General features: G+C 40.4%; 50 protein-coding genes and 2 pseudogenes (2 of these 52 running past the window's edge). 32 read left to right on the forward strand and 20 right to left on the reverse strand.

Annotation, left to right across the window (positions count from 1 at the left end; translation table 11 throughout):
- From ACN0T8_RS01095 to ACN0T8_RS01115, 5 genes are all read left to right on the forward strand, one after another.
- Positions 1-780 carry the 3' portion of an AMP-dependent synthetase/ligase gene (locus tag ACN0T8_RS01095; protein WP_417878835.1) on the forward strand. It extends 1,032 nt beyond the left edge of the window, so the window shows 780 of its 1,812 coding nt (coding positions 1,033-1,812); the start codon falls outside the window, past its left edge; it ends in the stop codon at positions 778-780.
- 833 nt (positions 781-1,613) lie between these two features.
- Positions 1,614-4,547 (forward strand): pyridoxal phosphate-dependent class III aminotransferase, encoded by a 2,934-nt coding sequence (locus ACN0T8_RS01100; protein WP_417878836.1) that lies wholly within the window; start codon positions 1,614-1,616, stop codon positions 4,545-4,547.
- 219 nt (positions 4,548-4,766) lie between these two features.
- A complete protein-coding gene (locus tag ACN0T8_RS01105; RefSeq protein ID WP_417878837.1) occupies positions 4,767-6,011 on the forward strand; it encodes a carboxynorspermidine synthase in 1,245 nt (414 codons plus the stop codon).
- A gap of 164 nt (positions 6,012-6,175) precedes the next feature.
- The gene (gene nspC, locus ACN0T8_RS01110) at positions 6,176-7,321 is read left to right on the forward strand and encodes a carboxynorspermidine decarboxylase (protein ID WP_417878838.1); all 1,146 of its coding nucleotides are present in this window, start codon (positions 6,176-6,178) and stop codon (positions 7,319-7,321) included.
- Positions 7,322-7,395: 74 nt separating this feature from the next.
- The gene (locus tag ACN0T8_RS01115) at positions 7,396-7,731 is read left to right on the forward strand and encodes a hypothetical protein (protein WP_417878839.1); all 336 of its coding nucleotides are present in this window, start codon (positions 7,396-7,398) and stop codon (positions 7,729-7,731) included.
- A gap of 58 nt (positions 7,732-7,789) precedes the next feature.
- Here the strand turns inward: ACN0T8_RS01115 and ACN0T8_RS01120 are convergent, their stop codons facing one another.
- On the reverse strand, positions 7,790-8,323 hold the full coding sequence (locus ACN0T8_RS01120) for a glycine cleavage system protein R (protein WP_417878840.1): 534 nt from the start codon (positions 8,321-8,323) through the stop codon (positions 7,790-7,792).
- Between the two features lie 174 nt (positions 8,324-8,497).
- On the opposite strand from ACN0T8_RS01120, the gene ACN0T8_RS01125 reads away from it, so the two are divergent.
- Complete coding sequence (locus ACN0T8_RS01125) at positions 8,498-9,700, forward strand: CinA family nicotinamide mononucleotide deamidase-related protein (RefSeq protein ID WP_417878841.1); 1,203 nt, start codon at positions 8,498-8,500, stop codon at positions 9,698-9,700.
- 116 nt (positions 9,701-9,816) lie between these two features.
- Entirely contained in the window at positions 9,817-10,569 is a 753-nt protein-coding gene (locus ACN0T8_RS01130; protein ID WP_417878842.1) for a DUF481 domain-containing protein, read from the forward strand.
- Between the two features lie 101 nt (positions 10,570-10,670).
- Here ACN0T8_RS01130 and yfaE read toward each other — a convergent pair whose 3' ends face one another.
- The 4 genes from yfaE to ubiG form a co-directional block, all read right to left on the reverse strand.
- Entirely contained in the window at positions 10,671-10,949 is a 279-nt protein-coding gene (yfaE, locus tag ACN0T8_RS01135; RefSeq protein ID WP_417878843.1) for a class I ribonucleotide reductase maintenance protein YfaE, read from the reverse strand.
- Positions 10,949-12,082 (reverse strand): class Ia ribonucleoside-diphosphate reductase subunit beta, encoded by a 1,134-nt coding sequence (nrdB, locus tag ACN0T8_RS01140; protein WP_417878844.1) that lies wholly within the window; start codon positions 12,080-12,082, stop codon positions 10,949-10,951. The genes yfaE and nrdB overlap by 1 nt, the downstream gene beginning before the upstream one ends.
- A 137-nt stretch (positions 12,083-12,219) precedes the next feature.
- Entirely contained in the window at positions 12,220-14,505 is a 2,286-nt protein-coding gene (gene nrdA / locus ACN0T8_RS01145) for a class 1a ribonucleoside-diphosphate reductase subunit alpha (RefSeq protein WP_417878845.1), read from the reverse strand.
- A gap of 453 nt (positions 14,506-14,958) precedes the next feature.
- Positions 14,959-15,669 carry a bifunctional 2-polyprenyl-6-hydroxyphenol methylase/3-demethylubiquinol 3-O-methyltransferase UbiG gene (gene ubiG / locus ACN0T8_RS01150; RefSeq protein WP_417878846.1) on the reverse strand — a complete coding sequence of 237 codons (711 nt, stop codon included), beginning with the start codon at positions 15,667-15,669 and terminating at the stop codon, positions 14,959-14,961.
- Positions 15,670-15,955: 286 nt separating this feature from the next.
- Here ubiG and gyrA point away from each other — a divergent pair, with 286 nt between their 5' ends.
- The 8 genes and pseudogenes from gyrA to ACN0T8_RS01190 all read left to right on the forward strand — a co-directional run bounded on the left by gyrA (position 15,956) and on the right by ACN0T8_RS01190 (position 25,774).
- On the forward strand, positions 15,956-18,592 hold the full coding sequence (gene gyrA / locus ACN0T8_RS01155) for a DNA topoisomerase (ATP-hydrolyzing) subunit A (RefSeq protein ID WP_417878847.1): 2,637 nt from the start codon (positions 15,956-15,958) through the stop codon (positions 18,590-18,592).
- A gap of 213 nt (positions 18,593-18,805) precedes the next feature.
- A complete protein-coding gene (locus ACN0T8_RS01160; RefSeq protein ID WP_417878848.1) occupies positions 18,806-19,405 on the forward strand; it encodes a GTP cyclohydrolase II in 600 nt (199 codons plus the stop codon).
- Positions 19,406-19,703: 298 nt separating this feature from the next.
- Positions 19,704-20,960, forward strand: a complete 1,257-nt coding sequence (locus tag ACN0T8_RS01165) for an imelysin family protein (protein ID WP_417878849.1) — start codon at positions 19,704-19,706, stop codon at positions 20,958-20,960.
- Positions 20,961-21,011: 51 nt separating this feature from the next.
- Positions 21,012-22,412, forward strand: a pseudogene (locus ACN0T8_RS01170) (di-heme oxidoredictase family protein).
- Between the two features lie 15 nt (positions 22,413-22,427).
- Positions 22,428-23,474: an imelysin family protein gene (locus ACN0T8_RS01175; RefSeq protein ID WP_417878850.1), complete on the forward strand. Its 1,047-nt coding sequence runs from the start codon at positions 22,428-22,430 to the stop codon at positions 23,472-23,474.
- A gap of 6 nt (positions 23,475-23,480) precedes the next feature.
- The gene (locus ACN0T8_RS01180) at positions 23,481-24,593 is read left to right on the forward strand and encodes a DUF1513 domain-containing protein (RefSeq protein WP_417878851.1); all 1,113 of its coding nucleotides are present in this window, start codon (positions 23,481-23,483) and stop codon (positions 24,591-24,593) included.
- A 13-nt stretch (positions 24,594-24,606) separates the two neighbouring features.
- Positions 24,607-25,029 (forward strand): hypothetical protein, encoded by a 423-nt coding sequence (locus ACN0T8_RS01185; RefSeq protein WP_417878852.1) that lies wholly within the window; start codon positions 24,607-24,609, stop codon positions 25,027-25,029.
- Positions 25,030-25,120: 91 nt separating this feature from the next.
- Positions 25,121-25,774: an MBL fold metallo-hydrolase gene (locus ACN0T8_RS01190; RefSeq protein WP_417878853.1), complete on the forward strand. Its 654-nt coding sequence runs from the start codon at positions 25,121-25,123 to the stop codon at positions 25,772-25,774.
- Between the two features lie 12 nt (positions 25,775-25,786).
- Here the strand turns inward: ACN0T8_RS01190 and ACN0T8_RS01195 are convergent, their stop codons facing one another.
- Complete coding sequence (locus ACN0T8_RS01195; RefSeq protein WP_417878854.1) at positions 25,787-26,458, reverse strand: DUF2982 domain-containing protein; 672 nt, start codon at positions 26,456-26,458, stop codon at positions 25,787-25,789.
- Between the two features lie 242 nt (positions 26,459-26,700).
- Between ACN0T8_RS01195 and ACN0T8_RS01200 the strand changes: the two genes are divergently transcribed.
- The 3 genes and pseudogenes from ACN0T8_RS01200 (at position 26,701) to ACN0T8_RS01210 (ending at position 29,476) form a co-directional block, all read left to right on the forward strand.
- Positions 26,701-27,108, forward strand: coding sequence for a MarR family transcriptional regulator (locus tag ACN0T8_RS01200; RefSeq protein ID WP_417878855.1), 408 nt, complete (start codon positions 26,701-26,703; stop codon positions 27,106-27,108).
- 202 nt (positions 27,109-27,310) lie between these two features.
- A pseudogene (locus ACN0T8_RS01205) lies at positions 27,311-27,627 on the forward strand (response regulator transcription factor); the annotation flags it as partial.
- 265 nt (positions 27,628-27,892) lie between these two features.
- A complete protein-coding gene (locus ACN0T8_RS01210) occupies positions 27,893-29,476 on the forward strand; it encodes a BCCT family transporter (RefSeq protein WP_417878856.1) in 1,584 nt (527 codons plus the stop codon).
- A 102-nt stretch (positions 29,477-29,578) separates the two neighbouring features.
- Here ACN0T8_RS01210 and ACN0T8_RS01215 read toward each other — a convergent pair whose 3' ends face one another.
- The 4 genes from ACN0T8_RS01215 to ACN0T8_RS01230 all read right to left on the reverse strand — a co-directional run bounded on the left by ACN0T8_RS01215 (position 29,579) and on the right by ACN0T8_RS01230 (position 35,942).
- A complete protein-coding gene (locus ACN0T8_RS01215) occupies positions 29,579-30,313 on the reverse strand; it encodes a 3'-5' exonuclease (protein WP_417878857.1) in 735 nt (244 codons plus the stop codon).
- Positions 30,314-30,325: 12 nt separating this feature from the next.
- A complete protein-coding gene (locus ACN0T8_RS01220) occupies positions 30,326-32,257 on the reverse strand; it encodes a DUF294 nucleotidyltransferase-like domain-containing protein (RefSeq protein ID WP_417878858.1) in 1,932 nt (643 codons plus the stop codon).
- 163 nt (positions 32,258-32,420) lie between these two features.
- On the reverse strand, positions 32,421-34,574 hold the full coding sequence (locus ACN0T8_RS01225) for an FAD-dependent oxidoreductase (RefSeq protein ID WP_417878860.1): 2,154 nt from the start codon (positions 34,572-34,574) through the stop codon (positions 32,421-32,423).
- Between the two features lie 177 nt (positions 34,575-34,751).
- Positions 34,752-35,942 carry an amino acid aminotransferase gene (locus ACN0T8_RS01230; protein ID WP_417878861.1) on the reverse strand — a complete coding sequence of 397 codons (1,191 nt, stop codon included), beginning with the start codon at positions 35,940-35,942 and terminating at the stop codon, positions 34,752-34,754.
- 158 nt (positions 35,943-36,100) lie between these two features.
- Here ACN0T8_RS01230 and ACN0T8_RS01235 point away from each other — a divergent pair, with 158 nt between their 5' ends.
- Positions 36,101-36,781 (forward strand): YoaK family protein, encoded by a 681-nt coding sequence (locus ACN0T8_RS01235; protein WP_417878862.1) that lies wholly within the window; start codon positions 36,101-36,103, stop codon positions 36,779-36,781.
- An 80-nt stretch (positions 36,782-36,861) separates the two neighbouring features.
- A complete protein-coding gene (locus ACN0T8_RS01240; protein ID WP_417878863.1) occupies positions 36,862-37,197 on the forward strand; it encodes an ASCH domain-containing protein in 336 nt (111 codons plus the stop codon).
- Here ACN0T8_RS01240 and ACN0T8_RS01245 read toward each other — a convergent pair.
- Positions 37,194-37,844 (reverse strand): class I SAM-dependent methyltransferase, encoded by a 651-nt coding sequence (locus tag ACN0T8_RS01245; RefSeq protein ID WP_417878864.1) that lies wholly within the window; start codon positions 37,842-37,844, stop codon positions 37,194-37,196. The two genes, ACN0T8_RS01240 and ACN0T8_RS01245, sit on opposite strands and share 4 nt — an antisense overlap.
- Before the next feature lie 185 nt (positions 37,845-38,029).
- Between ACN0T8_RS01245 and ACN0T8_RS01250 the strand changes: the two genes are divergently transcribed.
- Positions 38,030-39,199, forward strand: a complete 1,170-nt coding sequence (locus ACN0T8_RS01250; RefSeq protein ID WP_417878865.1) for an MFS transporter — start codon at positions 38,030-38,032, stop codon at positions 39,197-39,199.
- A gap of 56 nt (positions 39,200-39,255) precedes the next feature.
- Here ACN0T8_RS01250 and ACN0T8_RS01255 read toward each other — a convergent pair whose 3' ends face one another.
- Complete coding sequence (locus ACN0T8_RS01255; RefSeq protein WP_417878866.1) at positions 39,256-40,023, reverse strand: TerC family protein; 768 nt, start codon at positions 40,021-40,023, stop codon at positions 39,256-39,258.
- Positions 40,024-40,345: 322 nt separating this feature from the next.
- Complete coding sequence (asnS, locus tag ACN0T8_RS01260) at positions 40,346-41,746, reverse strand: asparagine--tRNA ligase (protein WP_417878867.1); 1,401 nt, start codon at positions 41,744-41,746, stop codon at positions 40,346-40,348.
- A 364-nt stretch (positions 41,747-42,110) separates the two neighbouring features.
- Between asnS and ACN0T8_RS01265 the strand changes: the two genes are divergently transcribed.
- The gene (locus tag ACN0T8_RS01265) at positions 42,111-42,596 is read left to right on the forward strand and encodes a hypothetical protein (protein WP_417878868.1); all 486 of its coding nucleotides are present in this window, start codon (positions 42,111-42,113) and stop codon (positions 42,594-42,596) included.
- 163 nt (positions 42,597-42,759) lie between these two features.
- Here ACN0T8_RS01265 and ACN0T8_RS01270 read toward each other — a convergent pair whose 3' ends face one another.
- From ACN0T8_RS01270 to pabB, 4 genes are all read right to left on the reverse strand, one after another.
- A complete protein-coding gene (locus tag ACN0T8_RS01270; RefSeq protein WP_417878869.1) occupies positions 42,760-44,121 on the reverse strand; it encodes an L-serine ammonia-lyase in 1,362 nt (453 codons plus the stop codon).
- Between the two features lie 161 nt (positions 44,122-44,282).
- The gene (locus tag ACN0T8_RS01275; protein WP_417878870.1) at positions 44,283-45,542 is read right to left on the reverse strand and encodes an aromatic amino acid transport family protein; all 1,260 of its coding nucleotides are present in this window, start codon (positions 45,540-45,542) and stop codon (positions 44,283-44,285) included.
- A 298-nt stretch (positions 45,543-45,840) separates the two neighbouring features.
- Positions 45,841-46,530 carry a CoA pyrophosphatase gene (locus ACN0T8_RS01280; protein WP_417878871.1) on the reverse strand — a complete coding sequence of 230 codons (690 nt, stop codon included), beginning with the start codon at positions 46,528-46,530 and terminating at the stop codon, positions 45,841-45,843.
- 32 nt (positions 46,531-46,562) lie between these two features.
- Positions 46,563-47,999 carry an aminodeoxychorismate synthase component 1 gene (gene pabB / locus ACN0T8_RS01285; RefSeq protein ID WP_417878872.1) on the reverse strand — a complete coding sequence of 479 codons (1,437 nt, stop codon included), beginning with the start codon at positions 47,997-47,999 and terminating at the stop codon, positions 46,563-46,565.
- Between the two features lie 226 nt (positions 48,000-48,225).
- Between pabB and ACN0T8_RS01290 the strand changes: the two genes are divergently transcribed.
- The 9 genes from ACN0T8_RS01290 (at position 48,226) to ACN0T8_RS01330 (ending at position 56,150) form a co-directional block, all read left to right on the forward strand.
- Positions 48,226-49,740: a fumarate hydratase gene (locus ACN0T8_RS01290; protein ID WP_417878873.1), complete on the forward strand. Its 1,515-nt coding sequence runs from the start codon at positions 48,226-48,228 to the stop codon at positions 49,738-49,740.
- A gap of 153 nt (positions 49,741-49,893) precedes the next feature.
- Positions 49,894-50,088 carry a hypothetical protein gene (locus ACN0T8_RS01295; RefSeq protein WP_417878874.1) on the forward strand — a complete coding sequence of 65 codons (195 nt, stop codon included), beginning with the start codon at positions 49,894-49,896 and terminating at the stop codon, positions 50,086-50,088.
- A gap of 190 nt (positions 50,089-50,278) precedes the next feature.
- The gene (locus tag ACN0T8_RS01300) at positions 50,279-51,688 is read left to right on the forward strand and encodes a YcjX family protein (protein WP_417878875.1); all 1,410 of its coding nucleotides are present in this window, start codon (positions 50,279-50,281) and stop codon (positions 51,686-51,688) included.
- On the forward strand, positions 51,685-52,800 hold the full coding sequence (locus ACN0T8_RS01305; RefSeq protein ID WP_417878876.1) for a YcjF family protein: 1,116 nt from the start codon (positions 51,685-51,687) through the stop codon (positions 52,798-52,800). Before ACN0T8_RS01300 ends, ACN0T8_RS01305 begins: the two co-directional genes overlap by 4 nt.
- A 171-nt stretch (positions 52,801-52,971) precedes the next feature.
- A complete protein-coding gene (gene tyrR, locus ACN0T8_RS01310; protein ID WP_417878877.1) occupies positions 52,972-54,594 on the forward strand; it encodes a transcriptional regulator TyrR in 1,623 nt (540 codons plus the stop codon).
- An 89-nt stretch (positions 54,595-54,683) separates the two neighbouring features.
- Positions 54,684-55,160, forward strand: a complete 477-nt coding sequence (locus ACN0T8_RS01315) for a DUF2947 domain-containing protein (RefSeq protein WP_417878878.1) — start codon at positions 54,684-54,686, stop codon at positions 55,158-55,160.
- Between the two features lie 155 nt (positions 55,161-55,315).
- A complete protein-coding gene (locus tag ACN0T8_RS01320; protein WP_417878879.1) occupies positions 55,316-55,531 on the forward strand; it encodes a DUF4177 domain-containing protein in 216 nt (71 codons plus the stop codon).
- A gap of 20 nt (positions 55,532-55,551) precedes the next feature.
- Complete coding sequence (yidD, locus tag ACN0T8_RS01325) at positions 55,552-55,758, forward strand: membrane protein insertion efficiency factor YidD (protein WP_417878880.1); 207 nt, start codon at positions 55,552-55,554, stop codon at positions 55,756-55,758.
- The gene (locus ACN0T8_RS01330; RefSeq protein WP_417878881.1) at positions 55,758-56,150 is read left to right on the forward strand and encodes a hypothetical protein; all 393 of its coding nucleotides are present in this window, start codon (positions 55,758-55,760) and stop codon (positions 56,148-56,150) included. Before yidD ends, ACN0T8_RS01330 begins: the two co-directional genes overlap by 1 nt.
- Before the next feature lie 60 nt (positions 56,151-56,210).
- On the opposite strand, the gene ACN0T8_RS01335 is transcribed toward ACN0T8_RS01330, so the two are convergent.
- Positions 56,211-56,780, reverse strand: a complete 570-nt coding sequence (locus tag ACN0T8_RS01335; RefSeq protein ID WP_417878882.1) for a PhnA domain-containing protein — start codon at positions 56,778-56,780, stop codon at positions 56,211-56,213.
- Between the two features lie 237 nt (positions 56,781-57,017).
- Entirely contained in the window at positions 57,018-57,230 is a 213-nt protein-coding gene (locus ACN0T8_RS01340; RefSeq protein ID WP_417878883.1) for a hypothetical protein, read from the reverse strand.
- A gap of 152 nt (positions 57,231-57,382) precedes the next feature.
- Here ACN0T8_RS01340 and ACN0T8_RS01345 point away from each other — a divergent pair, with 152 nt between their 5' ends.
- Positions 57,383-57,583, forward strand: a complete 201-nt coding sequence (locus tag ACN0T8_RS01345; protein WP_417878884.1) for a YtxH domain-containing protein — start codon at positions 57,383-57,385, stop codon at positions 57,581-57,583.
- A 74-nt stretch (positions 57,584-57,657) separates the two neighbouring features.
- On the opposite strand, the gene ACN0T8_RS01350 is transcribed toward ACN0T8_RS01345, so the two are convergent.
- A protein-coding gene (locus ACN0T8_RS01350) for a phosphate ABC transporter substrate-binding protein (protein ID WP_417878885.1) crosses the window boundary here: on the reverse strand, positions 57,658-57,671 show its final stretch. Its footprint extends 805 nt past the window's final position; only the last 14 of its 819 coding nucleotides appear in the window; its start codon lies beyond the right edge, outside the window; the stop codon is at positions 57,658-57,660.

A 57,671-nucleotide genomic window follows, 5' to 3' on the forward strand; every position in this document is an offset into this window, starting at 1 on the left:
GGTGGACGTTTGAAATTTATGCCTTGTGGTGGCGCAGCATTAGATGCAGACGTGGCAGGCTTTTTCCATGCGATCAATGTTCCAGTGTTATGTGGCTATGGTATGACGGAAACTACCGCAACGGTGACGTGTAATACTATTGCAAACCGTGTAACAGGCTCGAATGGTCAACCGCTAAGTCAAACAGAAGTGAAGCTTGGAAAAGATAACGAAATCTTAGTTCGTGGCGATATTGTTATGAAAGGCTATTACAACCGCCCTGAAGAGACTACAGAGACATTTGAAGACGGTTGGTTGAAAACCGGTGATGCCGGACAATTTGATGAAGATGGTAACTTGTATATTACTGACCGTATCAAAGAGTTAATGAAAACCTCGAATGGTAAGTATATCGCACCGCAGCGAGTAGAAGGTAAAGTTGGAACTTGTTCTTTTATCGAGCAAGTAGCGATTGTGGCTGATGCGAAAAACTATGTCACTGCGTTGATTGTTCCGGCGTTTGAATCATTGGATGCTTGGGCAAAAGAAAAGGGCATTCATTATGAATCACCGATAGAGCTATTAAAGCATAGTCATGTGGTTGAACATTTTGAACAACGTTTAAAGCATCTCCAAAAAGAATTGGCAGGCTTTGAAAAAATCAAAAAATTCACCTTGTTGCCAAAAGAGTTCTCGATTGAAGACGGCTTGATCACGCCAACCTTGAAGTTACGTCGTAAAAAGATTTACGAAAAATACAAAAAAGAAATTCAAGCTATGTATAAGGTTAAAAAGTCGTAAATAGTGGCTAATCAAGTACTTTTAAGATAGAACGGAAATATGAAACGAGGGGAGAATAATTAAATTTATTCTCCCCTTTATTATGTGTGATAAAAATCGTTTGCGTTGAAAATAATTTCTGTGTTATTTTCCGCCACAATCTCAAGGTTATCGTTAATTCTAACGATAGATTTACCTTAGGGGGATACGCGTAAGGACATTCAAGCTGATTGTGCCATTACGTATGAGTAGGTACTGTTAACATCGAGTTAATCAGTAGACGGGAACCGATGCGAAAGACATCCGCATTGTTATAGGAAGCCCAACTTTGAATACATTAATCCAGATTTTAAAAATCAGCTTCACTCATCTTAATCGTTCAATTGTGGCCTTTTTGCGCACGATGAAGCGATCTCATATTACAAGTTTAAACTCTTACACTTGTACTCCGCTAAGCCGACGAAGTTCAAATATAACGGAACCTTGAGTTTGTATACCAATCGCAACGAGTAACGGCTCATTTTAGCTTGTTAAAAAGCTCGCTAACTGCGTTATAACTTCTGTTTATAAAAAAGTGTATGTAGACCCACTACTAACAGAAATTTTATGCCTTGTTATCAAGATTTTTTCCTACGCTAATCTCGCCCCGTTACTCATTTTGATTGGTATTTCATAGCTATATCTAGTGTTTAGTGTCTTCAATTTGAAGTAATGACTTATTTTCATTGAAGTCGGTTTGGCTGGTAATTCAGTCAGTATTTAATATCAATACTCTTCATATTTGAAACTGCAGCGTTGATGATCACGTCTGTAGCTTTAAGTTTCTGAGTAAATACCGTTTTAAGGGTTTATCAATGACCACTGCTTTTGATTTTGAGCTTAACCAAGCCCAAATGCCATTCACCACCAATATTCCTTATGTTGATGGTGTGTACGATCTTGCCCTTGATCAAGTGTTACTGGATCAAGAACAGCATGAATCAGCGGTTCGTTCTTATCCACGTCGTTTACCTATCGCAATTAAACGTGCTTATGGCGCTTTAGTTGAAGATACCCGTGGCCAGTTGTTTTTAGATTGCCTAGCAGGCGCGGGAACCTTGGTGCTGGGTTATAACCACCCAGAAATCAACCAAGCATTAAAAGAGCAGCTTGATACGGGACTGCCTTACCAAACTTTAGATATTACGACGCCAGCAAAAGATCGTTTTATTAAGCAGGTTAAATCATTCCTACCTGAGAATTTTGCCGAAAACTCAGTGATTCAATTTTGTGGTCCATCAGGAGCCGATGCAGTAGAAGCGGCAATTAAACTGGCTAAGCAGACGACTGGCCGTAACACCATGATTGCCTTCCGTGGTGCTTATCATGGTATGACCAATGGCACCATGGGAATGATGGGGAATCTAGGTACTAAAGCGCGTCGTACTGGCTTAATGTCTGACGTGCACTTTATGCCGTTTCCATATAGCCTACGCTGCCCGTTTGGTATGGGTGGCGATGAAGGTGCTAAGCAAAATATTCGTTATATCGAACGTATGCTAAATGATGATGAAAGCGGTATTCAAAAGCCTGCTGCAATTATTGTTGAGCCCGTTCAAGGCGAGGGCGGAGTGATCCCTGCACCTGCGTTTTGGTTACGCGAATTACGTCGTATTACTCAAGAGCATGGCATCTTATTGATCTTTGATGAAATTCAATGCGGCGTGGGTAAAACTGGTCATAACTTTGCTTTTGAAGAGTCAGGCATTTCACCAGATATTCTTTGTTTATCAAAAGCGATTGGTGGCGGTTTACCAATGTCTATTTTGGTATTCAATAAAGAAATTGATACTTGGAATCCAGGTGAACACACTGGTACTTTCCGTGGAAACCAATTAGCGATGGTCTCTGGCGCGAAAGCATTGGAAATCATTCAACGTGATAACTTAGTTGAGCATGCCAAAGTGGCGGGGCAATACTTACGTGCTGGATTAGAAAAAATTCAACAAGAAGTCGGCTGTATTGCGGAAGTTCGCGGCAAAGGTTTGATGCTTGGCGCAGAAGTAGTGCATCCAAGTGGTGAATTGAATAAGTTTGGTGAGCCTGTATCAGCGCCAGAATTAACGCTTAAGATCCAACGCGCAGCATTAGAGCGTGGTTTGATGATTGAAAAAGGTGGTCGTGATGGCTCGGTATTACGTTTCTTACCGCCTGTGATCATTAGTTTTGAGCAAATTGATTTCGCTTTGAAAACATTAAAAGAAGCGATCATCGCGGCAGGTGGTGGTATTGATCCAACTAAACAAACAATTGAGCATCCATCACTAGAACAACTGAGTTGGCAACAGCACTTTATTCAAACTGGCGCACACGGTGCAGACAGCTTTGAAAAAGCGATGAATCAAACCACTCAAGCAATGAAAGCAGTATTTGAAGCGGTAGATAAACCCTATTCAGGTATTGAACCTCAGCTGTTAAAAGCGCAAATCGAAGCAGTCAATCTTGATTCTAGTAACAGCGATTTGCAGCAGGTCATTAACAGCGCAACAAACTTGGTGGCGAAGAATTCTATTTTTGTTCAGCATCCAAATTGTATTGCTCACCTGCATACTCCGCCATTAGTACCGGCGATTGCAGCAGAAGCCATGATTGCTTCTTTGAATCAGTCTATGGATTCATGGGATCAAGCATCGGCAGCCACTTATGTTGAGCAGCGAGTGGTGGACTGGTTATGTGACCGTTACAACATGGGGGATAACGCGGATGGCGTATTTACCAGTGGTGGTACGCAAAGTAATCAAATGGGCTTATTGTTGGCTCGTGATTGGATTGCCGATAAGTTAAGTCAGCATTCGATTCAAAAGTTAGGTTTACCAGATTACGCCGACAAATTACGTATCGTATGTTCGAAGAAATCTCACTTCACAGTACAAAAAACAGCGTCATTAATGGGTTTAGGTGAAGCCGCGGTTGTTTGTGTGGATACTCATAACGACGGCACGATTAACACCGATGCGATGGCCGACACCTTAAACCAATTAAAAGCAGAAGGCTTAATTCCATTTGCGATGGTCGGCACTGCCGGTACGACCGATCACGGCGCGATTGATGATTTAAACACCTTAGCCGATTTAGCATTAGTTCATGATATGTGGCTGCATGTTGATAGTGCTTACGGTGGCGCGTTAATTCTAAGTAGTCATAAAAACCGTTTAGCGGGCATTGAGCGCGCTCAATCAATCAGTGTTGACTTCCATAAGTTGTTCTATCAACCAATTAGCTGTGGCGCTGTGTTGGTGAAAGATAAAGCCAACTTTAAGTACTTGCTGCATCACGCTGATTACCTAAACCGTGAAACCGATGAACTGCCAAACTTAGTTGATAAGTCAATGGCCACCACACGTCGTTTTGATGCTTTGAAAGTATTCATGACAATGCAAAGTGTCGGCACTAAAGCATTAGGTGAAATGTACGATCACTTGATCGATCAAACCCATGAAGTGGCGCAATTGGTTGCAAATAATGCCGCGTTTGAACTACTGGCTCCACCAGCACTTTCAACGGTATTAATGCGTTACAGCAATGCTAACTTGAACGAGCAAGCGTTAAATGACTTAAACCGTCAAATTCGCATCGAAGCTTTGGTTCGTGGTGTGGCGGTATTGGGTGAAACCACTGTCGATGGTAAAGCAGCGCTGAAATTCACGATTTTGAATCCATGCTTAACCTTGAGTGATTTTGAAGCATTACTAAATGATGTGACAGAATTGGCTCAAGTGCTTACAGCGGAAAATGCATTAACTCATTAATTTATGTTCTGGGCAGTATTCAGACCAATCTGCCCTTTCTTATACTTATTTTTAATTGTTCTATTAGAACGAAAAGTAATTGATTAACCCTTAATAAGGAAGGTGACTGAAAGATATCTATTTTATGGTTTGACGCTGGTGGTGCTCAAGGTATGAGGTGGGTTGATTTCATTAACTTCAAATAGTTTTATAACTCCTAAGAAGGAAGGTGACTTAAAGATGTCTATTTTACAAATTGGCGCAGGTGGTGTTGGTTGGGTTGTTGCTCATAAAGCGGCTCAAAACAATGATGTATTAGGTGATATTACGCTTGCGTCTCGTACGATTGCGAAATGTGAAAAAATCATCGAGTCGATCAAAGGTAAAAACAACCTTAAAGACCCATCGAAGAAATTAGAAGCACGATTTGTAGACGCCGATGATGTGGCATCTTTAGTAGCACTCATTAATGAAGTTAAACCTGATCTAGTCATTAATGCCGGTCCTCCGTGGGTGAACGTGACGATTATGGAAGCGTGCTATCAAGCGAAAGTGTCTTACCTAGATACTTCAGTAGCGGTGGATTTATGCAGTGAAGGTCAGCAAGTACCAGAAGCTTACGATCCACAGTGGGCGTTCCGTGAAAAATTCGCTGAAGCGGGTATCACAGGTATTCTAGGGGCAGGTTTTGATCCGGGCGTAGTGAGTGTGTTTGCCGCTTACGCTGTTAAGCACTTATTTGATGAAATTGACACCATTGATGTAATGGATGTTAACGCCGGCGACCACGGTAAGAAGTTTGCCACCAACTTTGATCCTGAAACCAATATGCTTGAAATTCAAGGCGATTCTTTCTACTGGGAAGAGGGTAGTTGGAAACAAGTACCATGTCATACTCGTATGCTTGAATTCGATTTCCCAAATTGTGGTGAGTTTAAAGTGTACTCAATGGCGCATGATGAAGTACGTTCAATGCAAGAATTCATTCCCGCAAAACGTATCGAATTCTGGATGGGCTTTGGTGATACTTACTTAAACTACTTCAACTGCATGAAAGATATCGGCCTATTAAGCCCAGATCCTGTGACCTTACAAGATGGCACGGTAGTTGAACCACTTAAAGTATTGAAAGCGTTATTGCCAGACCCAACATCACTCGCACCGGGTTACACAGGTAAAACGTGTATTGGTACTTGGGTACAAGGTACAAAAGATGGTAAAGCTCGCAGCGTGTTTATCTACAACAATGCCGATCATGAAGTCGCGTACCAAGATGTTGAACATCAAGCGATTGCCTACACCACCGGTGTACCAGCCATTACTGCTGCTCTACAGTACTTTAAAGGCAGCTGGAATGAAGCAGGCGTGTTCAATATGGAACAACTTGACCCTGATGGCTTCCTAGAAACAATGCCAAGCATCGGTCTTGATTGGCATGTTCAAGAGTTAGAACCGGGTCAGCCGAAGATTAATATTCTAAAGTAAAGCCGTATCTCGTTGCTCATGTTTCGTTACTCGAGCTAACTAGCAGACTCAATTAATAACAACAGCCATAGCATTCGTTATGGCTGTTTTATATCTTTTTCGAGAAGCATCGCGCTCTAGATACGAGAAACGCAGTGCTCGAAAATCGTTCTATGGAATTACCTATGCCTAACAACCTTCCAACCCCTTACTTCATGATTAATGAAGACAAACTTATCCATAACCTTGAAATTGCGAAGCGCTTAAAAGAGCTGAGTGGTGTAAAGCTAGTATTGGCGCTGAAGTGTTTTTCAACTTGGGGTGTATTTGACATCATCAAACCGTATCTTGATGGCACAACCAGTAGTGGGCCTTACGAAGTGATGCTTGGCCATGAAACTTTTGGTGGTGAGAATTCTGGTAAAGAAAATCATGCGTATAGCGTGGGTTATAGTGAAGATGATGTAAAACAAGTGGTTGGCATTTGTGACAAAATGATCTTCAATTCCTTAAGCCAGCTTAATGCGCATCGTCATTTGGTGGAAGGAAAAACATCGATTGGTGTGCGCCTAAATCCGGGTGTGAGCCGTGCAGGACAAGACTTAGCCGATCCCGCTCGTCAGTTCTCTCGTTTAGGAGTACAAGAAGCCCAGTTAACCAGTGAGTTGTTTGATGAACTCGATGGCGTCATGTTTCATATGAACTGTGAAAACAAGTCAGCCGGTGACTTCATTGAATTACTAGATAGCATTTCACAACGTTTTGGTGCCTACCTTGATAAGCTTGACTGGGTAAGTCTGGGCGGTGGTGTATTCTTTACCTGGCCAGGTTATGAAGTTGAAAAACTGGCACAAGCGTTGAAATCATTTAGCAAAAAACATGGCGTTCAACTTTACCTTGAACCAGGTGAAGCGATTATTACTAAAACCGCTGATTTGGTTGTCACTGTTATTGATATCGTTGAAAACGGCATGAAGACCGCGATTGTCGATTCAGCGACCGAAGCGCATCGTTTAGACACGTTGATCTACAATGAACCAGCATCAATTGGTGAAGCTTCTGAAAATGGTGCGCATGAATATGTGATTGGTTCATGTTCATGTCTTGCCGGTGATCAATTTTGTGTCGCTAAATTTGATGAGCCATTAAAAATAGGTCAGCGATTGCATATTCTCGATAGCGCAGGTTATACCATGGTGAAACTCAATTGGTTTAATGGTCTAAAAATGCCAAGTATTTATTGCCAGCGTAGTAATGGCGAATTCCAAAAACTGAACGAATTCGATTATCAAGACTTCAAACGCTCACTATCTCAGTGGTCGGTTAAATAATCACGCGGCTTTTTGCATTCTGTAAGGTAGGGCGTTAGAGTGCTGCTACCTGTATTAAAAAGGGATATCGTTTCATGAAAATTATCTATTCTGGTGTTATTGATTCTCACGGTGAAGTGACGGCAAATCTCTTGAAAGATTTTCTGATAAAGAACCAAGATAAAATTGAACGCCAGTTAATTCCAAATTTAGATTATATCGACCCTAGAGCACTTAATGATAATGGTATTCAAATTATCGATGTGATTCACTTGGGAGAGGCACGTTATTCACTTGCCTATCAATATGATTGGTTCGTGTTTAGTCCTTGTACCAATATTGATTTAACGGGTACCGATAAAAATAAAGTGACGTTAACCGTATTAGATTCTGGTGAGTTAGAGTTTGATCTTTCAGCGCTAGGGCATTAATAAAAAAGGACTTCGTTGAGAGTCGCGAAGTCCGTTTTACCCATTCTAATTTTTACTCTTATTTCGACAATATAGATGTCACATCAATGACTCGAGTGCCTTGGGTGATCGCTTCTAGCTCGGCAATCACATCTTTAATATTCGTTTTTTCTGGAATAGTAATACTGAATTGTGATGTAAAGAGGTTGCCGCTGATGCCATTTTTACCTGCGAGGAATAGGCGCTGAGTATCAATACTTAAAATATTAGCGCGTTCTCGCTCTAAGATATGAGTGAGTTCTTGAATGATCCCTGCTTGTTCTTGGCTATCAAAACGTAATTCATACACGTCATCTTCTGCGTGTTTATTTTCTTGTGATTGGACAAAGTGAACTTGTAAACCTGAGGCTTCGTCAAATGCCATTTGAATCATTTCTAGGCTTGATTCAGGGCACTGAATTTTGATTAATCCTGCAATTTGATCATCGAGGTAATTAATTTTACTAATAATCCAACTACCGCTATGTTCATGAGTTACGTGAGCAAGGTGCTGTAGTGTTTGCGGGGTGGCGTGGCCTGAAACGTTGGCAATGAATACGGTATGGTTTTCCATAATGTCCTCCTACCAAGTAGCTTTACATGTATATGATTTATTTTAGTACAGCTATTTGGGTATAAAGTAGGGCGACGTTATTTTTATTTGATGTAAGCTACTAAATTGTGCCCTGTTGTGTTTGAATTGATAATCAATGCCGCTTGAGAAAAATAATACATAAGAGGAATTAGGATGATTAAGGTATCAATGTTGAGTACGGGCGAAGAGGTTTTGCATGGTGATATTGTTGATACCAATGCGTCTTGGTTATCGGAATTATTTTTTGAACAAGGCTTTGCGATTCATTACCGCAGTACAGTCGGTGATCAGTTAGAAGAATTAGCAAGCGAGATTACGGCGTTAAGCCTAAAAAGCGATGTCGTAATTGTGAATGGGGGGTTAGGCCCTACAACTGACGATCTTAGCGCATTAGCTGCGGCAAAGGCACTTGGCGTGGAGTTAGAGCTTAATCAAGAGTGGTTAGAGATTATGACTCAGTATTTTGCTCGACTAGGTCGGTCAATGGCGGCAAGTAATAATAAGCAAGCGATGCTGCCTGTTGGTGCTGAGATGATCAATAACCCGGTGGGTACGGCTTGTGGTTTTAGTATCGAGCTTAATAATTCGGTGGTATTTTTTACTCCTGGTGTGCCGTTTGAATTCAAACGTATGGCAAAAGATGAAATTTTACCGCGTTTGAAGCAACGTTTTCCCAATGTCGAAAGGCTGGAATGTAATAAGCTTTATACCTTTGGTCTTGGTGAGTCGGGAATTGCTGAACGTTTGAAATCGGTGAAATTACCTGATGGGTTTAGCTTAGGGTATCGTTCTTATATGCCGTTTATTGAAGTGAAAATATTCAGTCCTTATCAAGACTCGAATATCGAACAAGTGATTGAGATTATTAGTGGCGAGTTAGCCGAATTTACGCTTTCAATCAACCAACCTTTAATTGTTGTGGTTGGTCATTTACTAGAACAAAGCCATACTCAGATTTCGGCATTAGAACAAGTGACCGGTGGGGAAGTCGCTCGTAGCTTATCACTTGATGTAAAAGCTCAAGAGCAGTTCGTACAAAGTGTGGTTGATAATAAAGCACAGCCATTATCAGAATTACAAGATGTACTATTGATTTCTGATGAATACCGTCAGGATACCCAATCGGATATTGTGGTTGGTAGCTTCAAAATGGAAGATAAAAGTATCGCGTTAGTTCTGATTTCTGCTGAATATCATTTTGCTCAGCAAGTTTCATTGACACGAGACTACCCGCTGAAATCTCAACAGATATTATTGTCTACCGTGATGCTAGATATGGTGAGAAGATACTTGCAACAAACCAGTATGTTAGCAACGTTAAGCCATTTTGAACGCTTGGCTTTTATTGAGGGTTAACTTTTGATTGTAAATTAATCAAATGAGATTTATTTTTCAGTTGCATGACATTTACATGACAAATGTGACATCTATCTTAAATATTGTGCCCGCATATTTAACAAAAGGTGCTTCGCATGAAATCAACTCTTTATTTATCTTCTTTTGCGCTGCTATTTTCTTCTGCTTCAGCTCTTGCTTCGGATGATGCTATATCAATGGAACAAGGGCAGTTTAGCGGTGGAGCAAAGCTTGGCTTTCTGTATTCTAATGCTTCTACAACGTCGACCTCTCTCAATACCGGTGGTTGGTTGAAGTATGAGAAAGCGAAATGGACTCATGACTTTTCAGGCAGTAGTTACTATACGAAAACGTCTGATTCAGATGAAGATGGCACGAATAAGTATGATTTAGGTTATAAACTTTCTTATCAAATTGCTGACAAGTATAAAGCGTTTGTTGATAATCAATATGAACATGATCAGTTTGAAACTTATCGTGATGTTTATTCTGTTACCGCGGGTATTGAAAGAGCGTTAGTCAATACGGAAACGACAAAAGTGAATATTGGTGGTGGCCCAGGTTACCGTTATAGCAAGCGTCAATCTAGTGATGTCGATCATCCAAGCCAAGTGAATGAAGACATTATTGCCAATGGTTTCTTTAATGCCAAAACCAAGATAACCGATACTTTATCTATTGGTGGTGATGCTGAAGTCGATTACGGTGAATCGAATACCACTTATACCCTAGGAGCGAATTTAAAGAACATTTTAGTGGGTGATGTTGCTTTAATACTTGATGCAGAATATGTTTATAACACTGATGTTGCTTCAGATAAGAGCAATGATGAAATATATACCACAGTAAGTATCAGCTACGACTTTTAATTATACTCGCTTCAATTAGATAAAAACGGGCTTGCGAATTAATCACAAGCCCGTTTATTTATTAGTATTAATTGTTTATATGAGTAAAGTGAAGAATGAGGTTAGGCTCTTTTCTTTACTGATTGGTAGCGAACATTCTTGAGCACAACATCTGATTTTGCTTTACAGATGCAAGGCAGAATTTCTTTAGGATGGGTGAAAGCCAAAGCAAATCCAATGTATTCCACTTCACCAGATTCTAACTCACATTTACAAGCGCCACAGTGACCATCACGACATTGAAATTCAGGCTCAAGACCAGCTTTTTCCATCGCATCAAGCAGGGTTTGTTGTGGGTCGATATTCAAGTGAGTGATCCCATTGATTTGCAGTGATTTCATTACAGTTCGAAATCTCCGAAGTCATCAGAGCCAATTTCATTATCAATTTGACCTACTAAGTATGAACTGATTTCCGCTTCTTGTGGGGCGACTTGTACGTTATCGGATGATAGCCAAGCATTGATCCAAGGGATCGGGTTGCTGGTGGCTTCAGGGTAAGCAACATCAAGGCCAACCGCTTGCATACGGATGTTCGTGATGTACTCAACGTACTGACATAAAATATCTTTATTTAAGCCAATCATAGAACCATCCTTGAATAGGTATTCTGCCCATTCTTTTTCTTGCTCAGCGGCTTGTTTAAATAAATCAAAACACTCTTGCTTACATTCTTCAGCAATTTGCATAAAGCTAAAGTCATCTTGACCATTGCGTAAGATGTTTAACATGTGCTGAGTTCCGGTTAAGTGAAGCGCTTCATCACGAGCAATCAGTTTGATAATTTTTGCGTTGCCTTCCATTAACTCTCGTTCTGCAAAAGCAAATGAACATGCAAAGCTTACGTAGAAACGGATCGCTTCTAGTGCGTTTACCGACATTAAGCAAAGGTAAAGTTGCTTTTTCAGATCATGAAGTTTGATTTCAACGGTTTCGCCATTGAGAACATGAATACCTTCACCGTGGCGATGGTAGTCATTGGTTAAACGGATCAGTTCATCATAGTAATGGGCAATATCACGAGCACGTTTTACGATGTATTCATTTTCAACGATATCATCAAATACTGCGCTAGGATCGTTCACAATATTACGAATGATATGTGTATAAGAACGTGAGTGAATGGTTTCAGAGAATGACCATGTTTCAATCCACGTTTCTAATTCTGGTAGGGAAACAAGAGGCAGCAGAGCAACATTTGGGCTACGACCTTGAATAGAATCAAGCAGTGTTTGATATTTTAAGTTACTGATAAAAATGTGTTTTTCATGATCAGGCAACTTGTTGTAATCAATGCGGTCGCTTGATACGTCAACTTCTTCAGGACGCCAAAAGAACGATAATTGCTTTTCGATTAGTTTTTCGAAAATCTCAAATTTTTGTTGGTCATAACGTGCAACGTTAACTGATTGACCAAAGAACATCGGCTCTTTGAGTTGGTCATTTTTTTTCTGATTAAAAATTGTATAAGCCATGTTAACCTCTTAAATGAACGGTCTGTGACCATCCATGCGCTAGTGATATGTTGGAGAGTAGTCACTGAGCGATTTCTTGGGTAGTGATTATGAAAGCAGCCTGCAACAGAGCAGGCTACGTTATTTCAAGTGTTTAATTAGATCTTACAACCGCCGCCAGCGCAATCATCATCTTCAACAATTGTTGCTACATCATTTTGAGCGTCGCTCGCACCATCACGAGTGTTATGGTAGTAAAGTGTCTTAAGGCCATATTTATATGCAGTTAGCAGATCTTTCAACAATAACTTCATTGGTACTTTGCCATTAGCTTGTGCGCTAGGGTCGTAGTTAGTGTTGGCAGAGATAGATTGGTCTACGAACTTCTGCATAATGCCGACTAGGTGTAAGTAACCATCATTTGATGGGATACGCCATAGTAGTTCGTATTGATCTTTAAGTGTTTGGTATTCTGGCACGACTTGCTTCAAGATCCCATCTTTTGATGCTTTCACTGAAACGAATCCACGTGGTGGTTCAATACCATTGGTTGCGTTTGAAATCTGAGAAGAAGTTTCAGATGGCATTAACGCGGTTAAGGTAGAGTTACGTAAACCGTGAGTGGTAATTTCGCTGCGTAGCGCTTCCCAATCAAGGTGTAGTGGTTCATCACAAATGGCATCTAAATCTTTCTTATAAGAGTCGATTGGAAGAATGCCCTTTGCGTAAGTCGTTTCATTGAATGATGGACATGCACCTTTCTCTTTGGCTAATTCAACCGAGGCTTTCAGCAAGTAGTATTGGATTGCTTCAAAAGTGCGGTGTGTTAGGCCATTTGCACTACCATCTGAATATTTCACGCCATTTTTCGCAAGGTAGTAAGCGTAGTTAATGACACCAACACCTAGAGTACGACGGTTCATGGTTGCTTTACGAGCGGCCGGAAGAGGGTAGTCTTGGTAGTCAAGTAGGGCATCTAACGCACGTACAACAAGATCCGACAATTCAGCAAAGTCATCCAGTGATTTAATTTCACCTAGGTTAAATGCAGATAGAGTACATAGGGCAATTTCGCCTTCTTCATCATCAACATTACTTAGAGGTTTGGTCGGAAGCGCGATTTCTAAACATAAGTTAGATTGACGAACCGGCGCAACACTTGGGTTAAATGGGCTGTGAGTATTACAGTGATCGACATTTTGAATGTAGATACGGCCTGTTGAAGCACGCTCTTGCATTAATAGTGAGAATAATTCAACCGCTTTAATGGTTTCACGTTTGATCGATTGATCAGCTTCATACTTAACGTAAAGTTCTTCAAACTTAGCTTGGTCTTCAAAGAATGCATCATATAACCCAGGTACATCAGATGGAGAAAACAAACTGATGTTTGCACCTTTGACTAAGCGAGCGTACATCAGCTTGTTTAACTGTACACCGTAATCCATGTGACGCACACGGTTTTCTTCAACACCACGGTTATTTTTCAGTACTAAAAGAGACTGGACTTCACGGTGCCAAATAGGATAGAACACGGTTGCAGCACCACCACGAACGCCACCTTGAGAGCAACATTTAACCGCCGTTTGGAAGTATTTATAAAATGGAATACAACCTGTGTGGAAAGCTTCACCGTTGCGGATCTCAGAACCCTGTGCACGAATACGACCAGCATTAATACCGATACCTGCACGTTGAGATACGTAACGAACAATAGAGCTTGCTGTCGCATTGATTGAATCTAAGCTGTCACCGCATTCGATTAATACACATGAACTAAATTGACGAGTAGGGGTACGAACACCAGCCATAATTGGTGTGGGTAATGAAATCTTAAAGGTTGAAACCGCATCATAAAAACGCTTTATGTATTCTAAACGAGTTTCTTGTGGATATTTGGCAAATAAACAAGCCGCAACAAGGATATATAAAAACTGGGCGCTTTCGTAAATTTCCTTTGTTACACGGTTTTGAACAAAGTATTTACCTTCAAGTTGTTTTACCGCAGCATATGAAAAGTTCATGTCACGATTGTGATCAATGAAGCTATCTAATACTGAAAATTCTTCAGCAGTATAATCTTCTAATAAATGCTTATCGTATTTACCCATATCAACCAATTTTGAAACATGATCGAATAATTTTGGTGGCTCAAATTCACCATAGGCTTTTTTACGAAGGTGGAAAACCGCTAGACGCGCAGCTAGGTATTGATAGTCAGGGCTTTGCTCTGAAATAAGGTCGGCTGCCGATTTAATGATAGTTTCATGAATATCAGAAGTGGTGATGCCATCGTAAAACTGGATATGGGCTTTTAGCGCTACTTGCGAAACAGAAACATTGTTCAGGCCTTCTGCTGCCCATGTGATCACTCTGTGGATCTTTTCAAGATCGATCGACTCTTTCTGTCCAGTACGTTTTGTGACTGTCAATTGTTCGTTCATTCGAAATGCGTTCCCTAAACTAGATGAATTCTAAGCTGCAACATTGAATTATTATGGTATTGGCTAGCTTTTTATGCTGATCTCGCTCTACCTTACTTCGAAGGTTAAACACTATATGTTGGGTTGCCCCTATAGCTGAGTTACAAGATAGTGCGAAAAGACATGACTTTCAAGATTTGGATTTTTATCAAGTTGTGGATAACATTTGGATAGAAAAATTTCTGTAAGTAGGCACTAACCTATGCGCTAACGTATTCCTTGAATAGGGATTTTCCGAAGATCCAATATGATGATTTAATACCCAAGAGAAAAAATATTTCGCTTGATCTTTAAAAGAAAATGATTCCGAAATTAGCAGTGGAATTTGTGGATGATCAAGCACATTTAATAAAGAAATAAATGTAAGAAAACGCTGATTTATGGTCAGCGTTTTTTGTGATAAGGAGCGTGAAATTAAGCCTTATTCTGCGTGTGAATAATATAATTCACATCAACGTTTTTACCTAATGCATAGCTACCTGTAAGTGGGTTGTAATGTAGACCAGTGATGGATTGTTCTTGAAGCGATGTAGAGTCGACCATTTTTAATAACTCCGAAGGTCGGATGAACTTACTATGATCGTGAGTGCCTTTCGGTACTATCTTCATCACTTGTTCGGCACCTATAATGGCAAACAGATAAGATTTTAGATTACGATTTAATGTCGAAAAGAACACATGGCCGCCTGGTTTGACTAATCGTGCGCACGCTTGGATAACCGATAGAGGGTCGGGAACGTGTTCTAGCATTTCCATACAAGTGACTACATCGTATGTTTGCGAGCATTGATCTGCATGATCTTCGATCGTGCTTTGTATATAGTTAAGCGTCACGCCAGACTCTAGTGCATGTAACCTCGCCACTTCTAAAGGTTCTTTACCCATATCAAGACCGGTGACATCCGCGCCTTCTTTCGCCATGCTTTCTGCGAGGATTCCTCCGCCACAGCCGACATCAAGTACTTTTTTATCAAATAGCCCTTGTGCGCTATCAAGTACAAAGTTTAAGCGAAGTGGGTTGATTTGGTGCAATGGTTTAAATTCACCATTTAAATCCCACCAACGAGAAGCCATATCTTCAAATTTTTTGATTTCGGCAGGATCAACGTTTTGTTTAGTCGTCATATTGGTCATTCTTCAAGTCATCAAGATGTGATTAATATATCAGGAAAGAGAAGGGCAATGAAATCCTGACTGTGAAATTGAGAAAGTTAAAGTGATTGATAAAAAGCATAAATTTGAATCTAGCTCAATTTTTCTGCAGTTAAAGCGTGAAGTAACCACCAAGTGATTAAAACTGCCATGAAATAGATGCCGGATTTATGATTTCTGTGTTATATTTTTAGACCTTGTGCGTATCGCTATTTGTAATGAAGTACGCGATCAAAAAGAATAGAGGGATAATGGCTCTATGAGCGATTTAGCTAAACAAATTACGCCAGTAAATATTGAAGATGAACTGAAAGGTTCATATCTTGATTATGCGATGTCAGTCATCGTTGGTCGTGCACTTCCAGATGTTCGTGATGGTTTGAAGCCGGTTCACCGCCGTGTTTTATTTGCAATGAACGTTCTGGGTAACGATTGGAATAAGCCTTATAAAAAATCAGCCCGTGTAGTCGGTGACGTAATCGGTAAATATCACCCACATGGTGATAGCGCGGTTTACGATACGATCGTACGTATGGCTCAACCATTCTCACTTCGTTACATGCTTGTTGATGGCCAAGGTAACTTTGGTTCTATCGATGGTGACTCTGCGGCGGCGATGCGTTACACCGAAGTTCGCATGTCTAAAATGGCTCATGAGTTATTAGCCGACCTAGATAAAGAAACGGTAGATTACGTCGATAACTACGACGGCACAGAAAAAATCCCAGCCGTTTTACCAACGAAAATTCCAAACTTACTTGTGAACGGTTCTTCTGGTATCGCAGTAGGTATGGCAACTAACATCCCACCACATAACCTAGGTGAAGTGTTAGATGGTTGCTTGGCTTATATTGATAATGAAGATGTAACTATCGATGAATTGATGGAGCACATTCCTGGGCCAGATTTCCCAACAGCTGCTTTAATCAGTGGTCGTAAAGGCATTATCGACGCATATAAAACTGGTCGTGGTAAGGTTTACATGCGTTCTAAAGCGCATATTGATACCGATAAAAATGGCCGTGAAACGGTTGTTGTAACTGAAATTCCATACCAAGTTAACAAAGCTCGTGTGATTGAAAAAATTGCTGAGTTAGTAAAAGACAAAAAAGTGGAAGGCATCAGTGCATTGCGCGATGAGTCAGATAAAGACGGTATGCGTATTGTTATTGAATGTAAGCGTGATGCAGTAGGTGAAGTGGTTCTTAATAACCTATATGCACAAACTCAGCTACAAACGACTTTCGGTATTAACATGGTTGCGCTAGATAATGGCCAGCCGAAGTTATTCAACCTAAAAGAAATGTTGAAGTGCTTTGTTGATCACCGTCGCGAAGTAGTCACACGCCGTACTATTTTTGAACTACGTAAAGCTCGTGACCGTGCACATATCTTAGAAGCACTTGCATTGGCTCTCTCCAACATTGATGAAATCATTGAGTTGATTCGTAATGCACCAACACCAGCAGAAGCGAAAGCGGGCTTAGTGGCTCGTGGTTGGGATCTTGGTAATGTAGCTGCAATGCTTGAACGTGCTGGTACTGATGCCGCACGTCCTGATTGGTTAGAAGACAACTATGGCATCCGCGATGGTCAATACTTCCTAACTGAACAGCAAGCACAAGCAATTCTTGAATTACGTCTACACCGTCTAACTGGTTTAGAGCACGAAAAAATCCTAGATGAATACAAAGCACTTCTAGATGAAATTGCTGAATTAATTCATATTTTATCGAGCACAGAACGCTTGATGGAAGTGATTCGCGAAGAACTAGAAGCGGTTCGTGAAGGTTTCGGTGATGCTCGTCGTACCGAAATCACAGCAGCAAGCCATGATATTGATATGGAAGAGCTGATTGCTCAAGAAGATGTTGTTGTGACACTTTCTCACGAAGGTTACGTTAAGTACCAAGTATTAAGTGACTACGAAGCTCAACGCCGTGGTGGTAAAGGAAAGAGCGCGACTAAGATGAAAGATGAAGATTTCATTGAACGCCTACTAGTCGCTAATACTCACGATAATATTCTTTGTTTCTCAACTCGTGGTAAGACATACCGCTTGAAGACATACCAACTACCGTTTGCAAGTCGCAATGCTCGTGGTAAACCAATCGTTAATATCTTACCGTTAGAAGAAGACGAACGCATCACTGCTATCTTACGTGTTGACGAGTTTTCTGAAGATAAGTTCATCTTCATGGCAACTGGTGACGGTACGGTTAAGAAAACGTCTCTAGCAAGTTTTGCTAATGTTCGTTCAAATGGTTTGATTGCCGTTAACCTACGTGATGATGATGCTCTAATTGGAGTTGATATCACATCAGGTGAAGATGAAATCATGTTGTTCTCGAAAGAGGGTAAAGTGGTTCGCTTTAGTGAAGAACATGTTCGTGCAATGGGCCGCACCGCAGCAGGTGTTCGTGGTATTCGTCTTGCAGATAACGACCAAGTTGTGTCATTGATTGTACCGTCAAATGATGGTGGTGATGTTCTGACAGTAACGGAAAATGGTTATGGTAAACGTACCGTTATCACGGAATACCCAACTAAGGGGCGTGGTACTAAAGGTGTTGTCTCGATTAAAGTATCTGAGCGTAATGGACAAGTGGTTGGCGCAATCCAAGCGCTTGAAGCTGATGAGTTTATGATGATCACCAATGCAGGTACACTTGTTCGTACACGAGTATCGGAAGTAAGCCAAGTTGGCCGTAATACTCAAGGTGTTACTCTGATTCGTACTTCAGAAGATGAAAAAGTTGTAGGTCTACAACGTATCGAAGAAGTGGAAGAAGAAGAACTATTAGAAACTGTAGTGGAAGAGGTTGGTGATACTGACGACGTGCAATCTACATCTTCTGATGCTGCAGCTCAAGCTGATACCGACGACGAAGAGTAATTTCTTGTAGTTATACGAAAGATAGAAGCCGGAGGTGATACTTCCGGCTTTTTTATATTTAAACTCAGTCGGTTTTACTTGATTAGTTAATCTAATGTAATAGTATAACAATATTGATTGGTCAATGTGATATAACCCTCGTTTTTATCTGTGTTTAGAGTCGGTTTAAGATAAAATATCGAGGGAATATTATAAGAATAAGTGAGAAAGAATATGGCGGAAGTTCGTGCCAGAGTGGATTTAAAAGTAGGTAAAAAAAGCGAAATTGATGCTGAAATATTGTCCTTTACAGGCTTAAAAACGGATAAAGAACATATCGCAATTATTTTTAAATCAGCAGATAAAACCCCCCAAGCGCCTTTAGTTCGTATGCATTCAGAATGTTTAACGGGTGATGTTTTTCATTCATCGCGTTGTGATTGTGGTGAGCAACTAGATGAAACTGTTGAGAAAATGGGACAGAATGGCGGGATTTTATTGTATCTACGTCAAGAAGGGCGTGGGATTGGCCTATATAATAAAATTGATGCTTATCGCTTACAAAGTCAAGGCATGAATACTTACGAAGCGAATAATCATTTAGGCTTTGGCGATGATTTACGTGATTTTTCTGAAGCGGCACAAATGCTGAAAGCGCTAGGCATTTTGAAAATAAAGTTGATCACTAATAATCCGAAAAAAATGAAAGAGCTTCAAGAGTTTGGGATTGAGCTTGAAGAAGTGATTCCAACTCATGTGCATATCAAACATGACAATGAAAACTATCTTAAAGCTAAAGCTTCACACGGCAAACATCGACTTAAATTTGATTGATTAATCCTTAAGAACTGTGGGTCCTTGGTTATAATTTTCGCTGCGAGTTGCTTACAAAGTATAGGCTTAGTCGTGTAGCTAGCCTGCACGACTAAGCCGAGAACATAGTAAAAATGACCAAAAAACTTTTATATTGAATAAAATTTAACCATCAAAGAACAACAGCCCCTCTGGCCTCTCATTGTAGAGGCCTTTTTTATGCTTAACAGTTGTAAAAAACTTGTAAGTAAGTATTATTCTCAAACCCAACTGCAAGTGATAATGATTTTCACTCGTGTGATTTATACAAGGATGAGACATGCTTAATATTCGAACTTCTTCACTGATCATTTCAAGCCTTCTAGTGACAGGCAATACCGCTTTTGCTGCATCCGTACCGAAAGATGTGGTTTCGAACTACGCCAATATTGCTTATGCTGTCTTTGATGATGCATATATTACAGCTCAGCAATTACAAACAGCTATTGATGCTTTAATTGAAAAACCTTCAGCTGACACTTTAGAACAAGCACGCAAAGCTTGGTTGGCTTCGCGTGTTCCTTATCAACAATCAGAAACTTTTCGTTTTGGTAATGCCATCGTAGATGATTGGGAAGGGCAGTTAAACGCATGGCCACTTGATGAAGGCTTAATTGATTATGTTGCAGATGGTTACCATCACGAATTAGGCAATGAAGGTGCTCAAGCCAATATTATTGCAAACAAAACCATTCAAGTGGGCGCAGACAAAATTGACGCCTCTACAATCACACCAGAATTATTGGCAAGTTTAAATGAACTCGCTGGTTCTGAAGCGAACGTTGCGACGGGTTATCACGCCATTGAATTTTTATTATGGGGACAAGATCTACACGGTACGGAAGCCGGTGCTGGTGAACGTTCTTATACCGATTATATCCAAGGCGAAGGCTGTACTAATGGTCACTGTGAGCGCCGTGCTCAATATTTATCTGCAGCTTCACAGCTTCTCGTTCAAGATCTGGATTGGATGAAAGGTCAATGGGCGGCAGAAGGTAAAGATAATTACCGTAGCGCTTTATTACAACAACCTGCTGAAGAAGGTTTGCGTAAAATGCTATTTGGAATGGGTTCGTTATCATTGGGTGAGCTTGCTGGTGAACGTATGAAAGTGGCATTAGAAGCCAACTCTACAGAAGATGAGCATGACTGTTTCTCAGATAATACACATAACTCGCATTTCTATAATGAACAAGGGATTTATAACGTATTTAACGGCTCTTATACACGAGTTGATGGGAGTGAAGTGAAGGGTGCCAGCATTAAAGATCTCGTTGCTGATAAAGATAAAGCTGCGGCAGATACAATAGCAAAACAGTTTGAAGAGACGCGCGCCAGTGTTCATAAATTGGTTGAGTCTGCTGAAAATAATAATCAACATTTTGATCAGCTAATTGCGGCGAATAATAAATCTGGAAATGAATTAGTCAATAACGCGATTAACTCATTAGTAAAACAAACAGAAGCGATTGAAAAAGCAGCTGGTTTAGTTGGAGTGACCAGCTTGACTCCAGATAATGCGGATCACGAGTTTTAATCAATAGAAAATGGACAAGGGCTCTAAAAATGAGCCCTTACAGGATGTACCATGAAACCTTCTTTTATCCTCACATTTACATGTTTACTCTTTCCATTTACTACCTCTGCTTATGGTGTTAAATCTGGTGGTGATACCAGTACAAATAAGCAAGGTAACAATGCCTATTCCATGCCTGCTAATAATTTACCTATCTCAAAGCGTTTAGATTTTAGTGTCGGTAATAGTTTTTTTCGTAACCCTTGGGTACAAGCACCGGCAACGACGGATGCACGTGATGGTTTAGGGCCGTTATTTAATACCAATGGTTGCCAGAATTGCCATATCAAAGACGGGAGAGGCCATCCGCCAGAAGAAGGCGAAGATCAAGTGGTCTCTATGCTAGTAAGAATGAGCATTCCAGCATTAACCGCAAATCAAAAACAACAAGTGATCATATCGGGAGTCATTCCTGAACCGACTTATGGCGATCAACTTGAAGATTTTGCCATTCCTAACGCTAAGCCTGAAGGCAAAGTGAAAATTGAATATGGAACATTTAAATTAAGCTTTAAAGATGGTGAAGAAATTGAACTAAGAAAACCTCACTTAACTTTGCATGATTTAAATTATGGTGAATTACACCCAGAGACTATGTTATCGGCACGCGTTGCCCCTCCAATGATTGGTTTAGGATTATTGGAATCGATTCCAGTTGAAACACTGGAACATATTGCGGAGCAACAGTTAAAAGGTGGCCAAGGGGTTTCAGGTAAATTAAACCAAGTCTGGAATGTACAAACATAATCCACAGAGGTGGGGCGATTTGGTTGGAAGGCAGGACAGCCAACTTTGAACCAACAAAATGCAGCCGCCTTTAATGGTGATCTCGGTTTAACCAGCACATTGTTTCCCAATGAAAACTGCTCACCAAAACAAACCATTTGTTCTGAGTTACCAAATGGGAATAGTGCAGATAGTGAAAATGCAGAAGTGAGTAATAAGATCATGAAATTTGTCGAATTTTATTCACAACACCTTGCTGTACCAATTCGTCGTAATACCAATGACCCTGCTGTTCAACGTGGACAAGTCTTATTTGCTGAGCTTGATTGTGCCTCTTGCCACATTCCAGAATTAAAAACAGCTAAGCGTGATGAGCTTCCTTCTTTGTCAGAACAAACTATTCATCCCTATAGTGACTTACTCTTACATGATATGGGTGAAGGGTTGGCAGATAATCGCCCTGAGTTTCTTGCGAATGGCCAAGAATGGCGAACCCCACCACTTTGGGGAATTGGTTATACAGAAGAGGTCAGTGGTCACCAATACTTTTTGCATGATGGGCGCGCCCGAAACTTGATGGAAGCGATTGTGTGGCATGGTGGAGAAGCTGAATTGAGCAAACAAAAAGTGATGCAATTAAACAAATCAGATCGAGATGCATTAATTGCATTTTTAAACTCTCTTTAAGATAACGGACTAAATATGAATAAGATCATTTTAGCTGTGACTAGTTGTGTATTGGTCGGAAGCGTTACCTATTATGGAATGTCCTTTGATAAAGACCAGAGTAGCGATATATCAAAAAGCACTTCTCAAATCTCTGTTCTACGGTATGAACAACAGAAGACTCAAGCGTTTTTAAATCACACAAACACACTGAATCAAGTATTGAATCAATATTGTCAGGCGGATTCAGTTGAAAAGCTTGCGACGGTACAAGTGAGCTGGTTGGAGACCATGCATAGTTGGATGCCATTACAAGGACAAGGTAAAGGGCCAAAGAAAGCGCTCGATCTCAGTTGGACGATTCAATTTTGGCCAGATAAAAAAGATATCACTGGTAGAAAAATGAATCAGATTTTACAAAATCCAGATTTATGGCGAGTTGAATCGATAAAAGAGCAAAGCGTGACAGTGCAGGGCTTAGGGGCAATGGAGTGGTTATTATTTGATGAACATTCCGAGTTTTCTCGTCAAGATAAATCCTATTGCCAACTTGCTTTATCAATTAGCGATAACTTGACCAATCATGCAGAAGAGATCAATGCCGCATGGCAAGACAATCCGTGGAAAGCTTTACCTGAGTCTCAGTGGCCAGCTGAATATCTGGGGCTTATTATGAATCAACTCGATTTCTTATTACAAAAAATACAGCGACCTTTAGCAAAAATTGGACATCCAAGGGCTTACTTTTCAGAGAGTTGGCGTTCTAAACAATCATTAGCATTAATGAAATCGAATATAGATGCTTTATATAAACTGTATTTAGCCGAAGGTGCTGGATTTGATCGTTTATTGAGAGAAAAAGGCTTAAGCGATTTAGCCGACCGCCTCGAGTCGCAATTTAAGCAAACCCTAGAGACTTGGCCGGCTCAAGCAAGCTTATTTGATATGTTGCAAACCAAAGATGGTTACCGAGAAGCATTAACGCAACAAAATAAACTACAGCGACTTAAATATTTATTTCATGATGAAGCTGCCGTTGAATTAGGGATTGTGGTTGGGTTTAACTCCACAGATGGAGATTAAGGGCCTATGAGTAATCATTCTCCAATTGATCTCAAACGAAGACAGTTATTGATATTAGCAGCACTTACAGGAGTAGGCTCTGCTGCAGGTTTCAGCTTAAAAGTTTTTTCTGAAGCCAGTTATTCACAACCAGTACTCATTGGAAATGCATTAGGGAATAATAAACAGTACTACACGGTAGTCGCTGATTGGCAAGGCAACGCCATTTTTAAATTATCGCTGCCTGACCGAGCACATGGTGTAGCAATTAGTCAGGAAAGTACGATGGGCTTTACTGATGCCGTAGCTTTTGCTCGTCGCCCAGGGCATTTTTTCCAAGTGTTTGACTATTTGACGGGTGAAAAGAAAACTTTGATTCATGCGTCTCAAGACCGTCACTTTTACGGTCATGGTGTATTTAGCCAAGATGGACGTTGGTTGCTCGCAACGGAAGGTGTTCGTGATACAAGCCAAGGACTGATTGGTGTTTATGATGTGGCGGCAGAATATCAAAAAGTGGATGAATGGCATGGTATCGGCATTGGACCGCATGAAATTATTCGATTAGATGATGGAAGTTATGCTGTTGGCGTTGGTGGTGTACATACCCAAGGCAGAGAACCACTCAATTTAGAGACAATGCAGCCAAGTTTGACACGAATGAATCGCAACGGAGTCATAACCAGTCAAGTAGGACTTAGCGATAAAAAGCTGAGTATTCGTCATTTGGGGTATAACCATGATGGTGTTGTTCTATGCGGTCAGCAGTACCGAGGTGAACCTGATGATTACCCCGCACTCATCGCCATGCAAGAAGTCGGGGGAGAATTAACCAACTTAAATGCTGAACCGGAAGAATGGGCAAGATTTAATCATTATATTGCTAGCATTGCCGTGGTTGATGATTATGTTCTAGCAACGTCTCCGCCGGGCAATTGTTACGGTATATGGTCTATATCACAAAATCAATTGTTAGAGCTAAACAGTTTAACTGGCGCGTCTGGTGCGATTTCACACAATGGTTATTTTTATATTAGTTCCGGTTCGGGAGAAACGATTAAACGATTACGATTAGAAAAAACGCGTGCTAACCAATCCCATATTTTATGGGATAACCATTGGACAGCTATACCCAAATAATCAAGGAAAATATATGAACGTAAAATTTAGATGTTACTGGCTTTTATTGTCGATGTTGTTTTCGGTCAAAGCTTTAGCGGATACTAGTCAGGAAGTTTATCAAGTTTTACAAGATAATCTTACCGCTACTAAAAATGAAAAAATAGCAGATTATATGAATACTATGCATTCTCAGTCTCTATCCTATCCACAAACTCAGCAAGTGCTATTACCGATCTTCGATAATTATGAATTAGACTATCAACTACAAGATTTTCAATTTGTAGGTGAAGATAATGAATATGCTTATGCAAAATTATGGTTAGAAACAACCAAAGTTTCAGGGGCAGTGTTCGCGAATAACCGAATGCAAATTTTAGTCGTTTTCAAGAAAGAAAATGGCCAATGGAAGATATGGTCGCAAGCCAATATGGTGATTCAGTATCTACCTCAATAGTAGAATAGAAAGGGTGGGGGTTTGCTAAGATTGCTAATTTTATACTTAACTGGCATAGTTTCGAAAATTTGAATCGTTAGAGAAATCCCCAATGAGCCTTCAATATCAATCAGTCCCTGTCACTCCTTTTCAACAAAACTGTTCAATAGTATGGTGCGATCAAACCATGAAAGGAGTGATCGTTGATCCCGGTGGTGAAGTCAATCATCTAGTGACGATTATTAATACCCTTGGTGTGACGTTAGAAAAAATCGTACTGACACATGGGCATTTAGATCATGTTGGCGGAACGCCAGAATTGAAAGCGAAAATGAGTGTCCCTGTTATCGGGCCGCATATTGATGATGCATTTTGGCTACAAGGTCTTATGAATCAAAGCCAAATGTTTGGTTTCCCACCTATCGACCCGTTTGAGCCAACACAATGGCTACAAGAAGGTGACGTAATTCAGTTTGGCGAAGAGTCATTAGACGTGATTCATACACCGGGACACACTCCAGGACATGTTATTTTGTTTAGTAAGTCTGCCAACATTGCCTTTGTTGGAGATGTTCTATTCAATGGCGCGATTGGTCGTACTGATTTTCCTAAAGGGGATTATACGACCTTGATTAACAGCATTAAAACCAAATTATGGCCACTAGGTAATGATGTGCGTTTTATTCCGGGTCATGGTCCTGAATCAACATTTGGTCAAGAAAGAAAATCCAATCCATTTGTTGCTGACGAAATGCCACTTTATTAGGAAAAGTGCATATTAAAGACTAGCGTCACTATGGCTTGCCGCAAGATAGCGGCGAGCCAAGCCTACAAACTCTTCTTTTGATGTAATAACATCACTTTCACTAATAAATAAATCATAACCCCACAACTGTTTTTGAATCTTCATTCTATTGGCAAGCATGGCTTTTAGGCCTTTCACGTTACTCCCATCTGAATATAGAAAAGGCTTGTCATTAATGATGTGATCTTCCAGTTCATGTTGTTGGCCATGCTGTTTGAGACCTAGGAAAAGTAAGCTACGTTGATGCAGCAGTATTTGCGTAATGACTTTAGGGCTAATCGTATTGATGAAAGTTTGATAATCTTTGATCTCAATACCTATCCAAGGCATCGATGTCGTCCAACCTTGAATACTATAATCTAGTGTGTCGATTCTTTTTATATTATGCCAACGTAATACCCAACCACCCTTATATAAGTGCTGCTGAAAATGCGTTTCGGTAAGGGTAAATCCTAATTTTTGACCATAGACATAATGCTTAATGGCTAAGCCGATAATTAAACAAGTAAGAAAAAATAGACCGGCAACTTTACTATTTAGTTGACTATCAATGGCAAATGAAACTATAAGAAGGCAAGCCCATAAAAAATATTGGCTCCAAATAGGTAAACGAGGTTGTGGGTAGAATAGGTGTTTGGTTGGCATACCACTCCTGTCAAAGAATCGAGAAATATAAAGGCTTATAAAAAGCAAATTCAAAATAATGCATTTAAGCTTGTTCGATTGTGTTCAAAATAGCAAAAATAACAGATCTTCACTTCAATTAGACTAATTTCGATTAAATTAGGCTGTTTTTTAGGCAATGGCTGTAAATTTGATTTATATTTTGTTATAACACCGTCCAACATTTTTACCACACTAAAATTAGTGACTTGTGGAGAACTTCAATGAGACTTGCACATAAGCGCAACGTACAACTTAAACTTAAAAAGAAAATCAAAGCAACAAAAGCGGCTGCTGAAAAAACAGTAAAAGCAGTTAAGCCAGAAGCAGAGAAAGCGGTTGCTAAAACTAAATCAGCAGCAGCGAAAGTTGAAAAAGTTGCCAGTGCTGCGGTTGAAGCGGCAGTAGAAGCATCTCAAGATGTAAAACTGACTCCTAAACAGCAACAAGTATTAGACATCGTATCAGCTAATGCTGACGGTATCAGCCCTAAAGCAATTGGTCTAGAGGCTGGTCAAGAAGATGCAAAAGCAGCAGCTTGGGCAACGGGCGGTTTGAAAAAGCTAGTTGAAGAAAACCTAGTAGTGAAAGAGCAAGTTGCTGGTAATAAAGTCATTTATAAACTAGCTTAAGGTTATACCCTTCGAACTTGAAGCTACGGCTTTGTTTAGGGCGTTCATTCGGCCCAACCTCTTAGGTAAATTAAGATCATGGGATCTCATGCACTTGTAATCTCACTGAATTGCCTTAGTCGTAAAACAAAGTCATCAAGAATAGTCTTTCTACTTTCTGAGTAGGAAGGCTTTTTTTGTGCCCTCATATACTCAATTAAGTCAAGATATTTTCTCCGATAAGCTCATTCAAGCGATTAAACTGTTTTTCAAGGTTCGACCTATTTTTGTGAATCGGTTACACAGACGTTATTTACTCAAAAAGCATCAATCATAAAACATAAGTTGAAACCATTAAGTCGACGTGAAGAAACAATTTTAACATTGGTTGATCAAGGATAAAGTAGCAATAAAATTGCTAAAGTATTGAATATTAGTGATCGAACCGTTGAAACACATAGACAAAACATTAAGCACAAACTAAATTTAAATTTGATAGAAGAACGGACTAAATACGCTGTTGAACATGGCTTGTTATAATTGCGTTAGTGTGTTGTTTAATTGGCAAAACAAAAGTGAGTTATCATTGTAATGTTAATATATCTGGTGAAACTGTTAAAAAATTGCCTTTTAAGTACAATAAATAACCAATTAAGTTGGTTTTTATCGGGTTTTAGTGAATATTTTTTCGATCAAGGTTAGGATCTAACCTTATCAATTTTGTGTGCTTAACGTTTTATTGCTTAATGAGTAAACTATTTAATACGACACTAAGCACAATATTGTCACAGATGGACGAGGTTTTATGACTAAGGGTATAGATAAATACAGTATAGACAGCACCGACTATACGATTGGACAAGATAATGTTCAAAAGTGGGGGTTTGATGTCCATAACGCCGTATTTACCACCAGCGCTGGGTTGACTATTCTTTTTATTATTGCAGTGTTAGTGACTGATCCAGTAACCGCTAAATCGGCATTAGATGGTGTTAAGAATTCAATCATTAATAATTTTGATTCACTATTTATTTTAGCAGGCAACTTTTTTGTATTGTTTTGTTTAGGCATGATCGTCTCACCATTCGGTAAAATTCGCTTAGGTGGTGATGATGCAAAAGCAGAGCACTCATACTTATCGTGGTTAGCAATGCTATTTGCTGCAGGTATGGGTATTGGTTTGATGTTCTGGAGTGTTGCAGAACCTGCCGCTTACTTTACCGATTGGTATGGTACTCCATTAAATGTTGCTGCAAATACGCCTGAAGCGCAGCGCTTGGCGTTAGGTGCAACAATGTATCACTGGGGATTACACCCTTGGGCTATTTATGCTGTAGTGGCATTGTCATTGGCATTCTTTACTTATAACAAAGGTTTACCGCTTTCTATTCGTTCGGTTTTTTATCCTATTTTAGGTGACCGCGCATGGGGTTGGGCTGGTCATATCATCGATATTATCGCAGTATTGGCGACTTTGTTTGGCCTCGCAACCTCATTAGGGTTTGGTGCTCAACAAGCAGCCAGTGGTATCGGACATATTTTTGGTATTGATTCTGGCGTTGGATTACAACTTATTGTTATCGCTGCAGTGACCGTGTTAGCGGGTATTTCGGTATACCGTGGTATCGACGGTGGCGTAAAGCTAGTTAGTAATATCAACATGGTTGCTGCCTTTATTCTACTGGTGTTTGTTGGTGGTGTGAGTTTTTCAATTGTGTCTCATACTATTCCAGAAACCTTTATGAGCTACGTAGAAAACATCATCCCACTTTCAAATCCATTCAATCGTCCTGATGAAGATTGGATGCATGGTTGGACTGTATTCTACTGGGCGTGGTGGATGTCATGGTCACCATTTGTAGGTATGTTTATCGCACGTGTTTCTCGTGGCCGTACAGTCCGTGAGTTTTTAACGGCAGTTCTACTAATTCCAACAATTATTACTGTTGTTTGGATGGGTACTTTCGGTGGTATTGGTATTGACCAACTGATTAATAAAGTTGGTATGCTAGGTGAGCAAGGTTTCCATGATGCCACAATGGCAATGTTTGAAATGTTTGACGCACTACCATTTAGTCAAATTATCTCAATGCTTGCAGTTTGTTTAGTGCTGGTATTCTTTATCAGTTCTTCAGACTCAGGTTCTTTGGTTATCGACAGTATTACTGCTGGTGGTAAGGTTGATGCGCCTGTTCCTCAGCGTATGTTCTGGGCTTTCATTGAAGGTGCGGTTGCGATGGCGTTATTGTGGGTTGGTGGTTCAAATGCCATTGGTGCACTACAAGCGGCAGCAATCTCGACAGCATTACCATTTGTATTCGTGCTAATCATTATGTGTATTAGCCTAGTACTAGGTATGCGAACTGAGCCGAAGCCAGTGAAGAAATAGCATCTAGCTAAATATTAGATATTAAAAAGGTTGGCATCGCGCCAACCTTTTTTGTATACGTCACATTTTTACAATGTAGACAATAATTGAGGGAGAGGTGTATTACACCCACAAGGCCTTAATTGGGGTCTCTGGACTGTAATGGTGATAAATCTGTGCTTGTAATAGTTCAGCAGTCGCAATAGCGTCAACAAGCGCATGGTGAGGCTGATAGGCAGGTAGGTTATAACGACTACGACTAGAACCTAAACGTACCGATGCAGGTTTTTTGCCACGCAGTTTATCCCACCAACCACTGACTGCTCGCTTCTGTACTTCAGACTCAATGGCTAAAGTGTCCACCATTGGAAACAGAATACCTTCGTTGATCCGCTCCATTAATGCCCGATGAAAGAATTGACGCTCAATGTATTGATAATGAACCACGACGATCTTTCCCGCCAATGAATCCAATACCTCATCCAATATACGTCTTAGATCTGGTGCGTCAGATAAATCACTGTGTGTAATTCCATGTATGACCACAGAATCTTCATTAAGTGGCTTACGCGGCTTTACGAGCCAGTGCTTACTTTGTTTACAGTAGATCCTTTGCAGGGTAAACGGAATTAACCCTATGCTGATAATCCCGTCTTTATCGATATCTAAACCGGTTGTTTCAAAATCTAATGCGACGAATTCGACTTCTGATAGCGGTGTTTCGGGATCGATGACGCCGCTTTGATAAAAGAGTTTTAAACGTGAATCTTTTACTGATTTAACTTGCTGATCAAAGTGTTGTTGCCAAGTTAACTTAGGATCCAAATAAGCCAATTTGTTATCAGTCTTCTTTTTCATATCCACTCCAAATTAGCGCTTACGACGAATTGGTTCCGTCTTTTTCGCTGGTGGTGGGGCATTCTTAAAGGAATTACCGTGATAGCGATATTTTAAGAAGTTCTGAGCATTACTTAATATTTGGAAAGCATCTTTCAGGTTACGTCTTTCAAAATCAGACATATTGTCCGGTTCAATGTTGTTGTCCGGCTCGATTTCATTTTCAACATCTAATGCTTGGTGACGTATGCGCACCATGGAGATGTACTCCATCGCATCTTGAATATCTTCAGCACGACCTTTCGGTAGAATGCCGGCTTCAATGATGTCATCTAAACGTTCAAATGAATTTTGCGCACGAGAACCCACAGCCAGGGCATGTACGCGAATAAGATCCGCTAGAGGGGCAGTACCACGGCGTTTCAGGTTAATCGAGTTGTTGTGACGACCATCTTTTTCCATTACAAAGCCTTTGAAAAAGCCCAGTGGTGGTGTTCTATTAATCGCATTGCGTGCAAGACATGCTAAGAATTTATTATTTCTACGTGCCCGACGAACAATAAAGCCATTCAAGCTTTCTGCCCATTTTACTCGGCCATAAACGCCATCTAAATCAAAGAAGATAGAGCTGTTTAATAAGGCTTTAGGATTGGGGTTGTCAATCCAGTCAGCAAAACATTCTTCCCATTCGGTACGCGTCATACGCCACATTGGATTCGTTGCCATGATGTCACCAGTGCATAGGTGATAACCACAGCGAGCAAGCCCTTGGCAGACGAACTCAGACAGCTTGGCAAAATACTCACCGTGTAGCGCTTCATCATAGCTGTTGTCTAAAATAATTGCGTTGTCTTGGTCGGTTACAATTAACTGCTCATCTCTAGCCATCGAGCCTAACGCAAGGAAACAGTAGGGAATTGGTGGCTCACCGTATTCTTCTTCGGCTAATTCCAAAATACGCTGTTTAAAGCTGCGTCCAATCACTGCCATCGCACTACCCACCATATGTGAGTTAGCATCTTCATGAACTAAGCGAACAAAGCAATCTTTTACTTGCTCAGAAATCGAAACCAAATCATCAATGTTTTGTTGCTGATATATTTGATTAACCAGTAGTAGACTATTTTGTGATTCGTAACGAATGATATCCGCTACCTCAATGATACCGATAGGCTGTTTATTTTTAAGAATAGGTAGGTGATGAACATTACAACGTAACATTGATAGCATAGCTTCATAAATGTAAGCGTTGTGATCAAGAGAGATCAGCTCATGGGACATCACTTCACTGACTTCTGTACTTGGATCTAACCCTTCAGCTAGTACGCGTGTACATAAATCACGATCAGTAATAATACCAATCACTTGGTTATCATTTTCTTCGTCAATATTGATGGAGTCATCTGTGATTAATAGCGCTGAGATATTTTCATCAGCCATCAATTTTGCTGCTGCTTGAATCGTTTGATGCCTATCCAAACTAAAGGCTTCACGGGTTAATAAGGTTTTTACTTTAGAAGTGGTTAAGTCGTTGGCATTCTTATTATCTGAAAGTGCTTGACGTAATCGTGCATGGTTTTCAATTTCAACGAAGTCAGCAAAGGTGTCTTCAGTTTCATATAGTTCATTGAATACATCAACGGGAATACAATAAATAAGAGAATCGGCGGTTGCCGTAGCAGGCAGACGAACTTTACCGTTCATCAATAATCCCATTTGTCCGAAAATGTCACCTTCGTCTAAACGGTTATAAAGTTCACCCTTACGGCGGTAAATTTCAACCACGCCAGAGCGGACCATATATAAATCTTTAATATGGTCACCAAATTTGATGATAGGGGTATTTTCTCGGTAATAAGCAATTTCGGTATTGTTTGCTACGTAAGCGAGCTTTTCTTCCGGTAGGGAATCAAAAGGGGGAAATTGAGCGAGAAAATTTTGAATTTCTTGTAATTCGGCTTCCATAAGAACCACGATTGTATTATGAATTTGTAATAACTATAGGCAATTACGCTTATGAACTAAAGCATTAATCATTATATCTTTTTTAGTTAACTAAAATTAATCAATTGCAGTTAGGTTTGCATCAATAGGCGAATAAATTTCGCCTATCTTTTCGCCTATTAAACTAGCCTCTACGCCATGTGTGGTATTTTTCTAACCAGTTTAAAATGGTTTCTGGTGCATGGGCTTTTTTCCATTCGCCAGCTGCATATTTGTTGCCTTCCGCCCAAGTAGGGTAAGCATGAATAGTGCCGAGTATTTTATTCAACCCAAGTCCGTGTTTCATTGCTAACACAAATTCAGCAATTAAGTCGCCCGCTTGTTGAGCAACGATAGTAACACCTAAAATAGTATCTTTGCCTTTAGGGGTGATGACTTTAATAAAACCTTTGGTGCTACTTTCGGCGATAGCTCGGTCTAATTCTTCAAATTCAAAGCGAGTGACTTCGTAATCGATGCCTTGTTGTTGAGCCTCGGTTTCATTTAGTCCAACACGAGCAACTTCTGGATCAATAAATGTTGTCCAAGGGATCACACGATAATCAACTTTGAATTTTTTGAGGTTGCCAAATAAGGCGTTAACCGCGGCATACCATGCTTGGTGTGCTGCAACGTGGGTAAATTGGTAAGGGCCGACAATATCACCAGCAGCAAAAATATTAGGGTACAAGGTCTCTAAATAATCATTGGTTTGCACGGTACGATTCGTTTCTATCCCTAGTTCTTCCAAACCATATCCTTCAAGGCGAGCAGAACGACCGACCGCACAAAGTAGTTGATCAAATTCGATTTCAATTTCAGCGCCTTGATGCTCGACTACGATGATTTTTTGCTTATCGCGTTTTTCACATCTTAAAGCCTTGTGGCCGGTAAGAATTTGCACGCCACTTTGGGTGAGTTCTTGATGCGCCAGTTCGGAGACTTCTAAATCTTCACGCAGCATAATTCTATCGGCCATTTCAATTTGAATAACCTTAGAGCCTAGACGAGCAAAGCTTTGTGATAGTTCACAACCAATAGGGCCGCCACCTAATACGATCAGTCGTTTTGGCGGAGCATCGAGTTCGACAAAGGTTTCCCATAAGGTATCACTAGTGACATAACCAACGTCTTCTAAGCCTGGTAGTGGCGGTACAAATGGTCGAGCACCAGTAGCAATTACAATGTTTCGAGTGGTGAGTTTTTCTATCGAACCATCTTGTAGAGTCATTTCTACCGTCCATGGGTCGATGATTTTGGCGTAACCTTGTTTAACTTCAACGCCCAAGCTAGTATACCGTTCAATGCTGTCATGTGGCTCAACTTGGGCGATAACGTCATGGACACGCTGCATTACCTTCTTAAATGAAAAAGTGGGAGCGTGATTATCTAAACCGTAATTTTCCGCGTGTCTGAATTGCTCGGCAACTTTTGCACTCTTGATGATCGCTTTGCTAGGAACACAACCGTAATTTAAGCAATCACCACCCATTTTATGTGTTTCTATCAACGTGACTTTCGCACGGACTGTGGCGGCGATATAGCTACTAACGAGTCCCGCAGCACCGCCACCAATCACAATCATGTTACGATCAAACTTGTTGGGTTTATTCCATTTCGCATAAACACGTCTTTTCTGAATGGCAGTAATAATCGATTTCGCAATGAATGGAAAGATCCCGAGTAGAGCAAATGAAATAATAAGATCAATAGACAGGATGCCTTTTAAACTGTCTATTTGAGCTAGCTGAGTACCTGCATTAACATAAACGGCTGTACCCGCGAGCATGCCTATTTGACTGACAAGGTAAAAAGTAAGGGTTTTTATTTTGGTTAGACCCATCAATAAATTAATTAAGAAAAATGGGAAAATTGGTACAAGGCGTAGAGTGAAAAGATAAAAAGCACCGTCACGCTCAATGCCTTGATTAATTGGTTTTAAGCGAGATGAAAATTTCTTTTCAATGGTGTCGCGTAGTAAGTAGCGGGATACCAGAAATGCTAATGTTGCGCCAATTGTTGAAGCAAATGAGACAATAAGTAATCCAGTGGTTAAGCCAAATAGTCCACCTGCGGCGAGAGTCAGAATAGCGGCACCAGGAAGTGATAATGCAGTAATCAAGATATAAATGATAAAAAAGCTCGCCGCAACCAAGACAGGGGAACGCTGTTGCCAGTTGCTAAAATCATCCATGCGAGCTTTTAACCCATTTAAGGTCAAAATATGTTGTAAATCGAAAGCGAAAAACAAGCCAATTAGAATGATTGCACTCGCAAGTAATAATAGTTTTTTTAACATATAGATTTCCATATGGTATTGATGTGTTTCGATGGTAGTACATCGATAGGAATAAACTAAGAGACAGGCTTAAGATTTAAAAAATTTCAGGATTAAGATTAATATTTAAAATGAGATACCAATAAAAAAGGCCAGCAGAGGCTGACCTTTGAAAGTAAGAGTTGGATTGTGGGGTGTTTATAAAACCGCTGCAATGCCTTTACATAGTGGACCCATGTTCGACTTTGTCATACCTGCAACGCTGATACGTCCAGAGCCAACAATGTAAATCGCAAATTCGTCTTTCAGGCGTGCAACTTGTTCTTTGCTTAAACCAGAGAAAGAGAACATGCCATTTTGAGCTTCAATAAAGCTGAAGTCTTGCGTTACACCTTCATCTTTTAATGTTTGAACAAAAAGGGTTCGCATTTCTTGAATACGGTCACGCATTTCTGCGACTTCTTTTTCCCATTCAGCACGTAGCGTTTCATCGTTTAAGATGTGAGTAACAACTGCTGCGCCATGAGCTGGGGGGGTTGAGTAGATTGAACGAATGATCTTCTTCACTTGAGAAAATGCAGTGGTCGCGGTTTCACTGGTTGCAGCTACTAGTGTAAAAGCACCAACACGTTCATTATACAAACCGAAGTTTTTAGAGAATGAACTTGCTACTAGAATCTCATCGCAGTATTGCGCGAAAGTACGTAAACCTGCAGCATCATCTTCAACACCTTTAGCAAAACCTTGGTAAGCAAAGTCAAATAGTGGGAGTAGACCTTTATCGGCACACAGTTTCGCCAATTGTTCCCACTCAGCAGCCGTAGGATCAATACCTGTTGGGTTATGACAGCAACCGTGTAGTAATACTACATCACCAGTTTGAGCATCAGCTAGACTAGTAAGCATTGCATCAAAATCTTTATCATGAGTTTCAGCGTTGTAGTAATTGTATTGCGCGGTTTCTACGCCAGCAGCAGTAAATACGCCGACGTGGTTAGCCCACGTTGGGTTACTGATCCAAATTTTGTCTGCATTTAATTCACGTTTGATAAATTCGCCTGCTACACGAAGTGCGCCTGTGCCACCTGGTGCTTGAGCTGTTTTTGCTAGTTTATCAGTCACAATTTTTGAATCAGCACCAAAAAGAAGTTTTTGTACTGCAACGCCATATTCGGCCGTCCCTTCAATGGTTAGGTAAGATTTGGTCTTCTCGGATTCAAGTAATGCAGCTTCGGCTTTTTTAACCGTAGCTAATACTGGTGTTTGACCTTCTTCATTCTTGTAGATACCTACACCTAAGTTGATTTTGGTTGCGCGAGAATCATTCTTAAATTCTTCAGTTAAACCAAGAATCGGGTCAGCAGGTGCAGCAGGTACTTTTTCAAACATAATTCCGTCCATGTAAATGAGTAAATAATTCGATTATTTATACCGTTATATGCTATAGGTTACAACCGTAAATCATGCTTGGTGATATGTTTGATTCATATCATTCAATCAAGCATAAATAGGCGTACACTTGTCAGTCATTTATTGAGAGGATGATTATGTTTATCAAATTACCGAAGTGGGTCGAATATGGTGCGTTCACATTAGCCTTAATTGCGGGGTTTGTGAATGCCATCGGCTTGCTTGGTTTTGAACATCAAGCCATTTCTCACTTATCAGGCAGTGTCACGAAAATTGGTGTGAATGCGCTGGAACGCCCTATAGTCTCAGTATTTTTAATCGCTTTAGTAGGTAGTTTTGTTATTGGTTCAACCATCTCAGGAGTGTTAATTTCTGGGGAATCCTTAAAGTTAGGGCGGCATTATGATCTGGTTTTGTTGTTGGAAGGAATATTGTTGTTTCTTTCAGCCAGTTTACTTCACGAACATATCAGTTGGGGGTTATGCCTAGCTTCAATGGCTTGTGGTTTACAAAATGCATTGGTAACCACATATAGTGGTGCAGTTATTCGCACTACACATTTAACTGGTATTTTTACCGACCTCGGATTGATGTTAGGCAGTAAAATAAAAGGCCAGGAAATTAATAAAAGAAAATTCGTTATGTTTAGTGTGATTATCTGTGGATTCTTAAGTGGTGGCCTTTTAGGGTATGTGGCATTCCAGCGCATGAATGTATCAGCCTTAGCTATTCCCGCTGTTGGTTGTTTACTTTTATCTTTTATCTATAGAGTTTATCGCCAAAAGACTAAAAATGAACAGTTTTCAAGCGGTCGGTAACACTTTTCAATCATCAATGATGATAACGTCATGACAGTGAGTGTGCTTCTAGTTTAAGCTTCCAATATTCAAGGATGAATATGGAACAATGGCAAATGACACCACGTGCAAAATCTTATCTTAATCATTATCTTTTCTCATTAAACGAAAATTTACGTCGACGCTACACCTCATTTAGTGCCGATTTCTTTTGTGCCACAGAGCAAGATGCCAATACTTGTGCTGACCTTGTTGTACAAGGTGAAAAAACGGCAACCTGTAGTTTGAAATATTGGTATGAACAAGACAACGAGCCGATGCCAGAAGTTGGGCACTTACAAGTGGTTTTGAATTGGGATGGAGAGCCACAATGTATCATCGAAACATTAGAGGTGTTTGAAATTCCGTTTAATCAAATTACTAATGAAAATAATTAACGAATGAATTTTAAGATGTGTCCTTTAAATTCACCGTCAATATAGTCAGTATGGGCGGGCTTTTCATTCGTATAAGTGAAGCCGAACTCGATCATTTTGGTGCTGAGTTTGTTTTTTCTACCACGGCCCGGATCAACTAAAATGACCTCACACTGCGGGTTGGCATGAACATTGATAAAGCTTGCCAGTAGATTGATATGATTATCTTCATAAAGTAGGTCACTGCCAATGATCATATCGAATAAGCCTAGATTATCACTGAGATCGGCCCAATCGGTACGTTCAAAATCAATCAAACGATCGCCATTTAATTCAGTATTACGATCAAGGAAAGTTTGCACTTCAGGGTGGTAGTCGGTGGCAGTAATATCAGCCGATTGCGCATTCAATACAAGACTTGATAAACCAATGCCGCAACCAATTTCTAGAATACGTTTTTTACCCGTTTCACAATCGAACATATAGTGCGCAAGAACTAGGCTCGAAGGCCACAACACACCAAATATTGGCCAAGAAGCCGATGAAATTCCGAGTTTCTCCGCCACACCGTCAGGGTCGTGAAATTCTTGATTATTGCGCAGGGTACACAAATGAATATCAGTTTTACCAAATTCTATGGTCTGATAACTTAAACGTAATTTTGTCATGGTTAGCCTAAATAATTGGCGCTGAGCCAGCTAACTAGGCATGCTAGATGAAATGACAAAACGGGAAAGAAGTTTTAAGAGTATAGAATAAAAGCAAAAAGGCAATCTATATATACCTTGGCCACATGGCTTTTACGCTTAAAGAGGGTTAAATGACGACATCATCAATAGAGACGAAAAGAATAATGACAACGAAAAACCGTATGATGTTACTCGTGGTAGGGGTGCTGCTCATTGCGGCAAATTTACGGGCTCCAGTTACCGGAATAGCCCCAATGATTGAGATGGTTTCTGGCTCTTTTCAATTATCGGCCACTCAAGCAGGGTTACTGACAACATTACCTCTTATCGCATTTGCATTATTTGCACCGCCTTCTGCCTATTTAGCAAAACGTTTTGGAGTCGAATATACGATCTTTTTTGCACTGGTTTTTATTGCTATAGGTTTGATTTTACGCTCACTTGGTAGTGTCAGTTGTTTGTTTATCGGAACTGGGTTAATTGGGATAGGAGTGAGTATTGGAAATGTCTTGTTACCTATAGTGGTAAAACGAGATTTCCCAATGAAAGTTGCTTTAATGACCTCTAGTTATGTTTTAGCAATGGGGATTGCTTCAGCATTGGCATCGGCATTTTCGATACCATTGGCCAATTTTCATCAATTAGGGTGGCAATGGTCATTAGCAACATTGAGCTTACTTACATTTATTGCAATGGTTATTTGGTTACCGCAATTAGCTAATAACCAAAAGCCTAATGCGGTGAATAACGGTGCTTCTATATCGATTAACTTATGGTCTAAGTCTTTGGCGTGGCAAGTGTCTTTCTACTTAGGATGTGGTTCATATTTTACCTATACCATGGTGGCATGGTTGCCGAGCTTGTTAGTTCAGGCGGGATATAGTTCAGCAGAAGCTGGAGTAATACATGGGGTGTTTCAAATTGGAACAGCACTCCCGGGGATTTTCGTTATTCCACTTGTAGCAAAGCTTGCAGATCAGCGTATGCCTGCCTTTGGAATTTGTTTTATTGCTGGCGCGGCATCTGTGGGGCTATTGATATTACCGCAGTTTGCTTATATGTGGTCATTCTTACTTGGGCTAGCATCTGGAGCTTGGTTCATCTTGGGGCTGTCTTTTATCAGTTTTAGAACGAGCAATCCATTACAAGCAACGTCTCTATCGGGAATGGCTCAATTTTTAGGTTATTTATTAGCGGCGATCGGACCAATGTTGGCTGGCTACCTATATGGAATAAATAATGGTTGGAACGAAGTGATTTGGATGATTGTTATTCTATGTAGTATCGCTGGTACAATTGGGCTGTTTGCTGGCCGAAATATGGTGATTCAATAAAATGTGGTTAGGGCATCACTTGGTATTTGTGATGCCCATTATCCTAGTAATTAATATTATTGAGAGATAGAAAGCATTTTCATTTTTGATCTATGTGTTTTTATTTGAATGTCACGGTGTTGTTTCTTCTTAAGTTGTATATGACACAATTCAAGAATTAAACCGAATAACATCGCAAAATACACATAACCTTTGTTGATATGAATTGCGAATCCTTCTGCCATTAAAAGCCCGCCAAGCAATATCAAGAATAATAATGCTAAGGTTTTAAACCCAGGGTACTGAATAACCAAGTTATTAATCTTTTCTGCAATAAGTATCATGACAAGCGCTGAAGCCAAAATAGCCGCAACCATGATTGGAACATCACTTGTTAGACCGATAGCGGTAATCACCGAATCCATTGAAAATACCGCATCAATGGCAACGATCTGCAGTAAAACGACAGCTATACCTGTTCGCATATGAGTAGAGTTGGCTTGCTCTGAATGCATTAACCATGACCAAAGCTCTTTAGCACTCTTAGCTAATAAAAAGCCACCACCAGCAATCATAATAAGATCGCGACCGGTGAAGCTAAAGTCTTGTACTTTCAATAATGGTTGAGTCAATGACATCACCCATGAAATTGAAAAGACCAAAATAATACGAGCTAATACCGCTAAGCTTATACCTAGGTTTCTAGCAAGCTTGCGCTGTTGTACAGGCAATCGTTCACATAATACCGAAATAAAGACGATATTATCCACGCCTAAGATGATCTCAAGTGCGAATAATGTGGCGAAAATAGCCCATGTTTCTGGTTGTAAGAAAAGTTCTAGCATGTTGCCGCTCCCAAGATTGTGGAAGCTTGGTGTGTGTACAGTCGACTAAAGGGGTCGTCCATATGTTTTTTATTTACCTTTATGAGTTAAGGATGTTCATTACATCACAGCTTTTTAATACTGACAATATAGTCATTTGTAAGAAATTTTAACTAGATAATAAGTGGACTAATTTATATCGTTTTCAGCATTTTTAATGCTTAAATGGGGGGATTGATTAGTCAAAATCGTTGATGAGAATAATTAAATAGAGAGGTAAGGAATAAAAGCCTGCTCATTTGAAGTGAGCAGGCTTTCGTTTATTAGGCTGAAATTCTAATGATTAGAAGTTTGCACTACGTGGCGTACGTGGGAATGGGATCACGTCACGAACGTTACTCATACCTGTTACGTAAGAAACAAGACGTTCAAAGCCAAGACCGAAGCCAGCGTGCGGTACAGTACCGTAACGACGTAGATCGCGATACCAAGACATGTGCTCAGGGTCGATACCCATTGCCACCATACGTGCATCTAAGACGTCTAAACGCTCTTCACGTTGAGAACCTCCAATGATTTCACCAATACCTGGGGCTAAAACGTCCATTGCAGCAACCGTTTTACCATCATCGTTCAAACGCATGTAGAAAGCTTTGATATCTTTCGGGTAGTTTTTAACGATTACTGGTGCGTTGAAGTGTTCTTCAGCAAGGAAACGCTCATGTTCAGACGACATATCGATACCCCATTCAACCGGGAATTCGAACTCACGACCAGATTCTAACAAGATTTGAATTGCATCAGTGTAATCCACTTGTGCAAAGTCAGACTCAACAAATTTTTCCAGGCGAGTGATCGCTTCTTTATCGATACGTGAAGCAAAGAATTCAAGGTCATCGCGACGCTCTGCAAGTACCGCCTTGAATACGTATTTCAGCATATCTTCAGCAAGTTTTGCTACATCGTCTAAATCTGCAAAAGCAACTTCAGGTTCAACCATCCAGAATTCCGCTAAGTGGCGGCTAGTATTTGAATTTTCAGCACGGAAAGTTGGGCCGAAAGTGTATACTTTGCTTAATGCACAAGCGTAGGTTTCTGCGTTTAACTGACCTGAAACGGTTAAGAAGGTTTCTTTACCAAAGAAGTCTTGGTCGTAATCGACATCACCTTTATCGGTAAGCGGTAGGTTTGCGTGATCAAGAGTAGAAACACGGAACATTTCACCCGCACCTTCTGCATCAGAAGCGGTGATCAATGGCGCAGACATCCAAAAGTAACCATTTTCATGGTAGAAACGGTGAATAGCTTGAGATAAACAGTTACGAACACGTGCTACCGCGCCAATCACGTTGGTACGAGGGCGAAGGTGAGCCACTTCACGTAAGTATTCGATAGAGTGACGAGTTTTTGCCATTGGGTAGGTTTCAGCATCTTCAACCCAACCAACTACTTTTACAGCGGTTGCGGCAAGTTCAAAATCTTGACCTTTTGCTGGAGATTCCACGATTTTACCCGTTACTTCAACAGAACAACCTGTTGTTAGCTTTAGGACTTCATCATTGTAATTATTTAACTCATTAGGGACCACGGCCTGAATCGGGTCGAAACAAGAGCCGTCATAAATGGCAAGGAAAGAGATTCCGGCTTTGGAATCACGACGTGTACGGATCCAACCACGAACAGTGATTTCACTGTTTACGGCTAATTTACCGCTTAGTACGTCTGTTACAGGCGCGTAAGTCATTTTTTTCTCCATTAAAACACTGCAAAAAAGGACAGTGCAAACTAATAATTTAGGTGTAATAGACTATCAATTAAGCGTGATAGAAAATTATTACAAGTATTCGACATATTACCCAACACAGGTTTGGCATCAACCTTTATTATGCAATTATTTTTATTTTTAACGCTTTAGTTCTAAATTGAAGTGATAGTCGCCAAAAATATGGGTAAAAAAATAAACTTTATCAGTTTTACTCGCGCTACAATGAATTGATTAAATGAGTGTAATTATGAGGGGAGAGATGAATTTTCGACTGTTATGTACAAGCATTTTAACAACAGGTTTTTTAGTGGGTTGTTCCACAATTGGTGGAGATCGTACATCAGTGAATTCTGCACAAGATGTCAATGATCATATGACATTTAAACAAGATCTTGTTACTCGCAGTATGGACTTACAAACCGATTCCTATTGGGCTAAATGTGAATCAGAATGGGATGGCTTAGGGTATCGGTATCGTACATCTGTTTATGCCAGTGGTAATCAGCAAACTCAACTTTATGTTCGTTTGAAATCCTCCCAAGGTGCTTACGGCATTGAGAAAGCATTTGATAACAATGGTGAGGATTATCAATTAGAGCTTTATAAGCCAGAAAATAAATCCGATTCAGTGGTATACGAAAACTTTGCTTTGAATATTTCCCCTGAACAATTAAAAGCCGCTAGTAAAGCTCCTGTGGTGATGCACTTAAAAGGTAAACAGCACGATTGTACCTTTACGGTTGAACAACCTGTTAGCTATGCGTTTTCTGTAAATCTAGATGAATTAATGAAACAAGTGGATGAGGCGAAAGCGAAAGCAAAAGAATAGCCGAAGCTCGATTTTCGGCCGCTTTGCTACTCGTTACCGATAAAGAAGAAAGCGAAGAATTAAAAGACAAAGTATTAAAAAAGGTGAACCAATAATTGGTTCACCTTTTTATTTGCTTTCGAGTGTCCGAGAAGCGAAGTGATCTAGATTCGATAACCGAGCATCAACAAATCACTTTAACTGCTAAGCCACCTTGCGAGGTTTCACGGTATTTAGAATTCATATCTTTACCCGTCTCTAGCATAGTTTCGATCACTTTATCTAAAGATACACGAGGCTCAGAAGAGCGACGTAGTGCCATGCGAGTTGAGTTAATCGCTTTAACCGCAGCAATACCGTTACGCTCAATACAAGGTACTTGTACTTGACCCGCGACAGGGTCACAAGTTAAGCCAAGGTTATGCTCCATACCAATTTCCGCTGCCATACAAACTTGCTCAGGACTACCGCCTAGTAATTCAGCAAGACCAGCTGCCGCCATTGAACAAGCAACCCCTACTTCACCTTGGCAACCAACTTCTGCCCCAGAAATAGAAGCGTTTTGTTTATATAAACCACCAATTGCACCAGAAGCTGCGAAGTAGCGAATATAGTCTTTTTCGGTTACTGGTTGAATGAATTTATCGTAGTAGGCAAGTACTGCTGGAATAATGCCACATGCACCATTGGTTGGCGCAGTAACGACTCGGCCACCCGCAGCATTTTCTTCATTGACCGCAAAGGCGTACATATTCACCCAATCGATCACCGCCATAGGATCGGTAGAAGTATTAGATGATGTCATTAATTGCTGGCGCAATGCTGAAGCTCGACGAGGAACACGCAATGGGCCTGGCAAAATACCTTCTGTGCTCATCCCTTTTTCCATACATTCACGCATGGTTTTCCAAATGTTAGCGAAATAGGTATACACTTCTTCTTCTGAGTATTGAGCACTTTCGTTTTTCATCACTAAAGTACTGATAGACAAACCATGTTCTTTACATAAAGCAACAAGTTCAGTTGCAGAATTAAACTCGTAAGGCACTTGGTAGGTTGATTCAACTTTCTTACCAAAGTTTTCTTCGTCAACAATAAAACCACCACCGATAGAGTAGTAAGTCTTAGTGTAAACCACCTCATCGTCAATCCAAGCGTGTAAAGTCATTCCATTTTCATGTAATGAAAGATTGGTCTTTTGGAAGTTCATGCCACCGTTTTTGGGAAAATCAACAGAGTGGCTGTCCTTATCAACTGATAAGCGTTCTGTTTGTTCAATACGAGCGATGAAGCTCGGAATGGCGTCAATATCTACGTGTTCTGGCGTGTTACCTGCCAGACCCATAATGATGGCGATATCAGTATGGTGACCTTTCCCTGTCAGTGATAATGAACCGTAAACATCGACAGTAATTTTTGTAATATCATGCAGTTTATCTTGTTCTTTGAGATCATCGATAAACTGCTTACCGGCTTTCATAGGACCAACCGTGTGAGAACTGGATGGCCCAACACCAATTTTGTAGATATCAAAAACACTGATCATGTTATTACCTCTGATAAGCCCCTCTATATTAAGGGGCTTTAATTTTTTATTACTAAGCTACTGGTATGTTGCTTATTGTTTTTTCAACAGTGTATATGCTGTACTTTTTACATTGATTAGCTAAATTATAGTCTATTTCTCTATAACGATAGCGTCATATATCAAAAGGAGCCGTAGATTACAGAAGTAATCGCTGCAACACCACAAATAGCTGTAAAGATTTGTGCAAAAGATGATGTCTTGAACTTCGTCATTGCAGGCACTTTACGCATTGCATAAATCGGCATAATAAACAAGATTGCAGCAATCATTGGCGCACCCATAGATTCAATCATACCTAGGATGCTTGGGTTAATGATTGAAATGACCCATGTAGTCAACACAATAAATAGTAATGAAATTTTGTTAGCCTTTGTTTCAGAGGCTTTTGAACGAGATTTAACTAGACCCACTAAGCCTTCATGAGCGCCAAGGAAGTGACCAAAGTAGCTTGAAGTGATGGCAGCAAAAGCCACGATAGGGCCTAGGTATGAAATCATTGGTGAAGAGTGAATGTTGGCTAAGTAAGACAATACGCTAATATTTTGCGCTTGCGCTTCACCTAGTTGCTCTGGTGTTAAGGAAAGCACAACAGAGAATACAAAAAACATCACGAAAGCCATCAGCATTGTTGCTGCACCGCCAGTGATCATGTCAGTTTTCTTCACCGCATTATCACCATAAACGCGACGTTGTTCTTTAGTAAATTGGCTGATGATAGGACTATGGTTGAATGAAAAGACAATAATAGGGATAGCTAACCAAATGATTTTTGGCATTTCGGTCCAGTTTGGCGTGACTTCAGCCATTGAAGTATTCCACTCAGGGATAAGAAAAACAGATAGTGCTAATAAGATGAACACAAGAGGGTAAACCATCAGTGACGTCACTTTTAGCATTAGCTCTTTGCCAAAGATTACTCCGCAAGTCATTAAGCTAATTAAAGCGCCAGAAAGTAACCAACGAGGAATCGAGTCAAAACCAAGTTGGTTAACTAAGAAAGAATCAACCGTATTAGTAATACCTACGCCATAAATAAGTACAATTGGGTAGATTGCAAAAAAATAAGCAAAAGTAATGATGGTGGCGCCAGTTTTACCGAAATGTTCTTCAACAGTATCGGTAATATCGGCATTTGGATTTTTAGCAGATAAAACGAAACGGGCTAAACCTTTGTGTGCAAGCCAAATCATTGGCATGGCAATTAAGGCTAGAATAACCAATGGCCAAAAGCCGCCAGCACCGGCTTTAATTGGTAAGAATAAAACCCCAGCACCTACAGCAGTGCCAAATAAAGATAATACCCAAGAAAAATCTTGGTAGGTCCATTTAGTCGAAGTTGGAGCATTTTCGACTACAGCATTAATGGTTTTCGTATTCATTATTAATTCTCTTAAAAGTTGGGAACAGGAAGAATTGGCGTGGATTATGCTGATCTGGAGGGATAAATATAGGATCAATATCACTTTATGTACTGAATAAGTGACAAGTATTTCATAACATGCGCTGTGTCACGAAAAAACGACGTATCAGATTAAATAAACTTATCCGAAAGAGTGAGGTTTCTCATGTGAAACTGAAGATTGCTTAAATGGTGAACAATCGTTAAAGCAAACGACTTATCTATGAGGCAGGAAATATGAAAATTAATTCACTGGTAAAAATAAGGGTAATGGTGAATTAAACTGTGGAATGCAGAATTGTCTGCTGTTGCAGATTGGAATGGGAAACTATCTGGCTATCAATTGATGATGGGGAATAATTTGCAAGATCTTTGATAGACAGTTGGGCTTGTAAAGCTTGAATGATTTGTGCGGTGACGCCCCATATAAAGTGCCTTTGATAATTGATGGCAAAAATACGATGTGCTGAACCTTTAATTTGCACCTTTTTACTATAAAGGTTATCGGGATTAAATAAGTAAGTCGCTGGTACTTCAAAAATATAATCGACTTCATTTTTATCAATAATGCTTTGATAGCCATCGTCAACAAAGGCGATGAAAGGGGTGACATTAAAGCGACTAATGGTCGTGAGTTCTGGTAGTTGGCCAAAAATGTTCACTTGGCTAGGATGCAAGCCAATCTCTTCGTGTGCTTCTCTTATAGCTGTATCGGCTAGAGATCGATCAAAAAATTCAAATTTACCACCAGGAAAGCTAATCTGTCCCGGATGATTTTTTAAATGAGGAGCACGTTTGGTCAGTATGACCGATAAACCTTCAGGGCGATCGACACAAGGAATCAAAACCGCCGCTTTTCTTAACTTTTTTGGATCTAGGTGAGCCACTCTTAATAAGCTCTCAGGTTGATATTTAGCTGGAATGTTTAATGAAAACTGGCGCAATAACTCTTCTTTTCTCATAAACATTCCTTAATTATCGATTTTTCTGTGACTACAGATTATAAGCTGGATAAAGTTGGCAAAATTCGGCTGATTTTATCAAGTGTTTCTTGGTATTCCGATTCAGATTCGCTATCGGCAACAATACCGCCGCCCGCCCAAGCATAAAGGTGCTGCTGGTATGCCACTAAAGTTCTGATTGTGATATTGGTATCCATGCGACCACAACGGCTGATGTAACCAATACTTCCACAATAGGCATTACGGCGGTGAGGCTCTAATTCTTCAATGATCTCCATCGCACGGATTTTTGGGGCACCAGTAATCGAGCCACCAGGAAAACAGGCGCGGAGTAAATCGCTGCCGCATTGATCTTTATCGAGTATAGCACGGATAGTACTGACCAAATGGTGCACTGCGGGGAAGCTCTCAATTGCAAATAACTCAGGCACGGTGACGGAGCCGGGTTTGGCGACACGACCAATATCATTGCGTAATAGATCAACAATCATCAAATTTTCTGCTTGATCTTTCTCAGCATTTTTGAGTTGTTCGGCCAATTGCTTATCTTGTTCTGCATGTTTTGAACGTGGGCGAGTGCCTTTGATTGGCTTAGTTTCAATCACGGTTTGATTGAGTTCATTTTTATTAATTTCTAGGAAGCGTTCAGGTGAAATACTGATTAATGTGGTTTCGTCGGTACGGATAAATGCAGAAAAAGGTGCGTGGTTGGATTGTTCCAGTGCTTGGTAAGCTAACCATTCTGAGCCTTGATACTCAGCACTAAATCTCTGTGCAAGGTTGATTTGGTAGCAATCTCCCGAGCGTAGGTACTCTTGAATAGCGTTGAACTTTTCAATATATGACGTTTTGGTCATATTGGATTGCCAGTCAGAGGTTAATGTAAATGCATTGTTTGGTAGGGTTTGTTGTGACTCTAACCAAGCTTGATGCTGCTCGATATCTTGTCCAACGAAATACGCTTGTTTTAATTGATGATCAACGATAAATGCCCATTCATATAAACCAATGGCCATATCCGCGGTGGGGATATCGTGTGCCGCCAAAGAGGGGACTTGTTCGACACGACGACCTAGATCATAACCAAAGTAACCTAAAGCACCACCAATGAACGGAACGTCATTGATGCTTGGTTGTGCCAGCAGTAATTGTTGTTGGTAGTGAGCAAGTAGTGTGAATGGGTCATCTTCAGATTGTTGAGTTTGCCATTCGCGAGTCTCCGTCTTTTGATAAATAGTCGTGATACTGCCATGGGTAAGCAACTTGGCAATTGGATTCGCCACTAAAATATCGTAGCGATTATTGGGGTGGCCGTCTGCGGCTGAGCGTAATAGCATTGCCCAAGGTTGATGCTCGATGGTAGCAAAATAATGCTTAGCTAAGTCTTCCGCATAAGGAATGTGTTTAATCTTTATACGGTCTTGGATTGTACTTGAGTTGTTTTGAGTCATATTGGAATTATTTTGCTTTTTCATTCTATAAAGTGTGACAAAGGTTCAATCGTTACGTGGCATCGAATGCTGAGCGAGAGTATCATAATTCCAGATTAAGCAATGTATGTGAATCGGTAATTGATTGGTTTAGTTAAAATCCCACCTAAACAAGGATTTGTTGGTTATCAGCGTGACGCTGTCACCGTTGTGGCTATTCACTATCGCCAGTCTTTATCCAATTATAATAATGTAATGTGTAGAGGCATGTATGACCGTCATTCGTAAACAAGATGTGATCAGCAGTGTGGCTGACGCTCTCCAATATATTTCGTATTACCATCCAATGGATTTTATTCAGGCGCTTGAAAAGGCCTATCACAAGGAAGAGAGCCAAGCCGCGAAAGATGCGATTGCTCAAATCTTAATTAACTCTCGTATGGCCGCTGAAGGGCATCGTCCGATTTGCCAAGATACCGGCATTGTGACGTGTTTTGTCAATATTGGTATGGATGTTCGTTGGGATGAAACGGATATGACGGTTCAGCAAATGGTCGATGAAGGCATTCGCCAAGCTTATACTAACCCTGATAACCCACTGCGTGCTTCGGTGCTTTCTGATCCGGCGGGCAAGCGTATCAACACCAAAGATAACACGCCGGGTGTGGTCCACATCAACATGGTGCCGGGTAATAAAGTTGAGATCCAAATCGCGGCAAAAGGCGGTGGCTCTGAAAATAAAACTAAAATGGTAATGCTAAACCCATCCGATGATATTGCAGAGTGGGTAGAGAAAACGCTACCAGCGATGGGAGCGGGTTGGTGTCCACCGGGCATGCTGGGTATAGGCATTGGTGGTACAGCTGAAAAAGCGGCAGTACTGGCAAAAGAATCTTTGATGGAACACATTGATATCCATGAATTGATTGAGCGCGGCCCACAAAATGCGGAAGAAGAATTACGTTTAGATATTTTTAACCGAGTGAATAAACTGGGTATTGGCGCGCAAGGTCTTGGCGGTTTAACGACTGTTGTGGATGTGAAAATTAAAACGGCGCCAACGCACGCCGCTTCTAAACCAGTTTGCTTAATTCCAAACTGTGCGGCAACTCGTCACGTACATTTCACGCTTGATGGTTCTGGCCCTGCAGAATTAACACCACCAAAATTAGAAGACTGGCCTCAAATTACTTGGGAAGCGGGCGAAAATACTCGTCGAGTGAATCTAGATACCATTACTAAAGAAGACGTTCTCCAGTGGCGTACTGGTGAGACGGTATTGCTATCTGGAAAAATCTTAACTGGTCGTGATGCGGCGCATAAACGTATCCAAGGCATGCTACAAAGCGGCGAAGGTTTACCAGAAGGTGTCGACCTTAAAAACAAATTCATCTACTACGTAGGCCCAGTTGATGCGGTGGGTGATGAAGTCGTTGGTCCAGCTGGCCCGACAACCTCAACACGTATGGATAAATTTACCGATATGATGCTAGAAGAAACCGGCATTATGGGAATGATTGGTAAAGCAGAGCGTGGTGCAGATACCGTTGAATCCATCAAGAAACACCAGTCTGTTTATCTAATGGCCGTCGGTGGCGCAGCCTATTTGGTGGCGAAAGCGATTAAGAAAGCCCGAGTAGTCGCTTTTGAAGATCTTGGTATGGAAGCGATTTATGAGTTTGAAGTCGAAGATATGCCGGTCACTGTTGCGGTTGATTCAACCGGTGCTAATGCTCACCAAATTGGCCCGGATACTTGGAAAGTAAAAATTGCTGAAATGGAATAACGTCTAGATAAGGCGTTGCGTAGTGCGAGTGCGCTACGCTCGGTATTATTTTTTCGAATGAGATTATTTTAACTTATCAGCAAAATTTTTCTGACTAATGGCGTTAAATTGATTATAGTTTCAGTATAACAGGCTGAATATTTAGGAGATTTTATGCCACGTTTTGTAAAAATTTTGCAGATATTGATTGCTGTAGTGGTGGGTGGTTACGTTGGTATCCAGATGATCCTGCATGGTATTGCGATTTTTGACACAAGTAACAACTGGTTTGCAGTGATGACAGTGGTACTTGGCTTATTACTAGAGCTATCTTTATTTATTATCTACAAATTGATAGAAGAAGATTAACTGATATTTAAATTGAATCGTTAAAATTCATAAAAGCTCGTATTGTTGAGATACGGGCCTTTTATTTTTTGTACATTTTTTCTTGGAACTTCTCTTTTGGGTAAAGATGAAGTCAATGTAAGCGGCTGAAGATATTGATTTTAACGAAATATGATATGCTTTAATCATACTTTGGTATGTGGAGTGGTAAATGAAAATCAAACAAGAAGTAAATGATTTAGTTAAACGTAGCTTAGATCGGCACTTACGTCTCGCGGTGACAGGGCTTTCACGTGCGGGTAAAACGGCTTTTATCACTTCATTGGTTAATCAGCTTTTAAATAGCTCAACTCAAGATAACTTACCGCTATTTGAGCCTAGCCGTAATAATCAATTACTTGGTGCGAAGCGTATTCCACAAACAAATTTAATGGTGCCAAGATTTGACTACGATCTTACCATTGAGCAAGTGAATTCAACCCCTCCCAAATGGCCAGTGCCTACTCGTGATGTGAGTGAAATTCGTCTTGCGATTCGTTTTAAGCCGAAAAAAGGCGCACGACGTTTACTTAAAAGTACTTCAACATTGTATCTCGATATTGTCGATTACCCTGGCGAATGGTTACTCGATCTTCCGTTATTGGATATGAGCTTTGAGCAATGGTCACAAAGTCAGCTTGAATTATTAAGAGGCGAAAAAGCGGGTAGTGAGTTACGTTCGAAACTGGCGAAAGAATGGTTATTGAAGTTGAATCATTTCGATAGTCTTGCAACCGCCAATGAAAATCGTGTTGCTGAACTAGCCAGATCTTATACCGACTACCTACACGCTTGTAAGGATGCAGGTTTGCATTGGGTTCAACCGGGTCGTTTTGTTCTACCGGGTGAACTGGTTGGCGCGCCAGTGTTGCAATTCTTCCCAGTTGAATTAGACATGGATGAACATGGCAAACCGCTAAAAGAAATTAAGCGAAATTCAGCTTATGCAATGTTGCGATCTCGCTTTAATGAATATAAAAAGAAAATCGTCAAAAGCTTTTATCAAGAGCACTTTGCGTCATTCGATCGACAAATCGTGCTGGTGGATTGCTTGCAGCCTTTAAACTCTGGATATGATTCTTTCATGGACATGAGTGGAGCCATTAGCCAATTGATGCAAAGTTTTAAGTACGGTCGTAACTCGATATTAAAGCGTTTGTTCTCAGCCAAGATAGACAAAGTGATGTTTGCAGCCACCAAAGCTGATCACGTCACACCAGATCAACACGCCAATATGGTGTCTTTGCTGCAACAACTGGTACATGAAGCTTGGCAGCATGTGTCTTATGAAGGCATTGATATGGAATGTGTCAGCCTTGCTTCAATTCAAGCTACTATGCCCGGTTATGCTTCGTCTGGTGATAAGACTTTCCAAGCAGTTAAAGGCACCACTCTGGAAGAAGAAACGCTGACTTTATTTCCCGGCGAAGTGCCGCCAAAACTGCCACAAAAAGATTACTGGCGGGGTAATGGTTTCGAGTTCTATGAATTTAGGCCATTAAAAATACCTTATGACCAAGCATTACCTCATATTCGTATGGATAAGGTGTTGCAGTTCTTGTTAGGGGATAAATTACGATGAGCGATTACAAAAATAAAATCATCTTCAATAGTGATAAAGAGAGCGAAGCACAGCAAGATAAAGCTAAGTCTTTCGAATCAAAATTAGACTACCAACAAGAAACATTGGATGCGTTAAATTCAGATCCTGCCTACAAAAAAGTGGGTGCAAAAGTGAAATTTGATGACGCCACTGAATTTGTGCCTATGTCGCAAGCTCAGTTAGATGTGGCTGAAGAGACAAGAGTAGAAGATCAAATGGTCAGAATCATTCGTCCTCGCTCGAAAAAACGATGGTTAATGACTGGTGGTGTACTTGGTTTTTCCGGCCTAGTCGGTTGGCAAAGCGTGCATAATGTGCTGCAAGCCTACCAACAATCGGATTGGCTAACACTTGGCTGGACAGGTTTTATCGCAGCATTAGCATCACTTGGTATTGGCGCGACGGTCAAAGAGTTATGGAAACTACGTAGACTACGTAAACAACTAAGTAGTCAAGAGCTGGCAATGGACTTAATTCATTCGCATAAAACCGGTAATGCAAAACCGTTTTGTGAAGATCTTGCTTCGCAGGCAGGTGTGACCCTTGAACATGCTGGTTATGACCGCTGGGTAAAAATAGTGAACGATAACCATAACGATGCCGATGTCATTGAGCTATATGATGACATGGTGATTGCACTGCAAGACAAGCAGGCAAAAAAAGTCGTTGCCAGTTATTCAACTGAATCTGCGGTGTTGGTCGCGTTGAGTCCACTTGCGATTGCCGACATGCTACTGGTCGCTTGGCGTAACTTCAAAATGATTGATGAACTAGGAAAAATCTACGGTGTTGAACTCGGTTACTGGTCTCGTATTCGCTTGCTTAAACTTGTGTTCATCAACATGGCGGCAGCAGGCGTAAGTGAACTGGCGGTGGATGTTGGCACTAACATGATGTCGCTAAGCGTTGCAGGCAAGATTTCAACTCGTGCCGCGCAAGGGATTGGCGTTGGTCTGCTTACTGGGCGCTTAGGAATAAAAGCGATGGCGTTACTTCGTCCTCTGCCGTGGCGTAAAGATAAAGCAGTGCGGTTGGGTGAAATTCGTAAGCTTGTAATTGGGCGAGTGATAGGAAAAACCGAGCATAAATAGTCGTATTAATAAACCAACCAAGTTACCCCCCCCCAAACAACCTCAAATATTTAAAAAACCTTAGGGCTTAGATAACAGAATCTAGCCCTAATCATCTAATTTCTTGACGAAATACATCGCTTCCTACACACTACTGTCAACTTTTCGTGACACCTTTTCAGGAATAGAGCCGTGCGTTTAGAAGTCCTTTGCCAAGACCGCCTTGGTCTTACTCGTGAACTGCTAGATATCCTAGTTTCTAAAAATATCGACTTACGTGGTATTGAGTTAAGTACTCGTGGCATTCACGTTGGCGATCCCGGGATCATCTATTTAAATTGCCCTGATGTGGAGTTTGGAACTTTTAGTCGTTTGATGGCGCAAATTCGTCAAATCGAAGGCGTGACTGATGTTCGCAAAATTCCATTTATGCCAAGTGAGCGAGAAAGCACAGAGCTAAATGCCATTCTAGATACACTGCCTGATCCGGTCATTTCGATAAATCTGAAAGGGGATATTGAAATGGCGAATTTCTGCGCGCTGGCGCTGTTTAAAGTGACCGTTCAAGAAATTCAGACCTACAGTATTTTTCACTACATCCCAAAACTAAAATCTGCGCCTTGGTTTAAAGCATTAGCCAGCGGAGAAGTAAAACCTAAGCAAGGTAAGTTTGATGAAGGTTTACTGCGCTATCGCGATAAGATCACCATTGAAGGCTTAAACTATCTAATGGATGTGATGCCGGTAATGATCCACAGTGATTCGGGCGAAGCGATTCTTGCCAGTGCTGTGATCATGCTAAAACCTATCGTGCATTCAGAAACAAAACTAACGGCTATACCAGATTACAACCCATTAGGCTTTGAGCATTTTGTTGGCGTGTCCAATCATCATCAACGTTTGATTTCTCAGGCGAAAAAATTAGCCATGCTAGATCAACCATTATTGATTGAAGGTGAGACGGGTACAGGCAAAGAAATGCTGGCTCGCGCTTGTCATAATCGCTCTCATCGCTCCAATGAACCATTCTTAGTGTTAAGCTGTGCTTCTATGCCAGATGATGCGGCAGAAACCGAATTGTTTGGTAATGCACCGGGCGCGTTTAATAATGATATTGGTCATAAAGGTATTTTTGAACAAGCCGATAAAGGCACGGTTTTTCTTGATGAAATAGGCGAGATGAGCCCACATTTACAGATCAAACTATTACGTTTCTTACAAGATGGTTCATTCCGCCGAGTAGGTGAAGAAAATGAAATGCACGTCGATGTGCGCGTAATTGCTTCAACCAAACAAACGTTGTCACAACTCACCCAATCAGGCTCATTTCGTGAAGATTTGTACTACCGTTTAAACGTATTGAATTTAAGCATTCCATCTTTACGTGAACGTAGCAGTGACGTATTGCCGTTGGTGGATATGTTTGTCGCCAAATATGCTCAGCAGCTTGGCTTAAAAGTGCCTAGTTATGATGAACAACTTATCGAGCAACTTACCTTATATCCTTGGCCGGGTAACACTCGCCAGCTAGAAAATTCAGTGCTGCGCGCAATGACCCAACTTGATGATGATGTATTGAAGTTTGAACACTTCCAACTGCCAACACTGCAAGCAAGCCGTTCTGCATTTGAAACACAATCGGAGAGCTTTACGCTAGATGGTTCGCTTGATGAGATGATGCGTAAGCATGAAGCGCAAATTTTAGAGCGTTTATACCAATCATTCCCATCAAGTCGCAAGTTAGCAAAACGCTTGGAAGTGTCACATACCTCGATAGCTAACAAGCTACGTGATTATGGAATTCGAAAATCGTAATGAAATAATCTAGAACAATTAAAAAAGAAACTAGCAGTAATAAATGGCTGGTTGAAAGACCAATAAGAAATTAAACAAAGCGAGTTACTATGTCGTATACACCTTTGGATCAATACCAAAGAAAGTGGATTTTCACTCATCAATCTCTTCCTGTTCTAGAAGAAGATTTAGTGCATATCAAACCGATTTCTCAGCAGCGTGCTGCGCAGTTATGGATTGAAAATATCAGCAAACAAAGCCCAGATGCCGACCGTTTAAGCTCTGGCGACTGGCCAAGTAAAGCAAGTAATTGGTCTGATGAAGTCAATTGGTCTACTGCTTGGGATGCTGATGAACCTGAACTGCCTCAAGCAATCCTAGATCATATCGATTGGCAAGATGACGTAACGGTTTACTTCTGCTACGAAAAATACAACATCATCGAAACCAAGTGGGCAATTTTCAAAAAGCATTGGAAGAATTTCTTATTCTTCGATGATGGCCCGATTCTAATAGGCCGCCGACGCTCTGAAGCTTTATGGTTCAATACTAATGGTACAGTAAAGTTAGGCCAACGTACTGAGTAAAAAATAAAACCTATAAAAGACTGAAGCTGCCAATATGGCTTTATGGTGTTTGGCGTTAGCTCTAATCTCTGCATCATAAACATGGAATGTTCGTCTTGATATACTTATTTTTTTATGTAACATTATGTTTTTAATAAAAAATATGGTTATAAAAAATGACGAAATTTACAGAATATAAAGTGGTTAACATTGTAGAAGGTGGTTGTGGAACAATCCTACTAGGTGCAAGTGGTTTGCCTGTGCAAAAAATGGAAGCAGAACTCAACAAATATGCACAAGATGGTTGGAAAGTTGTATTTCAAGTCGTTGAACAAAAACGTTTTATGCTCTTTTGGAAGCGTGAGGCTGTGATTATCACTCTTGGGCGCTAAGTTTGCTTAGGTATATCTCTTTGACATTGATTCATCGCTATCAAGCTAGTGGTGGTTCAAAGCATCTGCTGAATATTGAATGTAATTTTGAGCCTACTTGCTCTGAATATACAAAACAATGCATTTTAAAGTATGGAGCTATAAAAGGTTGGAAACTAGGTTTAGCAAGAATTAAGCGCTGTAACCAACCAGATCTCATTGAAAAAATATATGATGAGGTGCCTTAATGCGCTTATTTGATCCAATTGAACAATTAGAAAAAAATGAAGAATTACTGAGAAATCAGGTAAGTTCTCTACCTGAAAGCCAAAAAAAAGAATTCTATGGACTACAATCTCAAAAGCTTAAGGACCCTGACACCTATGCTACGTTGAACTGGTTTTTTCTAGGTGGATTTCACCACTGTTATCTAGGTAAATATGCGTTGTTTATATTGGAGTTGATCTTGCTAACCGTAAGCATTATTGGCTTAATTTTAGGACATTCAAGCGCATTTATTATCTTATCATTACTCGTAATTTATGAGCTTCCTCAACTATTTTTTTCACAGAAGATTGTTAGACAACACAACTATAAATTGTCCTGTGAAATCTTTAATGACGTACGACGAAGAACTTAAATAAAACTGCCGCTTCAGAATGAAGCGGCAGTTTTATTGATTCAGTAATATTGGTAGTAATTACTTCTTACGGCAGTACTCTGCGATGATGTACATTGATTGGCCGTTTGCTTTACCAGACACCAATTTAGGGTCATCTGATAAGCTGATACCGCGTACGACAGTACCTTGCTTGATTACTTGAGAAGAACCTTTGATTGGTAGATCTTTAATGATGGTCACGTCGTCGCCTTTTTTCAACTCAACACCGTTTACATCACGTGGTTTTTCTTCATCATCATCCATACCAATTTCGGCCCAATTCTTGACCTCATCTTCCATGTACATCATATCAAGCAATTCATTGGCCCACGTTTCGCCTTTACGAGAAAGGTGGGTCAGTTGACGCCATGCTAGAACTTGTACTTGTGGTACTTGGCTCCACATGCTGTCGTTAAGACAACGCCAGTGGTTTACATCCATGTCTTCTGGGGACTCAATTTGTGCGCGACAAGTATCACAAAGCATTGCTGCGTAATCGACTGTGATTTGAGTTTGTGGCGCAACAGCCAAAGGTGCTAATGAAGAAGTTGAAGAGCAAAGTTCACATTTCGATTCGCAACGTTCAAGTAGCGTAGCTTCTATAGACATAATGTTTACCTAATTTGGTCAGGGTTTAATTTTGAGCCGCTATTATCCATGTTATCCATAGAATTTAAAGGGGAATGTTTATTTTAGGCCATTTTCTGACGTATATATCCAAAGTAATTAGAGTTGAAGTGAAGCGACAAGAATATGAAGTTACATGAACTAACTTCTCTATTCGATTGGTGGGAATGAATGTCGCCAACAAAGCTGTAGCCTCAAGTACAATAAGTATAGGTTGGTTTATATTTGAAATATTTTAGCTAAGGTTAGTTTCTCTTGTTCGGTTAATATGGGAGACGAAAAGTCGTGTATCGCTTCCATTTCATCTAGGAGTTGTTGAATTTTCGTGAGCTGTTTTGGGGTCATCTCTACCATGCGTTCGATAATATTATCAAGTTGATCGGATGCGGAATTTTGCGTGATTTGAGCTTGATTTAACATTGGAGTTTCCATTAAGTCTATCCTTAAATTCGATATTATTTGAGAGTGTCGAGAAATATAACCAAAACGACCGACTGATAAGACTTATATCAACAATCATGGACGGATTGTTTAATTTGTGTAAAATTGGCGCGAAATATTCCATTGGAATGAGAAAGAGCAATATGAGTAAGTTAGTTTTTTGGATAGTATTGATTGGCGTTGGCGTTGGCGTTGGTATCGGTATTAATTACCAAGATGAAATTTTAGATATTTTGAATATGCGCGATATGGAAAATCTTTATGATCACATTGAAGATGCTGCGGATAACATTAAAAACGGTACGGATTCCTTATCGGATACCATTAGTGAATTAGCTGAATAACTCAAATAGTTTTAGCAACCTGTTGACCCCAAATAGCCCGCATTGATTGCGGGCTATTTTGTTGGATGACTAATTTAGTGTTTAACGG

Source organism: Vibrio sp. (assembly GCF_048266485.1).
Classification (GTDB): Bacteria; Pseudomonadota; Gammaproteobacteria; order Enterobacterales; family Vibrionaceae; genus Vibrio.

What these genes read in the sequence shown, in the direction of transcription:
- ACN0T8_RS01100 (WP_417878836.1), top strand. Translation starts at nt 1,614, where the DNA reads ATGACCACTGCTTTTGATTTTGAGCTTAACCAAGCCCAAATGCCATTC.
- ACN0T8_RS01105 (WP_417878837.1), top strand. Translation starts at nt 4,767, where the DNA reads ATGTCTATTTTACAAATTGGCGCAGGTGGTGTTGGTTGGGTTGTTGCT.
- nspC (WP_417878838.1), top strand. Translation starts at nt 6,176, where the DNA reads ATGCCTAACAACCTTCCAACCCCTTACTTCATGATTAATGAAGACAAA.
- ACN0T8_RS01115 (WP_417878839.1), top strand. Translation starts at nt 7,396, where the DNA reads ATGAAAATTATCTATTCTGGTGTTATTGATTCTCACGGTGAAGTGACG.
- ACN0T8_RS01120 (WP_417878840.1), bottom strand. Translation starts at nt 8,323, where the DNA reads ATGGAAAACCATACCGTATTCATTGCCAACGTTTCAGGCCACGCCACC.
- ACN0T8_RS01125 (WP_417878841.1), top strand. Translation starts at nt 8,498, where the DNA reads ATGATTAAGGTATCAATGTTGAGTACGGGCGAAGAGGTTTTGCATGGT.
- ACN0T8_RS01130 (WP_417878842.1), top strand. Translation starts at nt 9,817, where the DNA reads ATGAAATCAACTCTTTATTTATCTTCTTTTGCGCTGCTATTTTCTTCT.
- yfaE (WP_417878843.1), bottom strand. Translation starts at nt 10,949, where the DNA reads ATGAAATCACTGCAAATCAATGGGATCACTCACTTGAATATCGACCCA.
- nrdB (WP_417878844.1), bottom strand. Translation starts at nt 12,082, where the DNA reads ATGGCTTATACAATTTTTAATCAGAAAAAAAATGACCAACTCAAAGAG.
- nrdA (WP_417878845.1), bottom strand. Translation starts at nt 14,505, where the DNA reads ATGAACGAACAATTGACAGTCACAAAACGTACTGGACAGAAAGAGTCG.
- ubiG (WP_417878846.1), bottom strand. Translation starts at nt 15,669, where the DNA reads ATGACGACTAAACAAAACGTTGATCCTGCCGAAATCAAAAAATTTGAA.
- gyrA (WP_417878847.1), top strand. Translation starts at nt 15,956, where the DNA reads ATGAGCGATTTAGCTAAACAAATTACGCCAGTAAATATTGAAGATGAA.
- ACN0T8_RS01160 (WP_417878848.1), top strand. Translation starts at nt 18,806, where the DNA reads ATGGCGGAAGTTCGTGCCAGAGTGGATTTAAAAGTAGGTAAAAAAAGC.
- ACN0T8_RS01165 (WP_417878849.1), top strand. Translation starts at nt 19,704, where the DNA reads ATGCTTAATATTCGAACTTCTTCACTGATCATTTCAAGCCTTCTAGTG.
- ACN0T8_RS01175 (WP_417878850.1), top strand. Translation starts at nt 22,428, where the DNA reads ATGAATAAGATCATTTTAGCTGTGACTAGTTGTGTATTGGTCGGAAGC.
- ACN0T8_RS01180 (WP_417878851.1), top strand. Translation starts at nt 23,481, where the DNA reads ATGAGTAATCATTCTCCAATTGATCTCAAACGAAGACAGTTATTGATA.
- ACN0T8_RS01185 (WP_417878852.1), top strand. Translation starts at nt 24,607, where the DNA reads ATGAACGTAAAATTTAGATGTTACTGGCTTTTATTGTCGATGTTGTTT.
- ACN0T8_RS01190 (WP_417878853.1), top strand. Translation starts at nt 25,121, where the DNA reads ATGAGCCTTCAATATCAATCAGTCCCTGTCACTCCTTTTCAACAAAAC.
- ACN0T8_RS01195 (WP_417878854.1), bottom strand. Translation starts at nt 26,458, where the DNA reads ATGCCAACCAAACACCTATTCTACCCACAACCTCGTTTACCTATTTGG.
- ACN0T8_RS01200 (WP_417878855.1), top strand. Translation starts at nt 26,701, where the DNA reads ATGAGACTTGCACATAAGCGCAACGTACAACTTAAACTTAAAAAGAAA.
- ACN0T8_RS01210 (WP_417878856.1), top strand. Translation starts at nt 27,893, where the DNA reads ATGACTAAGGGTATAGATAAATACAGTATAGACAGCACCGACTATACG.
- ACN0T8_RS01215 (WP_417878857.1), bottom strand. Translation starts at nt 30,313, where the DNA reads ATGAAAAAGAAGACTGATAACAAATTGGCTTATTTGGATCCTAAGTTA.
- ACN0T8_RS01220 (WP_417878858.1), bottom strand. Translation starts at nt 32,257, where the DNA reads ATGGAAGCCGAATTACAAGAAATTCAAAATTTTCTCGCTCAATTTCCC.
- ACN0T8_RS01225 (WP_417878860.1), bottom strand. Translation starts at nt 34,574, where the DNA reads ATGTTAAAAAAACTATTATTACTTGCGAGTGCAATCATTCTAATTGGC.
- ACN0T8_RS01230 (WP_417878861.1), bottom strand. Translation starts at nt 35,942, where the DNA reads ATGTTTGAAAAAGTACCTGCTGCACCTGCTGACCCGATTCTTGGTTTA.
- ACN0T8_RS01235 (WP_417878862.1), top strand. Translation starts at nt 36,101, where the DNA reads ATGTTTATCAAATTACCGAAGTGGGTCGAATATGGTGCGTTCACATTA.
- ACN0T8_RS01240 (WP_417878863.1), top strand. Translation starts at nt 36,862, where the DNA reads ATGGAACAATGGCAAATGACACCACGTGCAAAATCTTATCTTAATCAT.
- ACN0T8_RS01245 (WP_417878864.1), bottom strand. Translation starts at nt 37,844, where the DNA reads ATGACAAAATTACGTTTAAGTTATCAGACCATAGAATTTGGTAAAACT.
- ACN0T8_RS01250 (WP_417878865.1), top strand. Translation starts at nt 38,030, where the DNA reads ATGACAACGAAAAACCGTATGATGTTACTCGTGGTAGGGGTGCTGCTC.
- ACN0T8_RS01255 (WP_417878866.1), bottom strand. Translation starts at nt 40,023, where the DNA reads ATGCTAGAACTTTTCTTACAACCAGAAACATGGGCTATTTTCGCCACA.
- asnS (WP_417878867.1), bottom strand. Translation starts at nt 41,746, where the DNA reads ATGACTTACGCGCCTGTAACAGACGTACTAAGCGGTAAATTAGCCGTA.
- ACN0T8_RS01270 (WP_417878869.1), bottom strand. Translation starts at nt 44,121, where the DNA reads ATGATCAGTGTTTTTGATATCTACAAAATTGGTGTTGGGCCATCCAGT.
- ACN0T8_RS01275 (WP_417878870.1), bottom strand. Translation starts at nt 45,542, where the DNA reads ATGAATACGAAAACCATTAATGCTGTAGTCGAAAATGCTCCAACTTCG.
- ACN0T8_RS01280 (WP_417878871.1), bottom strand. Translation starts at nt 46,530, where the DNA reads ATGTTTATGAGAAAAGAAGAGTTATTGCGCCAGTTTTCATTAAACATT.
- pabB (WP_417878872.1), bottom strand. Translation starts at nt 47,999, where the DNA reads ATGAAAAAGCAAAATAATTCCAATATGACTCAAAACAACTCAAGTACA.
- ACN0T8_RS01290 (WP_417878873.1), top strand. Translation starts at nt 48,226, where the DNA reads ATGACCGTCATTCGTAAACAAGATGTGATCAGCAGTGTGGCTGACGCT.
- ACN0T8_RS01295 (WP_417878874.1), top strand. Translation starts at nt 49,894, where the DNA reads ATGCCACGTTTTGTAAAAATTTTGCAGATATTGATTGCTGTAGTGGTG.
- ACN0T8_RS01300 (WP_417878875.1), top strand. Translation starts at nt 50,279, where the DNA reads ATGAAAATCAAACAAGAAGTAAATGATTTAGTTAAACGTAGCTTAGAT.
- ACN0T8_RS01305 (WP_417878876.1), top strand. Translation starts at nt 51,685, where the DNA reads ATGAGCGATTACAAAAATAAAATCATCTTCAATAGTGATAAAGAGAGC.
- ACN0T8_RS01315 (WP_417878878.1), top strand. Translation starts at nt 54,684, where the DNA reads ATGTCGTATACACCTTTGGATCAATACCAAAGAAAGTGGATTTTCACT.
- ACN0T8_RS01320 (WP_417878879.1), top strand. Translation starts at nt 55,316, where the DNA reads ATGACGAAATTTACAGAATATAAAGTGGTTAACATTGTAGAAGGTGGT.
- ACN0T8_RS01330 (WP_417878881.1), top strand. Translation starts at nt 55,758, where the DNA reads ATGCGCTTATTTGATCCAATTGAACAATTAGAAAAAAATGAAGAATTA.
- ACN0T8_RS01335 (WP_417878882.1), bottom strand. Translation starts at nt 56,780, where the DNA reads ATGTCTATAGAAGCTACGCTACTTGAACGTTGCGAATCGAAATGTGAA.
- ACN0T8_RS01340 (WP_417878883.1), bottom strand. Translation starts at nt 57,230, where the DNA reads ATGGAAACTCCAATGTTAAATCAAGCTCAAATCACGCAAAATTCCGCA.
- ACN0T8_RS01345 (WP_417878884.1), top strand. Translation starts at nt 57,383, where the DNA reads ATGAGTAAGTTAGTTTTTTGGATAGTATTGATTGGCGTTGGCGTTGGC.